Origin of the sequence: Thiobacillus thioparus DSM 505, from assembly GCF_000373385.1 — a bacterium.
GTDB classification, from domain to species: domain Bacteria; phylum Pseudomonadota; class Gammaproteobacteria; order Burkholderiales; family Thiobacillaceae; genus Thiobacillus; species Thiobacillus thioparus.
In genome coordinates, this window is the sequence record NZ_KB891330.1 from 55,884 (window position 1) to 113,355 (window position 57,472).

Here is a 57,472-nt window from a genome sequence, read left to right on the forward strand (position 1 = left end):
GCCGGAACGTTTCTGGATCAAGGATGCGAGCACCCCCATCTGGACCGCCAATGTCGCGTACGACATGCGCCTGTTCCGCGACGACCCCGCTTTGCGCTTCGACATCCGTTACAACCGCGAAGGCAAGGATGTCGGCGGCGGCGAGGATGCCATGATGTTGCGTGCCCTGCTCGAGCGTAAAGTTCGGATCCGCTACTGCCCTGAAATGGCCGTGCTGCATGCCGTCGAATCCTGGCGGCTCAGGCGCAGCTATTTTTTGAAACTGCACTACCGGGCCGGCTTGCGCCATGGCCGGTTTTCCCTGCCACGCTACCCCAGCACGCTGTTCGGCGTCCCTCTTTTCATGATCACCCAGTTTCTGAATCACTGCGGCCGGACATTGAAGCTGGCCATCAGCGGGCAGCCGGGGCTGATCCGTCAGGCGATGAATGCGGCGCATGCGCTGGGCAGCCTGCAAGGCTACCGAAACCGATCCGGGGCTTGACCATGATCGACGTCGCCATCCGCTTCGATGATCCATCCGCGGTCAGCGATCATGCACTCGAGCGCGGAATATTGCATGCCATGGCCATGCACGATGTTTGCGCCACCTTTGCGGTCATTCCGCACGCCGGACAGCACGCCTTGTCTGCCGATGAGGTGCCCCACCTCATCGAGGCGCGACAATCCGGCAGGATGGAAATCGCCCAGCACGGGTTCAGCCATGAACCCTGTCAAGCCAAGGCCAGCCCTCCGTCCGAATTCGCCGGTCTTGATCCGGCGGAGCAAACGAAGAAAATCGTGGCCGGCCGAACGACGCTTGGACAGGTATTTGGTTGTGCAATCCCGGGGTTCGTTCCGCCGTTCAATACCTTCGACCACATCACCGCTGCCGTGCTTTCCGAGCAGGGTTTCCTCTACCTCTCGGCGGGTAGTGAACACGGATCGGTCGAATCCGACCGTCTCATCGAGCTTCCGCGCACATGTCAGCTCACCGAACTCCGTCCAGCGCTCGCCGAAGCGCGACGCCACCCGCACGGCGAGTTGGCCATCGTAGCCGTCATGCACCATTACGACTTCCAGGAGTCCGGGCGCACCGATGCACCGTTGACGCTCGAGCAACTCTCGGGTCTGTTTCGATGGCTCCGCCAGCAACCCGATGTACGATTGCACACATTGAGCCAGCTGGCCTCCAGGCATGACGCAAACACCTGGCGCAAAGCGGTGCAGCGAAACCGCTGGGTACAGCGGCAGCACTGGCGCATCCGCTCCGTTTTCCCGCGATACAGCCTCATGCCCCATACCCTATTCAGATACGTTCGTTTGACTGGACCCTCCACGTGACCTCGTCTTTCCCGTCCCCATCACGTCAGCAAGGCCCGATCTTCATCGTCGGGGCGCCGCGTTCCGGCACCACCATGCTGCAGTACCGGCTGCGCAATCACCCGCACATTTCGCTCCCCACCGGGGAATCGCATTTCTTCATTCCGCTGTACCACAACCTGGAAAGCTTTGGCGATCTCCGCCAGGCGGACAATACCCGTCGCGTGCTGCAAGCCATGTATGAACAAAGCCGGGACTTTCTGGAGACCGATCTGCACGGCGTGAAATTCGATGTTGACCGGTTGACCCGAGAACTTCATGCCGAAGGCCGGCACACGATGCCGGCGATCATATCGGGGTTGTTCGAGAAAAATGCGCGGGGCGAAGGAAAGTCCCGATGGGGCGACAAGACCCCCTATTACGTGATGCATCTGCCCAAACTACTCGAGTGGTTTCCCGATGCCCAGATCGTGCACCTGATCCGCGACGGACGCGATGTCGCCCTGTCACTGTTCGGCAGACAGCACGATTTCTCCGTGTACAACACGTATTTCGCGGCGGAATACTGGGAAAGCTACGTCGAAAAAGGCCGCGCGCTGGGCAGCCAGTTGCCGCCCCAGCAATACATGGAGTTGCGCTACGAAGATTTGCTTGCACACCCCGAAGACAGCATGCAACGGATTTGCGCGTTCCTGGGCGAACCCTACTCGGCCGAGCTGTTTGCCGTCACGTCGGTGGACGACCCAGGCAAGACCCCGCTGGTGCATGAACCCCTGAAAGCCGACAACGCGGGAAAATGGCGCAGCAAGATGACGCCAGCCCAGATCAGGGCCTTCGAAAGCGTGGCCGGCAGGACGTTGCGCGAGTTCGGCTACGACCTGATCACGCCAGGCACACCCCCCGCACTCGCCGTGAAAGCAGCTTACCGCCTGCATAACAAGGTACTGACCCGTTTCTGGAAACGTACCCGACGGGCACTCGCATGACCACGCTCACTATCCTCATCTGCACCCACAACCGGGCGGATCTGCTGCAAAAGACCCTGGCGTCGCTCAACCGTGCGCGCCGCCCCGCCATGCCCGTGCGCATCCTGGTGGCGGCCAATGCCTGCAGCGACGACACCGTGGCGCAGATGCAGGCGTACCAGGCTCGCCAGGCGACCGAAAACGGTTTGCCGCTGCAGGTGCTCGTCGTGCCCACGCCGGGAAAATCCCATGCGCTGAATGCCGCCATCCCGACCATCGAAACCGAACTCATTGCCCTGGTGGACGACGACCACCGGGTGGATGAGAACTATTTGACGGCCATCGAACAGGCCGCTGCGGCCTGGCCGGAGGCCGGCCTGTACTGCGGAAAGATTTTGCCGGATTGGGATGGCAGCGAGCCTGCCTGGGTACACGACGACGGTCCCTATCGTATCTACCCGCTGCCGGTTCCGCGCTACGACCAGGGCGATACGCCACGGGCCGTCACGGCCGAGACCGGCCCCATACCGGGCGGCGGCAATCTAGTCGTGCGCCGACGCGTGTTTGAATTGGCCGGCCAGTTTTCCACCGAGCTGGGGCCGCACGGCCACGATCTCGGTGGTGGCGAGGACAGCGAATACGTATTGCGCGCCCTGGTGCGTGGCGAGCACTGTCAATACGCGCCGGCCATCGTGCAGTACCACTATGTCGATACGGAAAGGCTCCGGCTCGGCTATCTCCTGAAAAAAAGCTATCAGCGAACCCGTTCGACCGCCCGCCTCCGTGGCAGCGGCTCGGTTCCCTTGTACATGTGGCGCAAGCTGGCCGAGTATGGTGTCCAAAGCGCATTCAGCCTGTCGTGGGCCAAGCGGCGTTTTTACTGGGTGCGCACCGCGGCAGCCCTGGGCGAGATCCAGGGCTGCCGCGAGTCGGGGCATCGCGGCAAGCACCTGGAACTCCCACCCGACCGTGGCATCGTGTTCACCGAATCGCTGGCCTTGTTCACCACTGTCTGCGGCCTGATCGCCTGGTTCGCCAGTGGCCAGGCGCGCTGGGCCGGCCTGCTTCCCGCCCTGGGCGTAGCCGGGATCGGCACGGCCGCCCTGCTCGCCAAATCGCTGCTCGATTTTTCGCATACCGGCCCCCGCATTCGCGACGAGGTGCTCAAGCATTACCGCCGCTATACGCTGTTTTCGCTGGCACGCCTGACGGCCTGGGCCTTTGCACTCATGCTTTTCACCGGGGGGGCCGGCGTGCTGCTCTATTTCATGCTTGCCACGGCGACAGGCGCAGGCTGGTCGGCATGGCTGGCCGCCGTTGCCGCACTGCTCGGCATCCTCGGCGGTTTCGGACTGCAATTCATTCGCAAGCTGCGTTTCAATCCCGGACTGCTGGCGGCGTCGATGCATTACCGCATGAGCCGGCTATATCGACTCTGGCATGCCATGACGCCGGCACGCATCGCCCGACTGCAGGCTCTGTGGATCGGCCTGATCGGGCTATTGTTCGTGGCGGCCTCCTGGCAGCTGGCGAAGGAAAATCGCGTGGCCACCCTGATGGCCCTGTGGGCGGCCACGCTGTTCTTTGCCGGGACGATCGTGTGGGCAGGCTGGCAGCCCGAGGCACGCGCGCCGCGCAAGCGCTCTGCGCGCGCGCCAGATTCGCAGCCCAACATCCTCATGATCGGGTCCGATACGCTGCGCGCCGACCGCTTGGGTGCGCTGGGGTATCGCCGCATGCTGACGCCCCATATCGACCGACTGGGCGAGCACGGCGCACTCTTCGCCAACTGCTATGTGCCGTGCGCGCGCACGGCACCGAGCCTGATCTCCATGCTGACCGGAACCTGGCCCCACACCCACGGCATCCGCGACAATTATGCGGATCACGAGGCCACACGGCTGAGCGTGGATGCCTTGCCCGTGTGGCTGAAACAGGTCGGCTATCGTACCGCGGCAATCTCGGACTGGTGCGGTGCCGATATGGGAAAATTCTCTTTTGGCTTCGACTACACCGATCTGCCGGAAGACCAGTGGAACCTGAAGTACCTCATCCGCCAAGGCCCCAAGGACCTGCGGCTGTTCGTTTCCCTGTTCGTCCATAACCGGCTGGGGCGGCTGCTTCTGCCTGAGGTGTACTACCTGGGCGGGGTACCGCTCACGCAGCCGCTCGGCAAGCGTGCCCGGCGTCTGGTATCGCGCCTGGCGGAAAGCGCACAGCCGTTCTTCCTCAATGTGTTCTACTCCACCACGCACCCCCCCTTTGCCTCGGAATGGCCGTGGTATACGCGCTTCGCCGACCCTGGCTATGGCGGCGAATCAAAATTCGCAATGGCCCGGCTCACGGACCCGTTCGAAATCATCCGGCGTCAGGGCGCACCCAGGGAGGAGTTCGATCTCGATCAGATCGTCGACTTGTACGACGGCTGCGTGGCGGAATTCGACGACGAAGTCGGCAAGATGCTGGCGCACCTGGAGGTCTGCGGCCTGGCCGACAATACGATCATCGTCGTCTACTCAGACCATGGCATGGAGTTTTTCGAACACGACACCTGGGGACAGGGCAATTCCGCCGTTGGCGATTTCAGTCCGCGCATTCCGCTCGTCATCCGCGCCCCCGGCCGCCCGGCACGCGGCACGGTGGATCAGGTGGTGCGCTCGATCGATCTTGCGCCCACGCTACTTGAACTCGTCGGCGCACCGCCCGTCGCCAGCGTGGACGGGATATCGCTCGCAGGCTGCATGAAGCTGGACGGCGACTGTCCCGAACTCGACGCCTTCAATGAAACCGGCATCTGGATCGCGCATATTCCCGGCCTGCCGGATGCGCACCTGCGCTATCCCAACCTGCTGGAACTGATGGAGGTGCCGGATCGCGCCAGCGGCGCCCTGGCGATCAAGTCCGAATACTGCAACGCCATCCTCGACGCGAAGGATCGCATGATCCGAAGCGGCCGCTGGAAACTGGTTTACCAGCCGCTCGAGACAGGCCATGTGCTCAGTCTGTTCGACCTGGAAACCGACCCCGCCTGCCAGCACGACGTGTCGGCGCACCATCCGCAGGTGAAGGCGGATTTATGGGCCCGGTTGCAGGCCTTCGTCCAGGCGTCGCGACAGCACGCCCGTCCTTGATCAATCCGGGCAGAAACGGCAGTAGGGATTGGTCGGCGAGCCGATTTTAGGCGGCGCTGCAGGCGCCTCGGCGGGAGACGGCGGCGCGCTGTCGGCCGACTCGACGGGCGGCGTGGAACCCGCATCGGGTGTCGGTGCGGCGTCTGGGCCCACTTGAACGGCAACCGGCGCGGGCTCGACAGGGGCCGGGTAGGGCAGCTTGCCGCCCAGTTCGGTATAGCGCCGTTGCAGGCTCTTGGCGTCGGGATTGTGACGCAGGCCCTCGGTGACGGTCTCCAGTGCCTTGGCACGATTCTTCTGCTGGCTGTACATGTCTGCCAGCGTCATGTAGGCACGGGGCTGTTTCGGATCCGCTTCGATCGCTTTCATCAGATCCCCGACCGCTTCGCCCGACCGCTTCATCATTGACAGGGCAATGCCGCGATTCATGAGGATTTCGGGGCGCAGCGAAAAATCCGGGTGGGTATGGGCAAGCATGTAATCGAAATTTCGCAGCGCCGCTTCCAGCGTGCCCTGCCGGTCCTTGTTGGACGACCCCATGCCGCGCGCCCGGTTCACAAAATTGAGTCCGGCACAGTAATGATGGACGTGCATGAAATCGGATCCCATGGAATCCCGCCAACTCTTGAACGCCTCCGATTTTTCATCGAAACGCGCCGCACAATAAGGTGGGAGCGTGGTCATCTCCGCCGGGCTTGGCTTCCATTCCGCCGCAGCGGGCAGGGCCATGACAAGTCCTGTCAGTCCCAGCATCAACTTGGTGAGCGTCTTCATCGCACGTCCTTTCTCTGTCATCTCGATTCCGTCATGCCGACCGTATTTCCCGAATGGCCAGCCAGTCAAACAGGGTATTCAATCCGCGCCAATCCAGCTTGAGCACATCCGGGTAACGGGGGTACAGGTCGCGCACATGAAATGGCAGTGCAGTGAACCCGGCAGGCTGGATGGCCCGCCCCAGCATCTTGTTCTGATACCCCCGCACGCTGTAGCGCACGCGCCGCCGGAAGTATTTTTTCCATTCGCGCGGAAGCCAGGGCGACACCGAATCGAATGCGAACCCGGCCGCGCGGGCCACGACCACCCGATTGTTGTCCCAGCGGGTGTCGCCCTGCAAATCCCATTTCAGCATCGCGCCCATCAGCGCATCTTCGCCTATGGTGCCGACAGGCATTTTGATGGCCTGGGCACGGATGCGTTCCACGAAGCTTCCCCGCAAGCCGTATAAATTGCCTGCTACGCCATTGTCCCGGAGCATGTCGCGTTGGAACGCTGCGACGCCGCGACCGCTTTGCGGCAATGCCGACACGCCGTTTGCCTGGGGATGCTGCGCCAGTGCCTGCACCATGGCGTCCAGCGAGCCGGCAACCGCACGCACGTCGCCATCGATGAAAAAACAGGGCGTCTCCGTACACACGGCAATCTCATGCACGAATACGTTCCAGGCGTTGGCCTTGTCACCCAATGCGATCGACACGAGGTGGACATGGGGGTGATCCGCCGCATATTCGCGTACCAGCGCTTCGGTCCGGTCGGTGCAGGCATTGGCCAGCACATGGCAGGTGAGCGGATGCGTCGCGGCAACCTGCAGGCTGTCGAGGCAGGCGATGATGTTGCGCGCTTCGTTATGGGCAAAAACGGCGACGGGCCAAGGGTATATGGTAGCTGTCATGGATACGGCTCAGGACCGGGTTGTTGTCATGTTCAGTTGGCGGGTTTTCTCTGCCACCCGCTCCCAGGAGAATTCGCGTTCCACCCGCTGCAATGCGCGCTGACCCCAATCACGGGTCAAGTCCGGCTGCGTCAGCAGGCTGCGCAAACCGTCTGCCACGGCATCGACCGACGTGCCATCCACCCGCAGCCCCGTCTCCCCATGCAGGACCGCCGAGCCCGTGCCGCCGGCCAGACCGGCCAGGCTCGGCTTGCCGCAGGCGGCCGCCTCGATGAAGACCATGCCGAAACCCTCATTGTCGCCGTTGATCTCGCGGTTGGGCATGGCAAATATATCGCAGGCATTCTGCCAGCGCGGCAGATCCGCTTCCCTGACCGAGCCGATGCGATGAACCACGCCCGTCAAGCCAAGGTCATGGATCAATCCGTCCAGATAATCGGCATCCTCGCCTATCCCGCCAATGACATAACGCAGCGGCATCCCTTCGGCATGCAGTCGCCCCACGGCCCGGATCATCTGGTCGAAGCCCTTGCGACGCGACAGCCTGCCGACCGAGAACAGCAGTTTCTCGTCCGCGCCGATCCCCAGGCTCTCGCGCAAACCGGTGGCATCCAGGCCCGGCCGGAATACCGAGACGTCGACACCGGGATAGATCAGCGTGATGCGAGCCGGGTCGACGCCCATGTCCCGCAAGGTGTCGCGCGTATGGTCGCTGTTGGCGACGACCCGGTCGGCATGGCGCAGGGCGAACCGCATCGCCCTGAATTTCCGGCCACTCCCCCAGCTGGTGAGTTCTTCGCCATGGGCATAGATGGCCACCGGCCTGAACGTCAGGCGCGCCACACCCCATGCCACCAGCCCTTCCGGCAGCGCACGGAAGGCATGCACGGCATCGAAGCGGTGCGTGAACGCCAACCGCAGTGAGCGGAAGAAGAAACGGGCGTACATCGCGAGCGATTCGGGACGCAGCCATGCCACACGTCTGAGGCTCAGGCGGTGGATCGTATTGGGATGCGCCGCATCCACTGCCATGGCGCCAGGGACGTCGGCGGTGACGATGTGGATTTCCTTGCCGCCGAGACGCCTGTACACCTCCGCGGCCCACACGGCCGTACCCCCCTTGGTCGGGAGAAAGAGTTCGGTGAGGACAAGCAGACGATTCATGATGGGTAAGCGGGGCAGGCCGTATGGCGTCATCGGTGCCGGCAGCGGTTATTTGTCGGTTCTGAGATTTCTGCGGGATCGGGCATGTCAATGCAGCATGCCTGAATGATAACGGCCCTGCCCCGAATCAGGCGATTTATGCCGCGACTTGGCCCTTTCGTACCTTCCACACTGCCGAGAACAATCTTCACAACCGGCATCAATGCTGTCGCGTTATTGCCTGACGAATGCGATTCTTCAGCACCTTCCCTGCCAGGCTGAAGTGGTGCCAGTACAGCCCGTTGATCGTTGAGTCGAAAAGATTGCGCCAGGGAAAAGCCTGGTGATTCTGGTACGCGTAATAGGCCTTGTTGAAATGGGCACTTGCCAGGGAAGCCGTCGTCAATCGCTTGAGCAGCGGTGTGGCAACAACCTCGTCCAGGCTCAAAAGTCCTTTGCGAATCTGGATGATGGTGTCGATGAGGCGTTGTTTTTCCTCCGGCCGGCTGAAATAACTCTGCCCCTCGCATCGCACGCGATAGCCGGGTGTCACGAGCAGGCCACACGTACAGCGAAGTGCCACCCGGTAATACCATTCCAGATCCTCGAACCCTTGCCCGCTGTACAGCCCGACTTTCTGCAATTGGGCTCGCTTGATCGCCACCCGCTGAAACGCCATCGGGATACGCTCGAGCAATGCGGCGAACAACAGGTCAGAATGCAGGCGCAACACACCTTCGGCACCCTCCAGGCGCTCGCCCATCGCAGCGAGAACACGCGTCACTGCCTGAATCTGATTGTGTCGGGTCCCCTCGGCATCACTGCCGAAAGGTTCCACATTCACGAACAGGCAATTCAGATTCGCATCGCCCTGGAAAGCGGCATCGATCTGTGCCAACGCATCGGCACCGAGCAGATCGTCGTCGTCGAGAAAGAAGATCGTCTCGCCGGTCGCCGCTCGCATTCCCATATTGCGGGCTTCCGAGGGTCCTTGCGCCGCCTCGTTCCGCAACAACCTGATGCGTCCCCCCTGCATAGGATTGAGCGTCACGGCAGGACAGGACCCATCGTCCACCACGATGACGTCCCATTCATCGAAATGCTGCGCCTCGACACTGGCAATGGCCTCGCGAAGCAATTCGGGACGATCGTGAGTCGTGATTACAACAGTGATCTGCATACCCTACCCATGTCATCCAGGGGCCTCGTTCAGACCAGACAAATCTTCCATCCGGATATTCTCAATGCCAGCGATGTACCTAGCGGAGCCCGGCAAAGCCGGCATGCTCAGCCGGTCAGCATCGACAGCACAGCACGCAGGCTCTGCCAGCCGGGACGCGCGATCAGCATCGGCAGCACGGCCCGGACGGCCGCGACACGCTGGCCGCCCTTGCTCAGTGCGCAGCCGATGTTGTAGCGCGCGCCGTACATCCGGCTCGACACCCCCTGCCTGACCGGTGTCGGAAAACGTTCGGCCAGCCGCACCAGATCGGACAGCGTGCGCACATTCTCACGCTGCGCCGCCACCGGATTGCGGCGCGTGGCGCTGCCGCCGTGTATCACGTACACGCCGAGGCTTTCGCAGATTACGCCGATACGATGACTATTGGCCACCAGCCGGGTCAGGAAATGGACATCCTCGCAGACCTTGAACCCGGTCGGATAGCCCCCCAGTTCGATAAAGCGGCCGCGCGGAACCGACAACGTGTGCGTGTCGCCGAAATGATCGGCCACGAAGGCCGCGATTTCTGCGGGTGCATCCATCACCACCCGTACGGTTCCAGCCGCCTTGGCCAGCATCAGGCGTCCCGATTCGTGCTGCGCCATCGACGTGCCGAGCAGCTTTCCGTCCGTATCGCGATACTCGTAGTCGCCCGTCAGGCAATCCAGCGAGGCGTCCTCGGCAATCCATGCCGCATGGAGTCCGATGCGATCGGGCGCATACCAGTCGTCGGCGTCGAGAAACGCCAGCCAGTCGCCCGTAGCGGCGACCGCACCCGCGTTGCGCGCCACCGACACACCGCTGTTGGGCTGCCCGATCAACCGCACCGCCTCGCCGAATTGACGCGCGATATCGGCCGTGGCATCGGTCGAGCCGTCATCCACCACGATGATTTCATGTACCGGCCAGCTTTGCGCACGCACCGACTCGATGGCGCGCGCTAGGGTAGCGGCTGCGTTGAATGCGGGAATGATGACCGAGAAACGCGGGCTCATACCGAACGTCCCAGCCAGGCCAGTGGCAGCGCCAGACCGCTGAGGCGGGCCATCCGGCGAAAGCGCGGCACCTCGTCCAGCCGGGTGCGCCAGACAGCAAGGCGACGGCGCAACCGGCCTTCGATCCAGGCCGGATCCTGTTTTTCGATCGCGTGCGCCAGTTCGAGCGGCGTGAGAAAGCGCACGTGCGGGCAAGCGGTCAAAGCTGCATTCAATCCCGCTTCGAGTGCCGCAAGGCTGGCATCCGCTGCCTGCAGGAAATTGAAGCGATGGGTTTCCACCAGACAGGCCCGTCCCTGTCGGGTGCGCGTCTTGAGCCCATCTGCCAGCCGCTGCGGCCCATGGCCCAGGGTCGGCTCGAAATACACATCGCGCACCAGATAGGTTTGCCCGACACGCGAACGCGCGCCGGACAACATCGACGCATCCACGCATCCCGGCCGGCCCGCGGCATCCCGACACGTGGCGCGCTGGCCAGGTGTAACGACGACGTCGATCCCCGACTGCGCCCACGCCGCCTCGACGGCTTCGTTCCAGATGAACGTCGTGGCAACCGCCACTTGCGGCAACCGGCCAAACACGGTCCGATACGCTGCCGTCTCCGCGGCAACGGCTTGCTCGATCGCCGCGTTCGGCAGTGCGCGCGACGGCAGATCCGAGGCATCGACCCAGCGGCTCTGCAAGGGGGACGGCAGCGCCTCGGTCGCGGCAGGCTCCGGCGTGGCCAGCCAATCCCGCACCGCTATATCTTTCTGTGCCGCAGCCAGCAAGGCGGCCGGCCAGTAATGACATTGGCCATGCAATTGGGGCGCAAACACCCCGGCGGCGATGCCTGCCTGCATCGCCGCACACACCGTTTCGAAACGCTCGTCAGCGAGCGTCAAGGCGTGATATTCCGTAAAGCGGCTCGCTGCGATGCGGGCCCCATCCGGCACTTCCAGCACGACACCCAGCGTCATGACGGCCGGACGGCCGTGGCGGTCGCGTATGCGCTGCAACAGGGCCGCCAGGCGGGCCAATGCATCCGCCTGGGGCAATGGCCCCGCGCCCCAGTCATCGCTTTCGACGATGAGCACGGGATGACGCAGCACCGGTTCGCGCCAGCGTGCGACAAGCGGACCGGCGAATGCCAGCAGCACCCCTGCCCATAGCAGTATCACCATCGCCAGGAGCAGTGCCAGTACGGTCATCGATACCCCATCTCCGCCGCCACGCCTTCCACCTGTGGCAGCACCCGCTCGATCTTCTCCCGGTTGCGGCCGTCCTTCCATTTATCCAGGCGGATTTCGGAAAAGGCGTTATAGGGAATGTCGAGCACTTCCGCACAATGCGCCTGCAGGTGCGCATCGAATGCCAGACCGCAGCCTTCGAACACCCGGCGAAAGGCAGCAACCGGGTCACGCAGGAAATCCTCGTAGAACACCTCGACCCACTGCCCGGCAGGAATGCCGGCCCTGGCATCGAGAATGGCCCGGTTGACCGCGGCATATTGAAAGGCGGCGACCTCCTCGACCGGCGCGTTCACGTAATTGCGCCAGCCGTCGGCAAGGAAAAAACACCATTGTTTCAGCTGCCCGTTTTCCACCGCCACCTTCGCCGGCAAATCGTTCGACCAGGTGGCGAATTCGTCGGGCTTGCGCCAGCCCTCGATCAGCGAATTGAGGTTGTCGCCCGGGCTGCGCTTGACGAAGACGAACACGGCATCGGGAAACAATTCCCGCAGATAGGCGACGCACAATCCGTTCTGGTTGTTCTTGTCGACCCAGCGATGATGGCCGGTCCAGCTGTAGAAGTAGCGGCTGACGTCGTCGCGTTCGGCTGCGCTGGCATCCGTTGCATCCAGCGCGTGCGTGTCCCAGTTCTTGTCGGCCAGGGGGTGCAGGCCCGTCCAGTAATCGTGGGTCTCGCGTTGCAGACTGCCGATCTCGCGCGCTTCGGACAGGGTTTTGTAGACCAGCGTGGTGCCGGCCCGCGAGCAGCCGATCACGATGATGGGGCGCTCCGCCGGCCGCGGCGAAAGCTGCCAGCGCATGCTGCGCAAGGCGCGACGCGCTTGCCGTGCATGGAATGCCAGCGTCTTGACCACCTTTTCGGCAAATTCACTCAAACTCATAGACTTTCTGTCGTTATCAAACGGAGTCCGATCACCCCGCAACCGGGCAAACAGGATTCGTGCCAATCGGCCAGCTCGTTTATATTGGCGGACATTATCCCGTATCACGCTGACACAACACACCATGGATGGCATTTTTGGCTGGCTGGGCGACCACGGCGCGCATCAGGACCTGATCCGGCATATGAGAGGAGCGGCCAACCCGGCACAGGAGGGGCTGCTGCACGAACACAGCAGCCAGATGCTGGGAGTGGCCGCGTCTTCGCGCTTCGGCAAGGCCGATATCCACGTCGAAAACGGTCTCGCTGCCACGCTGACGGGGCGTCCGGTCTTTCTCGACGAGGAACTGGCCTTCATCGCCCGCGACCGCAGTCCGGCCACCGCCGTGGCGCACGGCTGGATACGCCACGGCGAGACGCTGCCCACGCTGATGCACGGCAATTTCGCCTTTGCCGTGCTGGAGCCGCTCAAGAAGAAAGCCTGCCTGGTTCTCGATCGCGTGGGCGCAGAGCGCCTCTGTTATGCGTATCGGGGCGGCCACCTGGTGTTCGGCACCAGCGCCCAGAACGCCACCGCCCATCCCGCGGTCGGGCGGATCATCGACCCCCAGGCGATCTACGACTACCTGTATTTTCATACCATTCCGGCACCTCGCAGCCTCTATCAAGGCGTGCACAAACTGTTGCCGGGACAGATGGTCACCTTGAAAAACGGCCAGCTCAGCACCGCGTTTTACTGGCAGGCCGATTACACCCCGGTCGATGCCGGGTTCGACGTCCATCGCAGCGATTTTCGCACCGTACTGGACGAGGCCGTGCGCGATGCCGATGCCCCTTCCACCGCGGCGTTTCTGTCCGGCGGCACCGACAGCTCGACGGTTGTCGGTGCGCTTACAGCCGTACGCGGCGCACCGGTCGACACCTTTTCCATCGGCTTCGATGCCGACGGATTCGACGAAATGGAATACGCGCGCTGCGCTGCCGAGCGTTACGGCAGCCGCAGCCATGAGTATTACTTGAAGCCCGCCGATATCGTGACGGCGATCCCCATCATCGCGCGCGAATACGACGAACCGTTCGGCAACGATTCGGCAGTACCGACCTATTTCTGCGCCCGGGCCGCGCGCGAGGCAGGGTTCGAACACATGCTGGCAGGCGACGGCGGCGACGAGATCTTCGGCGGCAATGCGCGCTATGCCAAGCAGAAGCTGTTCGAGAATTATTTTCGACTGCCCGCGGCGATTCGGCGCGGCGTGGTGGAGCCGATCGCGCACCTGCCGGGGTTGTCCGACCGTTTTCCCCTGGCCAAACTGAAAAGCTACGTGCGCCAGGCCAACATGGGCCTGCCGCTGCGCCTGGAGAGCTACAACTTCCTGCACCGTACCCCGCTCGACCAGATCCTCGCGCCGGATTTCATCCATGCCGTCGACCCTTCGACAGCGGATGCCGCACTCACCGAGGTCTACGAGCGTACCGCGTCCGACCATTACATCAACCGCATGATGCATCTGGATCTGAAGTTCACCCTGGCCGACAACGACCTGCGCAAGGTGGGCACGATGACCGAAGCGGCCGGCATCGAAGTGCACTATCCGCTGCTCGACGACCGCATGGTCGCCTTCGCCAACCATCTGCCGGTCGACTACAAGGTGCGCGGCCAGATGCTGCGCTGGTTCTTCAAGGAGGCCCTGCGCGACCTGCTGCCCGAAAAGATCATCAACAAGAGCAAGCACGGCTTCGGCCTGCCCTTCGGCGTGTGGAGCACCCAATACGCCCCGCTCGGCGACCTCGTCGGCGACAGCCTCGCGGACTTCAAGCAGCGCGGCTGGATCCAGCCGGCCTATCTGGACCATATGCTGGCCATGCAGCGCGGACCGTACGCCAGCTACTATGGCGTGATGATCTGGGTGACCATGATGCTGGAACAATGGCTGCAGGCGAACGAACACTGAAGCGAACGCCGGCCAGCGGACTCAGAAGTCGAAGTAGATGAATTTCTGGCTGCTGCCGCCAAAGACAATGAGCGTCAGCGCCAGGCCTGCGTAGGCCGTGCCGCGCAGCGTAAAATGCAGTTGCCCCCAGCGCCGCAGGCCTTGCCTCAACAACCGTTCGATGGACGGTTCCAGCAAGGTCAGCAGCAGACTGCCCCATACCAGCAGCTGCACATAGCTGCGCACCGACGCGACCTCGGTTGTCTCTCCCAGCCCCAGCATCGCCGCGGTGATGGTCCACGCATCGTGAAACGAGTGCGCCCGGAAGAACACCCAGCTGATCCACACCAGTGCAAGCGTCACCGGCCATCCCAGCCAGGACAGCAGCCGCGCACTGAAGGAATTCGACAGCACGCCCAACCGCGAATAGAGGTCGAGCAGCAGGCGATGCAGCACCAGATAACTGCCATGCAGGAATCCCCAGAACACGAAGGTCCAGGCGGCGCCGTGCCAGAGCCCGCCCAGCAGCATCGTGATCATCAGATTGGCCAGGTTGCGGGACTTGCCGCGCCGGTTGCCGCCGAGCGAGAAGTACAGGTAATCGCGCAGCCAGCGCGACAGGGTGATGTGCCAGCGCTGCCAGAATTCGCGCACGCTGCGGCTGGTATAGGGGTGGAGGAAGTTGCGCGGCAGGGTCACGCCGAACATCAGCGCCAGGCCGATGGCCATTTCGCTGTAGCCGGAAAAGTCGAAATAGATTTGCAGCGCAAATGAAGTCGTGGCGAGCCAGGCCAGGTAGAAGTCCAGCATGTCGGGGCGGCTGAACAAGTCGTCGGTCAGGAGCGATAGATTGTCGGCAAACAATACTTTCTTGACCAGGCCCACCATGAACACCAGTGCGCCCAGTTTGACGAACTCCGCCTTCAGCGGCTGCAGGGATTCCAGCTGTTCGACCAGTTCGGAGGCACGCAGGATGGGGCCGGCGATCATATGCGGGAAGAAGGTCACATAGAGCCACCAGGCGCGAAAGGAAATGCGGTGCGTCCATTCGCCACGGTAGACGTCGATCATCACCGACAGCATGTGGAAGGTATAGAAGCTGATGCCCAACGGCAGCGCCCAGTCCGCCCAGCCGGGCGGCGCAGCGCCCACAGGCAGGTCGAACCATGTGCCCAGCGTCCACAGGCTTTCCAATGCCATCCCGAGATACTTGACGACCCCCAGAAATCCCAGGTTCAGTACCAGGCCGGCCACCAGCAGCCGCTTGCTGCGGGTGGCCGACAGGCCCGAGTAGATCAGATAATTGAGGCTGACCGACGCTGCCAGCAGGATGAGATAGACCGGTTTCCAGGACGCATAGAAAATCAGGCTGCCAACCAGGATGACGGCAGCACGTTCGCGATAATTGCGTGCGCCCGCGTAGAACATCAGCAGCACGGCAAAGAACAGCAGGAAAGTCGGGGAGCTGAACAACATGCCTATCGATCCTTCCAAGCGGCCAGTTGGCGCCCCAGTTCGGCGCTGTAACGCTGCGCACCCCGGTCGTTCAAATGCCCTGCGTTGACGAAGTCGTCAGGGCCGAAACCAGTCGGCGTGGACAACACGATCACGCCGCGTTGCCGCAGGCGCGCCAGCAATGTCCGATAGGGGGCGGCCTCGGGGCGGGGATCGACAAACGCAGAAAGACGGTCGCGCAAGGGCGGCAGGGTGACGAACACCTGTACTTCGCGCGACTGCAGGAGATCGATCGCCTGCCATAGAAAGCGTTCGACGGCCGGTGCCGGAGGATGCAAGGCCGCACGTTCCTGCTGCGCCACCTGACTCGCATTCTGGGCCGTGCCGAAACCTTCTCGATAGCCCGAATAGGCCACCGCCGCCCCTCCTACCGGATCGAGCGAACGCACACTGGCCTCGACAAATCGCAGCGCCTTGTCCGGTTCGCGCAACTGGCGAAGATTATCGCTGTACGACCATAGCCGCAGATGGCTTCCCAGCCAGTCGCGATAGCGGCCCGCATCCCACAGGGCGCGCCGGTCGGCAAGAAAGCTGACGTAGCCGAGCGAATTGTCTTCCTGCAGGGCGCTTTCATCCAGCCCAAGCACTACGGTATGAATCGCCGCTTTTCCCAGCAGGCCGCGATCGTCCAGACGCCGGATTTCGCCGTGATACACGATGGCATTGGCGCCCGGCAAACCCAGGTTGAAGCTACGCAGGACGGGACCCGGCCAGGCCCGTTCCACTGCACGCGGATCGATACCGTTGTCCGTCCGACTGTTGCCGATGAAGAGGATCTGCGGCGGGTGGCGTTCGACCTCGAACAGCTTGTCGTATGCCCGCCCCTGGGCAAATACTGCGCGGTAGCGGAACATCACGGCTTCGCTGTGCAGGGCCAGTTCGACCAGCCCCGTCAGCAGCAACGCCAGCCAGAAGGCCCGACCCAGCCCGGGCGGCAGGCGCAAACGAATCCCTGGCACGGTCAGCCTCCGGGCCCGGCGCTTTCCGGGCTGAACCGGCTCGACGGATGAGGCTGCTCGCTGCCCCGGACGCGGCCCTCGACAGGAACCACCTTTGCCAGCACGCCGGAAAACTTGGCGGCCAGCACCAGGATGATCATCAAATGGTAAGGCAGGTCGAAATGACTCATACCCAGGAATGCACCGGCCACCGCATAACCGATGAGGCTCACCTGGATCATGGCCGCCAGATCGGCGGCCCATTTCCGCTCGGGGTCATGCTTGCATCGCTTGATGATCTGCTGGGCACGGATCCAGGCCAGCAACCCCAACAGCATGAACAAGGCAAATCCGATGAATCCCTGTTCGCCCATCATCTCGAAATAGATGCTATGCACATCGTGAACATTCCAGGGGTCCGGGGCATATTGACGGAATGTGGGCGGCCTGAACATGTCGAACCCGCCACCGGTGATGCGGTCTTTCGCCACGTTGAACGCGGTGTGCCAGGCATTGATCCGGCCCTGCGCCGACTGGTCCTGCTGATAGGACTTGATCGTGTTCATGCGGTCATACCAGGCCTGCGGCATGATCGAGGCCATGATGGCGACGGCGATCAGCATGTAAAAGCCGGTGACGATCTTGTTGCGGCTTTTCATCCACAGGAACAGGCCCATCGCCACCATCGCCAGCATGCCGCCGCGCGACTGGCTGCCAATGGCCGCGACGCCGGTCAGCACCATGGCGCTGGCCAGTCCGATCTTGACCCACTTGCGGGTTTCCTGAAGATGAAGGTAGCGGATGAGCGGAATCGTCATCACCAGGGCGAGTGCCATTTCATTGTTGCCGCCGATGAAGGTGCCGGTCGGCCCTTGAACGCGGTATACCCCGCCGTTGATGATGGTGAAGATCCCGCCCTTGACGCCATAGAACCCGAATGACAATGCAATCACCCAGACCAGCCAGTGCAGTTTGTAGCGCTCGTTGATGATCAGCACCGTGAGCAGGACCATCAGCATGATCTTCCAGACCTTGTTCCACTGGAACCATGCCAGATCGGGGTAGAACGCAAAGAAGGTGGTAAACAGCATCCAGCCGGTAAGGATCAGCAGGACGGTGACTTCGCGCGTCCACAGCATCTCCTTCTTTTCCTTCGACGCCAGGAAGGCGAGGATGGTGACCCCGCCGACGATCATCGAGAACGGCATGTTGTAGGCAAAGCCCCACGCCAGCCGGTGCGGATTCATGTAGCCGAGCCACGACCACAGCAGGATGCCCAGCCAGGGACGTTTGAAGACGAAAGGCAGCAGGCCGAAAATCAGGCCGGTGATGAACAGGTCTCTCATGCGGGTTGGGCTTTCTGCGCGACGGGCGGAATGATGGTGCCTGACCGATCCGTCATCAAGTCATCTGGAAAATACTGCGTACTCGAGGTGTCGCGACAGAATACTGCAGGGCCGGGCCAGGCTTGCGGCTTCAAGGTCAGGGCACTCATCGGACGATCTGTGCCAGCGCCCCATGCACAGGGACGTGACTCACCACATAGCGATGCTTGCCGGACGCTTCCGGCGCGATCGCGTCCAGCAAGCGGATATCGACGGCCAGCGTAGTGCCCAGACGCGCCCGCAACCCCCGGATCACGGCTTCGCGTGCTTCGTCGTTCCAGCGCACGTCCGGTACGACCTGTACCTCGAGCCGGTCTATCGCATGCTGGATCAGCTTGAACTGCCCCACGCCCGGCACCGCGCGCAGCACATAGATCACCGCCAGGGCATGCATGATGCGGCCGTCGGCGGCAAGGATGAAATCGGTCTGCCGCCCCACCACGGTATCCAGCACCGTGAGGCCACGCCCGCCCGGGTCGCGCCGGCCCGAATGACGCACGACGTCTCCGGTACGGTAGCGGATGAACGGCTGGGCGGCCGACACCAGGCTGGTGATCACGGCCTCGCCTTCCTCCGCCGGATTGCCCGCAGCATCGAGCACCTCGATCAGATGCGTCTCGCTCATCTGCAGCAACACCCCGTCCGGCGACTGCAAGGCCATCAGGCCGGCATCGCGCGCGCCGTATTCGACCGAGACCGGCACCCCGAACACCCGTTCGATCAGTTCGCGCTGATGGGGAAACAAGGGCTCGCCGGTGGTGCTGACCACGCGTAGCGCAGGCAACCTGGGTCGCGTGCCGCGCGTCTCGGCATGCGCCGCGAGCAACGCCAGGCTGCTGGCATAGCCATAGATCGCTTTCGGATTCCAGGCCTGTATGGCCTCCAGATAATCGTCCATGCGCGCAGACGACATGTCGAACGCATTCAGCAGCAGCTGGTTGACCAGCCGGTCGCGCAAGGTCTTGATGCGATCGGTCTTGCTCAACTCCACCGGTGCGCCCCACAGGTATACCTCGCGCTCGCCGGGCGCCACGCCCCACCAGCGCCGCGCGCGCAGCCGTCCGGCCGCGTCCGCAGCCTGACGTGCGCGGCCGAAATGGAAAATCAGTGGCTCGCCGCTGGAGCCGCCCGTCGTATAGGGAAACACGCCACCCGGCACGCCACGCCACACCAGTTGTTCGACGTTCTCGCGCGCATCGCGCTTGTCCATTGTCGGCAGGCGCGACAAATCACTCGGCAACACCGCCCCCGCCCGAACGGTCTCGACCAGTCCGGCGGCATGCAGCCGGGCGGCATGCCAGGGGCTGTGCGCCAGCGCAGTTTGCAACAGCACATTGAGATGCCCGGTCTGGTAGTCCAGCATGTCGTCGCGCGATAGCCACTGGGTACGCTCGAGTTCCTCCAGCATGGGGAACGTGGGCCGATGCATCGCCGCTTCTTGAAGCCGAAACACGTTGCGGGCGAACCAGGCCGGGACGCTCATGACCGACTCCGCAAGGGCAGTGCCTTGAAGCGTGTCAGCAGTTCGTCGCACAAGGCCGTGACGGCCGGCGAAATGTCCGGCGGACTGCGATGCCTGACCGAGCGCGCATGGATGCGCCCTGCGATGGCGGCGTTGAATCCGGGCAATTCGAGGAAATCGTATACCGCCGCGACCTCGCGCATCGGGTTCTGCACCAGCGCTTCGTAGAACACCACGCGCACACGGGGATCCGTCGCCAACTGATGCTCGAAGAACAGCGCATTGCGATAGAACCACATGATCGCAGCGCCCTCCGCTTCGCTGGCGTCGGGGCGATACAAGGCCATCAGCAGCTCACGGGTTGCTGGTGACATGCCGCGTCCGCGCCAGTCGCTCGTATCGCCGTGCGCCAGCCGCTGCCACTGCGGAACGAAGTTTCCGAAGGAACGAATCGCCGAATTGACGCTGTCGCGCCAGTCGCGCACCACCCACAGGGTCTTGGCGGGACGGAACGTCGCCATCAAATGCGGAAGCTGATCGAGTTCGCACAGCGCCTTGATCACGAAAACCGGTGCCGGACTCGCCAATGCCAGTTGCCGGATCACCGCCGGTTCGCGCATCTCGTAACGCTCGAACGCTCGCGGATCGGTCTCGTGAAACACCTGGGTGGCCACGCTGGCATCCAGCACGTCCATCAGGAGATTGGTGCCGGAGCGCTGCATGCCCGCCACGAAGACATGCTGGGTAACCGGGCGCGGATGCAGGCGTTGGCGCCATGCCTTGGCATGGCGCCACAGCGCATGCCGAATTCGCGTCGACACGCTGCGGGCGTCATGGCCAGTCGCAGGTTTGGCGGGACTCATTGTCCGGCGGCCGCCGGCGCAGACCGGACGGAGGAAGCGGGCACAGCCAGCAAGGCATCGAACGCGCGCAACAGCTGTGACACACGCTTGTCCCACTGGTTGGCCTGTGCATAGTCGATGATCGCGGCCCGATCCCAGTTCCTGTCGAGCGCGGCGTCCAATGCCTGCTGCAGAGCCGCGGCGTCACCGAACGGCACGATGCTGCCAAGCGCGTCACGGCAGACCACTTCCGCATTGCCGCCCACATCCGTGGTCACGACGGGCAGGCCACAGGCCATGGCCTCGAGAAACACGTTCGCCCAGCCTTCGTTGCGGGTGGCCAGCACGAACACATCGGCAGCCGACAACGGCCATTTGAGCGCGTCGGGTGGCAGCGTACCGAGGAAATGCACGCGACCGGTCAATCCCAGCCGGGCGACCTGTGCCTCGAGCTCGGCGCGCAGATCACCTTCGCCGCCACCGCCGCCGACGATGAGGTAATGCAGATCCGGATGGCGCGCCATGAGCGGCGGCAGGCAATCGATGACGCGGTGCATGCCCTTGCGCTCGACCAGGCCGCCGACCGAAATCAGGACCTGTGCCCGATCTGGCAAGCCGAAGCGGGCGCGGGCGGCGACACGCTCGACGGGATGGAAAACTTGGGTGTCCACGCCGTTGCCGACGACTTCGGTTTTGCTTGCGTCGACGCCAAGATCCAGCGCCAGTTGGCGCAACGAACCGGATACCGAGAACACCCGCGCCGCCGCCCCGAGTGCGCGCACCAGCTGCCGACGCAAGACCGGATTGCGGCTATGCGGCACTTCGGTGCCGCGCAAGGTCAGGGTCACGGGCAAGCCGAGCCAGCGCCCCAGCCGCGTCGCAGCATCGCCGTCCGGGTAGCCGAAATGCGCATCGATGAGCCGTGCGCCTTCGCGCCGCAGACGCCGCATCAGGAAAAAGCTGCATAGCGCCATCGATGTACCATCGAGCCGGCGCAACAGGCCGGGCAACGACAGGAAGCGCGGGTGATAGACACGGATACCCTGCTGGATTTCCAGCGCCGGTGCCTGCGGGCGATAGCCAGGACGCAGCCGGCGGATCAGCGACTGCCCGGGGAACCACGCCTGCGGCGAGACAACGGCAAGCGGCCGATGCTGCGCCACACGAAACATGCGCTCGCGGATGAACAGCCCGGCAGCGGGGCGGGCCGCACTGGGGAACAGCGAACTGAACACGACCAGATCGAGGCGGCCGGTATCGGCGGTACATCCGTCAGCCAAGCGCCGCCTCCATCCCCGGTTTGACAAGGTTGCCGTATACGCTGCGATAGCGCGCCACGCTGGCGGGCCAGTTGCGTTCGGATTCCACGAATTGGCGGCCATTTCGTTTCATGCTGTCCCAGCCCTGCTCGTACTTCAGCAACGCCACCACCTTGCTGGCAAGGTCGCCGGCATGGCCGGCCCGGAACAGCACGCCGGTCTTGCCATCCTGGATCAGTTCCTTGTGGCCGCCCACATCGGAGGCCACCATCAGCCGCCCCTGCGCCATCGCTTCCAGCGGCTTCAGCGGCGTGACCAGTTCGGTCAGGCGCATCGGGTGACGCGCATACACCAGCACGTCGATCAGATCGTAATAACGGTTCACTTCGCCATGTGGCACGCGGCCGGTGAAAATCACGCGATCTTTCAGATCGAGCGCCATCACCTGCTGCTTCAGCACCGCATCCTGCGGCCCGCCACCGACCAGCAGAACTTTGACGTCGGGCATCTGCTTGAGAATCGCCGGCAAGGCGGCGATCAGCAGATCCAGGCCTTCGTAGGCATAGAACGAACCGATGAAGCCGAGCACACGGCTAGCGCCGAGCCCCAGTTTCATTTTCAGTTCGGCATCCGGCTTGCCGCCGACGGCAAACTTGTCGATGTCGACCGCATTGGGAATCACCGTGATCTTGCCGGGCGGAATGCCGCGCGCGGCAAGATCGCTGCGCAGGCCTTCGCAGATGACCGTCACCGCGTCTGCATGTTTGACGGCCCAGGTTTCCAGCGCACGGGTGAGCCGGTAGCGCAGGCTGCCCTCTTTCGTACTGCCGTGATCGACCGCGGCATCTTCCCAGAAGGCACGGATTTCATAGACCACCGGAATACCCAGCTTGCGGCCGACACGGATCGCCGGCACCGCATCCAGCACTGGTGAATGCGCATGGATCACATCGGGTTGCAGCGCTTTTGCCAAGGCCAGCAAGCGCTTTTCGATGGCTCCCATCACGGCGAACGGGTCGCCCCCCGGCAGGTGCGCCAGCAGCCCCGTCGGCTTCGGCGTGCGATAGAAATGCAAGCCGTCGGCATTTTCTTCCATCACCGTGCAATCGATCTGTTTGGGGCCGGACAGGTGATAGGTCTCCCAGCCCATTTTTTGCTGGTTGCGCAGAATCGCCGCGCTGCGGAAGGTATAGCCAGAATGCAGCGGCAGGGTATGGTCGAACACGTGGAGGATTTTCATGCCGCTTGCCGCTCGCCCTCGAATACGCTCTGGCCGTCCATGCCCAGCACCTGCCCCAGGAAGGCATCGAACATCAGCACTGTCCACAGGATCACCGAATAGTCGCGCCGGCCGGACTGATGCGCCTCGACCACTTCGCGCAGATAATCCTGGTTGAACAGGCCGGTGGACGCCAGCCGTTCGCCGAGCACCACGCTGCGAATGGTGGCGGCCAGTGGGCCGCGGAACCAGGCGGCCAGCGGCACCGAAAAGCCCATCTTCTTGCGGTACAGCACGTCGTGCGGCAGATAGGGCTCCATCGATTTCTTCAGCAGGTATTTGCCTTCCGTACCGCGCAATTTGAGATCGACCGGCAGGCCCGACACCCAGCCCATCAGTTCGTGATCGAGCAGCGGCTCGCGCACTTCGAGCGCGTGTGCCATGCTGGCGCGGTCGACCTTGGTGAGGATGTCGCCGACCAGATAGGTCTTCATGTCGAGATACTGCACCAGCGACAGCGGATCGCCGGTGGGCGCGACCGCCGCATGGCGGCGCAGCACGTCCACCGCCTGGTAGCCTTGCAGCTCGCGCGTGAAGGACGGCGAGAACAGCTGTTTTCGTTGCGCATCCGACAGTAGCGAGACGCCGTGGAAATAGCCTTCGACGGTGTCGCGCGCCAGCGCCTCGAAGGTGGTCTTGGCGCGGAAGACCTTGGGTGCCCAGTCGGCCTTCGGATACAGCTTGCCGAGCGCGCCGAACAGCGGGCGGCGCAGCATCAGCGGCATCGCCGCGCGCATGCGTTCTTCGTAGCGGAACCAGCGATAGCGCCGGTAGCCGGCGAAGTGCTCGTCGCCGCCGTCGCCCGACAGGGCAACCTTCACGTGCTTGCGCGCGAGTTCGCAGACCCGGTAGGTCGGCAGCGCGGACGAGTCGGCATACGGTTCGTCATATACCTGGGCAAGCTTGTCGACCAGGCTGAAATCGTTGGAGGCGACGGTTTCGACGTGGTGGTGCGTGTGGTAACGATCGGCAACCTGCTGGGCGAATTCGATTTCGTTGAACGCCGGATCGTCGAAGCCGATCGAGCAAGTGTTCACCGGCGTGGTGGACTGGGTCGCCATCATCGCCACCACCGCGCTGGAATCGACGCCGCCCGACAGGAAAGCACCCAGCGGCACATCTGCAATCATGCGCAGACGAACCGATTCCTTCATGCGCGCCACCAGTTCGTCCATCGCGTCCGCTTCGTCTTTCACCGCCACCGGAGTGAAGGGCATATCCCAGTACTGCTTCGGCAATGCACGCGACTGGCCGCGTTTGAGCGTGAGCGTGAAACCGGGCGGCAGCTTGTACGCCCGCTTGAAAATAGTGCGCGGCTCCGGCACGTAGCCGTAGGCGAAGTATTCCTCGACCGCCAGCGGATCGATGTCCCGCGCCAGGCTGGGATGCACCATCAGCGACTTCAATTCCGAGCCGAAAATGAATTCGCCGGTTTCGAGGAAGGCGTAATATAGCGGCTTGACGCCGAAGCGATCGCGCACGACGAACAGCGTTTCCTGCTTGCGGTCCCACAGCGCAAACGCGAACATGCCGCGAAAGCGTGCGACGCAGGCTTCGCCCCAGGCCTCCCAGGCGTGGACGATGACTTCGGTGTCGGAATGGGTGCGGAAGGTGTGGCCGAGCGCCTCCAGTTCGGGCACCAGTTCCTGGAAATTGTAGATTTCGCCGTTGAACACGACGACGACCGAGCCGTCCTCGTTGAACAGCGGCTGCTGGCCGGTGGACAGGTCGATGATGGACAGGCGCCGATGCCCCAGCCCCACGCCAGGCTCAAGGTGCAGGCCGCCTTCGTCAGGGCCGCGATGGAACTGGGTTTCGTTCATGCGATGCAGCAGTTCGCGGGAAATCTCGTTCACGCCGCTGGTATCGAAAATGCCGGTAATGCCGCACATGCTAGTTGTCTGTCCCTGTCGATTTATCGGGTTATTCGACGGCCGCTCAGCGCCGGAGCCCCAGCGTCCGGTCGTATACCGTGGCATACGCCTCTGCCATCGCCGGAATGCTGTAGCGCTGCTCGGCCTGCCGCCGGGCGTTGCCGCCCTGCCGCGCGATGCGCGCCGGCGCTTCCGGATCGCCGAGATAACCCAGCAAGGCCTGTGCCATATTCTCCGCGTCGCCGGCCGGCACCAGCCGTCCGGTGACCCCATCTTCCACCAACTCGACGTTGCCGCCCACTGCGGTGGCGATCACCGGCAGTCCGCTCGCCAGCGCCTCGAGTATGGTATTGGAGATGCCCTCGTTTTTCGACGGCAGCACGAACACGTCGAATGCCTGCATCAGTTCCGCAATGTCATGGCGCTCGCCCGGCAGCCAAGCCAGATGCGCCATCCCTGCCCGCTCCAACAGTTCCATGCAGGCCGCACGTGCAGGCCCGTCGCCGACGATGACCAGCCGCGCCTGCGCGGCCCGTTCGGGAAACTGCTGGAGCATCTGGATGAAGGCGCGCGTGAGCGTGGGATAGTCCTTGACCTCGACCATCCGACCGACCGCCCCGAAGACCGTGCTGTCGGCGTCGGCGAATCCGGGTGGTAGCACTGCCGGCCGCGCACCGGCGCGCGGATGGAATTTCACGCTGTCGACGCCATTGTAGATCTGGTGCAGCTTGCGCGGCGGCACCCTGACAGTCTGGCGTAGCCAGCTTTCAAGGTCGCGGCTGACCGCAATGTAATTCGACACGAACGATCTGGCTGCGCGGCGCAGCAGATTGTATTTCCAGTTGCGGCCATGCAGGTCGAACACGTCGCGCCCATGTTCGCCATGGACAGTGGCATGCACGCCGGCAGCGGCTGCGACGAACTGCGCTTCCAGTGCGGCCAGATTGCGGGTATGCACAAGATCCGGCTTGAGCTGGCGCAGCAGTTTCCATAGCCGCACGGTCCAGCCGAGGCCATGCCCCGGCGCACGGTGCAAGGCATGGAACTCGACCGGCTGTGCCGTGATGCGCTGGCGAAAATCGCTGTAGTCGGTGAGCGTAACCACGGTATGCCGGTAGCGTTGCGGCGGCAGGGTATTGAACAGGTTGACCATGCCGTTCTCCATGCCGCCGGTATCGAAACGGTGGACGATATGCACGATGTGTACGGTCACTGCCCGTCGACCTGGTCGAGCCCGCGGGCGATGGCAGGTTCCATGTCCGCTGCAAAACGTGCCAGGGTGGCGGTTGCCGTCTTGAAATCGGCATTCTGATACGGCGTGGCGACCAGCACCGACAGGCCGTCGTCGCGTGCCAGCCTGACCCGGTCGAACGCAAGGATCAGCTTGGCGAGATAGTCGTTGACGACGGAGTGCTGATCGATCAGGTTCCACTGCCACACCAGCAGACGCTGGCCATTGCTTCCGCGCATCTTGGCCTGTCTCACCTGCCGCGCAACCCCGTCGATCTGTACGGTGACGATCGTCTCGCCGACGTTCGACCAGGCCGGGTCCTTCTGCTTGATCATGTAATTCTGCGAGTTGATGAGCTCGGCGCCCTGCCGCTGAGTTACGTAATAATTCAGTTCCAGCATCACGCCATGTCCCGCCTGCGTATAGGACCGGCGCAGTTGGCGGTCGGCACCGATCCAGTGCGGCACCCAGGTCGTGAAGACCTCGCCGGGTTGCCAGCCGCCGGCCGCCTCGACCTGCAATGCCGGCATGTCGGGCAGCGGACGCGATTCGAGCCAGTGCGCATACATCGGCCACAGGCCGGCCACGCCCAGCGCGAGGAGGGCTGTCGGCAGGATCGACCGCGACGCGACGCCCGCTCCTGCCGACCCCGCTGGCACGACAGGCAGCGGCGAAACAGGCTCCGCCTGGTCGTCCTCGCGCCAGAAACTGCCGATCCAGAACAGCAGCATCATGACAATGCCGAAGAACACCCAACCGTAGATGTAGTGGTCGACGCCGAGTGCCAGCTTCATGTCGGACAGATGGGCGATCATCACGATCATGAAGGCCCGCCCGCTGTTGGCGAAGACCGGGACGATCATCGCGGCGATGGAAAACAGCAGCCGGCGCTTCCACGAGCGGTAGGTGAGATAGGCATACAGCACGCCAAGCGTCACCGAGGCGATGAGGTAACGCAGGCCGGAGCAGCCTTCCACCACCGACCAGTCGCCGCTGGGGATGCTGAAGAACGTGCCCTCACGGTACACCGGGATGCCGGTGGCCTGCAGCATTGAGACGGTGAAATCAGCGGTCACGCCCATCAAAGGCTGGATCAGGAACTCGCCCATCGGAACTGCGAAAAACAGGAACATCAGAGGGAAAAACGCCGCGCGCACGAAAGCCGCGCCGAGCAGGGTCCAGACTGCGGCGATCAGCATGGCGATGAATGCGAGCTGGGCGACGACATTGACGCTGCCGGCGTCGGCCAACAGCCAGCTGACGCCGGCCGCCGCCAGCAGGAACAGGCCACGCAGGTCGGCGCGTGGCCTGATTCGCGCCAGTTCGTCGTGTTTGCGCCAGATGAGCCAGATACTGATGGGAACGATCAGGTAGCCGTGGGCAAAGGTTTCCGATCGCGCCCACACTTCCTCCATCGAGAGGAAAGTCGGCCAGAAGATGGCGGTCAGGATCAGCAGGATGCCTATCGTCACACCGGCGGACAGCCACCAGCCGGTTCGCGGCGTGGTCGCGGGAAGGGTTTCGGGCAGGGCACTCATGCAGGACACGTCTCCAGAGCAGAGGATGCGACAGGCGCCGCATCGAACAAGGCATCGATCATCGACAGATTGCGCGCCCAGTCGTAATGGGCCAGGATGCAGGCGCGCGCCGGGGCGCTGGTGGTTCGCGTCTGCAATTGGGCAGTGACGGCACCCGCCAGACCTGCTTCGTCCTGCGCCAGCAGGAAGTCGCGCCCGGCCTCGGCGCGGATGCCTTCTGCCGCCTGCGCAGTGACAACCACCGGACGTGCCATCGCCATCGCCTCCAGCACCTTGTTCTGGATACCGCGCGCAATCCGCAAGGGCGCTACGGCACACGCTGCGTGCGCCAGATAGGGCCGCACATCGGGTACGCTGCCGGTGACAACGACGCCGGGCTGGCGCGCCAGCGCCAGGACGGCTTCCGTAGGCCGGCTGCCGACGATGGTGAACTGAGCGGCCGGTACAGCTTCGCGGATGGCGGGAAACACCCGTTCGGCAAACCAGCTGACGGCGTCGACGTTCGGCCAGTAATCCATCGCACCGGTAAAGACCACGCCCAACACGTCGGACGGGTAGGGATTCGGATAGTCACGCGCCGGCGAAAAATAATCGGCATCGACACCATTCTCGAACGCGCCGATCTTGTGACGCGCTTGCGGAACCCGACGCTGGAGCAGCGCCGCCTCGTCGCACGACACCAGCAGCGTGGCATCGAAATCCTGCGCCATCTGCGCCTCCCATGCCGCCAGCCTGCGGCCTTCGCGCGCATAGAGCCAGGACATGGGCCAGCGCTGCGTTGGGGCGTACTGGCTCCACTTGTCGGAATCGACGTCGACCATGTCAAGCACGCGGCGGGACAGCTTCGCCGGCATGAACTGCGCCATCGCCGAGGAAAACGCCAGTCCACGCGTCACTTTTCCGGAGTCGGCCAGATCGGTTGCCCAACGCTTGAGTTCGCTGCTGCGATAGTAAGGCAACGTCAGCGCCTGGCCGGTAAACAGTCCGGTCAGGCTCGCCAACTTGGCGCGGCGTGGTTTCAGCGGCAACAGCTTGATCGAGACACAATAGGGCTTCAATGCATCGGCATACTGCCAGTCGTCGGGATCGTCGACGAAGGCGCCGAGGTGGACAGCGTAACGCGTGCTCAGATGCCGCAGCAGATGGAACGAGCGGATCTTGTCGCCTTTGTTGGGCGGGAACGGGATGCGATGTGCAAGAAACAGCAGCCCCTCTTTCACGCTCACCCCAGATTCTTGACGATGTGCGGCCCGATGACATTGGCGAGCGCCAGCGGCATTTTCTTCCAGGCCTGGATGAAGAGGCGGTATTTGGGATTGAGCGGGTTGATCTCGGGAACGTCGGAGTCGGTTACCAGGAAATACTCGTAATACAGCGGCGTCGGCTCGAAGCCCCAGTTCTTCTTGAAGTCGAACGAACCGGTGCCGCGCTTGCTGCGGCCGAAGTCGAACACCTTGAGGCCGCGCTCGCAGGCACGGCGCATCAATTCCCAGTACATGAAATCGTTGCCGGCCACTGCACGCGCGGCGTCCACGCCCCCGCCGTAATACGGCAGCACCTCGTCGCGGAAATAGAACGACATCACGCTGGCGATGACCTGCCCCTCCAGCGTAATGGTGAGCACCTCGCAATCGTCGCCGAACTCCTCCTTCAGTAAACGGAAAAATTTACGCGAAAACACCGGCGTGCCCAGGCGGTGCACACTCGCCGAATACGCCTGGAAGAATCGCGTGGTGTCGCTGTCGATTTCGCCCAACAGACCGGCCTTGATGCCTTTGCGCACCATCGCGCGCTGCTTGCGCGGGATGGCATTCATATTGGCCTCAAGGTCGGGTTCGATGGCTTTCTTGAAGGTGACGTACAGATCCTTGGTCGGCCAATGGGCATGCTGGGCCACCTGGTTGCGGTATTCGAGTGCGCCGACCTTGAGGCGCACGGCCAAGGCCTGTGCCGCCTCGTCGAGCGCGCGCCAGGCGGCATCATGATCGGCGAGGATGCCGCCATAGGCGCAGAACGGCAGCGAGCCTAGGCCATGCCCGAACAGGCGGCTGCGGATCTCGACCAGCGGCAGGACGCCCACGATCTCGCCGCCGCGTTCGGCGAGCATGAAATGCGTGCGGTGCCCGAAAGCGGCTTCGATCACGCGCTTCCACCCGGCGCGATGAAAGAACGTCGCATCCGGATGTGCATTCACGTAGGCATCCCAATGCGGGAGATCGCGTGCCTCCAGCGCGCGCACCGTGACATCGGTCGCCATCGTTTCAACCAGGAGGGGTTCGGATTGCATGTTCAATGTTCTGGCAGGAATACGCGGTCGACGCGGTCCCATTCGAAATCGGTAAGCAACTGACGCAGTCTACCCGGCATGCGTTGCAGATTGACGTAATGGCGGAAGCGCGTCCTGGCCGACAGGCCGGACTGGCGCGGCTGTCCGGCATCGAGTTCCCAGGGGTGGAAATAGAACATGCAGGGCGCGTGGTCCCGGTCATTGACTCGATTCAGCATCCAGCGCGACATCGAATACGGCAGCAAGCGGAACCAGCCGCCGCCCGCAGCAGGCCAGTTGCGTCCCATCAGCGGAACCGTGGTGGGCGGCAGTTCGAGAATGCCGGCCGCGCCATTGGGGCGATGCGGAAAACGCGGCGCATCGGGCATGCCGTAATGGTCGTGGCGCACCGGATAGATGCTCGAACTGTATACATACCCTGCATTCTCGAGCTCTTCGACGGCCCACCAGTTTTTCCGGTTGATGGAGAAACTCGGCGCACGATAGCCGCGGATGTCGACACCGCCAAGGTCTTCGAGAATATGCTTGGCGCGAGTGATGTCATCACGGAATTGCTCCGGCGTGAGGTCGCTCGCGCGTTGGTGGCCGTAGCCGTGACTGGCGAGCTCGTGGCCATCGTCGACGATGCGGCGCACCACCTGCGGGTAGCGCTCGGCGATCCAGCCGAGCGTGAAGAAAGTCGCTTTGGCGTTCGCCTCGTCAAGCAGACCGAGGATTACGTCGACATTGCGCTCGACCCGGCACGGCAGCGTATCCCAGTCTTCGCGCCGGATATGCGGGGCGAATGCCGACACCTGGAAATAGTCCTCGACATCGATCGACATGGCATTCCTGATGCGTTCGGCCATTACACGATCCTCGTGTCCGACAGGGCATGAACCCCTTTCGGCATGGGCAGCCAGTCCTTCAGCTTATACGCAATGCGCATCGCCGCTCGGCCGTCCCAGTATTCGGGAATGCGCCCGGCCTTGCCACCGCCCGCCAGGATCTCGGCGAACGCGCGACGGATGGCCTCGGGATGAGGGCCGACCAGCGTATTGGTTCCTTCGTCGAGCGTAATCGGCCGTTCGGTGTTCTCGCGCAGCGTGAGACACGGCACGCCCAGCGCCGTGGTTTCTTCCTGAATGCCACCGGAATCGGTCAGCACCAGCTTGGCATCACGCATCAGGCCGAGCATCTCCAGATAGCCCACGGGTGGCAGGATGTGCAGGCCGTCCAGCTTGGCGGTGAAGCCGAATCTCTCGATGTTGCCGCGCGTACGCGGATGCAGCGGCATCACCACCGGCAAAGTGCGATTGATTTCGCCGACCACATCCAGTAACGCAGCGAGCGTCGGCGCATCGTCCACATTGGACGGCCGATGCAACGTCAGCACTGCATACTGCGCCAGCGTGGCGCCCAGGGTCCGGACGCTCGGCACGGCATGTTCGAGATTGCGATACAGGGTGTCGATCATCACGTTGCCGACGAACTCGACGCGCGCGGGATCGATCCCCTCGCGCTGCAGGTTGGCCAGTGCGCTACGCTCGGTGGTGAACAACAGATCGGAAATCTGGTCGGTCAATACGCGGTTGATTTCTTCCGGCATGCTACGGTCGTAGCTGCGCAGACCGGCCTCGACATGGATCACTCGCACGCCACGTTTGGCGGCCACTAGCGCGCAGGCGATGGTGGAATTGACGTCGCCCACCACGAGCACGGCCTGCGGCTGTACGCTTTCGAGCACGGGTTCGAAGCGTTTCATCACTTCCGCCGTTTGTACCGCATGGCTGCCCGAGCCCACTTCCAGATGATGATCGGGCCGCGGGATGCCCAGGTCGGCAAAGAAACTGTCGCTCATCGCCGCGTCGTAGTGCTGGCCGGTATGCAGTAGCTGCGCGGCGATGCCCGCCTCGGCCAGGGCAGCCATCACCGGAGCGATTTTCATGAAATTGGGACGTGCGCCTGCGACGCATAAAACCTGGGTCATGGCTGAGTCGTCAGTGCGAGGTATCGAGGTTGTCCGACGGCGCGTCTTCCTCTGCCGCCGCGTGGCGTTCGCTCACGGTGTAGAGAATTTTGCGCACGATGGGCAGGATGCGGTTGACCGAACGTTCCAGCTGGTCGATGCGCTGCGTCAGCCGGGCGCCATCTTCGCCATTCAGGCCCCCACTGCCCTGGACATGATTGTTGACACCGGTTGTCCCGTGGAAATCCTGGTGTGCAACTTCGTTCTTCAGATCGGCGATCACCTCGGCTACCTCGGCTTCGCCGAAATGATTTTTCTCTTCGAGAAAGCCAAACAGCAACAGGCGATCGCAGGTGGTATTGAGGCGCCGCGGAATGCCGCCGGTAAAACGGTGCAATTCGGCGAAGGCTTCGTCATCGAATCCCGGCGTGCCATGCCAGCCGACCGTACGCAGGCGGTGTTCGATATAGCCGCGCGTCTCGTCGGCATCGAGCGGCCCCAGATGGTAGGAGGCCACCACGCGCTGGCGCAGCTGCTGCATGTCCGGGCTTTGCAGAATACCGCGGAATTCGGGCTGCCCCAGCAGAAAGGTCTGGATCAGCGAACGTTCGCTGGTCTGGAAATTGGACAGCATGCGCAGCTCTTCCACGGCGCGCGGCGTCAGGTTCTGCGCCTCGTCCACCACCAGCAGCGCGCGCTTGCCCTGGCGCGCGGCCACTGCCAGAAAATCTTCCAGGTTTTTCAGCAGCGATGATTTGGTCAGGCCTTCGTGCTCCAGGCCGAACGATGCGGCCACGCTGCGCAACGTATCCTCCGCATCCAGCTGGGTCGACACCAATTGCGCCGCCACCAGATTGTGGGACTCGAGCTGGCGGAACAGGTTACGTACCAGCGTGGTCTTGCCGGCACCGACTTCGCCGGTGATGACGATGAATCCCTCGCCCAGCGACAGGCCGTAATCCAGGTAGGCCATCGCCCGCTTGTGGCCCTTGGAGCCGAAGAAAAATCGCGGATCGGGATTGAGCTGGAACGGTTTGGCGCTAAAGCGGTAATAGTCTTCGTACATGGACAATCCGTTATCTGAGTGGAGGCACGGCGCGCACTGGATGAAGCAACGGCTGTGCCATGCCGGCGGATCGGTCAGAAGCGCATGTTGACCGACGCCGTGAGGCTGTTTTCGTCGTAGTCGGCGTTCGCCACGTTCGAACTCCGTTGGGTGTGGCGGAAAGTCAACGCGCCATTGAGCTTGTCGGCGAAGCGGCGGTTGAGGCCGAGACTGAAACTGAGGAGATCGTCTTGTCGGGCAAGACCGCTTGTTAGCATACTATCCAGGCTGGTACGGGTCAGTGACAGGCTACTATTGGCTGTCGTTGCGACAGACAAACGATAGCTCACGGAACCTGTTACACCTTGTATATGATCCTGGGCATTACCCAATAACTGGTACAGCCGCTTGGTATCTTGTGCGGAAAGACCGAACCCCAATTTACCGATATCCCATGACATTCCCGCAGTAAAGCTCTTGATAATGAAAACACCATTGGCAATTGAAGTAGGAAATCCTAGCTTCACCAGATCTTCAGCTGAATAGCCATAAAATCTTTGGAACACTTCCGCAATCTGCCCAGCGGGATATGGCCCTACACAATTCGGCGGAGGTGATTGCGCCAAGTCGGAGGCCAACGGGAAATGTGGCGCTGTCCCACACACAAAATACAACTGTCCACCCTGTTCCAGAAGCTGCTGTGAAATATCGCTCACATCTTCTGAGTAACGTACCCGCCATTGCGTGAGTCGTGTACGGTGGTTCGCAGCCAGGCTGAACGTGCGGCCGAAGTAGCGCTCGCCAACTGAAGCTTCAAGGTTCGTACGGCGCGTAGGCGTCCACCCGAAACCTGCGCTGTAGAAGGAACCACTCGTTCCGCTACTACTCAGGTAATCGTTCGAATCATGGCCGACCGTGCCGAACACTCTGAACTGGCGCGTCAAGGCATAGCCAGCGGTTGCACTGGCACTCTCGAAAGTGACGTCGGTATTGTTGGCGCTATTGATGGCATTGCGGTTCTGCAGCTTGCGGAGGGAATAATTGAGTCCCCAACTGAAATCGGTAAAGCGGGTGCCGCTTTTCAGACTGGCCGCAAACGAATTCGAATTGGCATTGGGCGCGACGTTATTCTGGAAAATCGCCCCGCTGGCCGTGTAGCGTGCCTGCGCGAAAGCGAAGGTCCCCAGCCGCTGCTGGATGTAGGGGCTGATCGAGTAGGTGCCAACGGTGGTCCGGTTGCTGTTGTTGGTGGTGGCGTCGGCGGGTGACCCCAGCAGCGAGATCAACTGCTGCGAGATATTGGCGCTGCCGTCGATGAACAGGAAGTCCTGGACCAGCTCGGCTTTTCCGACCGCGTTGAGGTTGTGATAGAAGTTGTCGCTCTGGTCGCCGCCGAAACGCTTCACGCCCGTCAGGCCGTATTGCAGACTGGCCTGCACCCGACGCGACCCTTCCGAGCGCAGCGTGAAGCCTGGCGTCGCGGTGAGGATCAAGGCATCCTGCGTATTGCTCGAGCTCTGCTTGACGTTGTCGGTGTAGGTGGACGATGCATTCACATAAGGTTCGAAGCGCCAGTCGATGGCGTGTGCGGTCGGCGCGAAGGCCAGCGCCAAGAGAGCGGAGCACACACCGGCACGGCGAATCGCCTTGTCCCGCGCTGCCCGAGCGCCGTAGCGGCGCTTACTTGCCGTAACTGCCATAGTAGCCATAGTAGTAGTCTGCGCCCGGGGTCGGCGTGGTCTTGTTCAGCAGCATGCCGACGACCTCGCACGATTGGATATGGCTCAAGGCTTCGCGTACCGCCTCCTGCGAGGTTTTCTCGGCTTCCACCACCATGACGATCTGGCCCATGTGTGTGGCGAGTACGCTCGACTCGCTGGTCGCCAGCAGCGGTGGCGAATCGAACAGGATGATACGGTCGGGATAGCGGTTGCCGATGTCCTCGATGAGACGCGTCATGGCGGCACTCGCCAGCAGCTCGGTCGCGCGCTTGTAGGTGCGGCCGGCCGGCAGCACGGTCAGCTTGGCGATGTCGGTCTTGATCAGCACGTCGGACAATTTGAGGTCCTTGTCCTGCAGCACGTCGAGCAGGCCCTTGTCGGCATGGATACCGAGGTATTCGGGCACGCGCGGCTTGGCGACGTCGGCGTCGATCAGCAGTACGGTGCGATCCATTTCCATAGCCATCGAGATCGCCAGGTTGATGGCGCAGAAGCTCTTACCCTCGCCCGGCAGCGAACTGGTGACCATGATGAGGTTGCCGTTCTTGACGCGCGCGGTGCCCTGGCCAAACGCGTTGGCGATGAGCGGCCGCTTGATGATACGAAACTCTTCGGCGATCTGGCTCTTTTCCGCGTCGGGCGCGACCACGCCCATGCGATGCAGGCGCGCCAGGTTGATCGACTGTACCTGGCTTCCGCCTTCCATCGCGAGGGTATCCGGCGCATTGAATATCGGCTCGACCGGCGTTGCAACGAAGGGCGCTGCATGGCTGCTGCGTTGCTTGTTGAGCGCATTCTCGATCAGGCTGGCGTCGTGGCCGGGATCGCTCGGGGGAGCGGGATGCGGCGCACCCGTGCCAATCTTGCCTGCTGCTTTTTCAATAATGCTCATGGTTTCTCCTAGCCGGCGCGCGACACGAGCAGTTGCAGGACCATCACTGCGCCATAAGCGGCAATCAGGCTGCCCAATGCTGCCAGATAAGTCAGCAGGCCTTTGCGTTTGCGGCGACGGGTTTCATCGGTTTCTACCCGCGACACGGCACCCAGCAGCGGCAGACCGGTCAACTCGCGCAGGACACGGCGATCGGTCACGGTGCGGCGCAACTGGCTCAACAGGAAGGCCACAGCAACGCCGGCACCGAGTCCGCCCAGTGTCACCAGCGAAAGCAGCAGCAGGCGGTTCGGCCAGGCTGGCTGGCTCGGCACGAAGGGCGGGTCGATCACGCGGAAATCGACGGTGTCGGTCTTGCTCTCGACCTCACCCGACATGGTGACCGACTCGCGGCGCTTGAGCAGGGCATCGTAGTTCTGCCGGTACACGTCGTAGTCGCGCGTCAGCTGGGTATATTCCTGCTCCACCTGGGGGATCATGTTGGATGCATTGCGCAACTCGGCATAACGGCGCTGATATTCGGCCACGCGCGCGCGCAGGGAAGACACGTTGGCATCCGCTTCGGCAATGGAAAGCGTGAGTTGCTGATAGACCGGATTCTGTATCTTGGAGCCCGCGGGATCGGCCTTGTGCTTTGCCAGGTCGGCTTTCTTCTCCGCCTCCAGCTTTTCGATCAGGCGCTTGGTCGCCTGAACATCAGGATGCAGTTCGGTGTATTGCAGGCGCATTTGATCCATCTGCTTTTGCAGCGCCTGGATGCGGTCATCGATCTCGCTGTTGGTCGCGCCCGCTGCTGCGGCTGCAGTCAGCTCAGGTTCTTCGTCCGCCAACTGGCGTTTCAGCTGGTCACGGCGATTGACCGCCTCCTGCTGGTCCAGCTGGGCCTGCCGCAACTGGGTGCTCACCTCGGCCAGTTTCGCGTAATAGTCGCCTCCCTGCCCCGGCATCATTCCGATATGCTTCTGCTTGAACTCTTTGAGCGCGTTTTCGGCATCGGTCAGTTTTTGCTGATACTGCTGCAACTGCTCTTCGATGAAGCGCTGCGAACTGGAAATATCCTGGCGCGTCTTGCCGAGACTGGATTCCACGAAAATGGTCAGCAGCGACTGCACGACCTTCTTGGCCAGTTCGCCGTTGGCATCCTGATAGCTGATGGTGTAGAGATTCTCGCGTCCTGCATCGGCGATGGAAATCTTGCTCGCCAAGTCATTCAACATCCGCTCGGTCTGTTCGGGCGTCTTCGACTTGACGTCCAGGTCGGTCATGCGCGCAACTTTCTCCAGCGTCGGCCGACTCACCAGCTGACGCGTCATCAGCTTGATCTGCTGCTCGACGTTAGGCTCGGCCGCCAGTCCCGACAGCAGAGGTTTCAACAGGGTTTGCGTATCCACATAGACGCGCGCCGACGCCTGATAGCGGTCCGGGATCATCATCACCCAGGTCCAGCCGACGACGCATACCAGCCAGGCCGTCGCCACCCCCCACCAGCGACGGTGCCAGGCGGCTTTGGCATAGCCAAAAAGTTGCTGCAACAATTGATCCATGTGGGCGTTCCGCCATCAAGAAGCGCCGCCCAATGGCGGCGCAGACACGTTTTAGAACAGGCTTTCCGGCACGACCAGCACGTCACCCGGCCGCATGTCGACATTGGCCGACGTATCGCCACCGCGCAGCAGGTCGTCGAGACGCACGCCAAGACGTTCCTGCTTGCCATCCACAGTACGCAGGATGTAGGCCTTGTTGCCCGCCGCAAAATCGGTCAGTCCGCCCACCGAGATCATCAGGTCGATCAGGCTCATGTGCTCGCGGTAGTTCAGCGCCTGCGGCTTGGCCGCTTCGCCCACGACACGAATCTGCTGATCGAACGGGCCGATGCCGCCCGAGACGATGACGGTGACAATGGGTTCCTGGATGTATTTGCCGAGCGCTTTCTCGATATCGCGCGCCAGCTGAGTGGGGGTCTTGCCGGATGCCTGGATATCCTCGACCAGATTCATGGTCATCTTGCCGTCCGGACGGACCGGGAAGGTTCCGGAGACCTCGGGATTGCGCCAGACGAAGACCTGGACCGAATCACCCGGGCCGATCAGGTAATTCCAGTTGTAACTTCCCGTCTGCGCAGGGGCGGGCGGATAGGTCGGCGTGCTGGAGCAGCCCGCCATGGCAGCGACGGCCAGCATGACGCCAGCACGTGCGAAATGCTTCTTGATCGTAAACATGTCCATCCTCCCTTATATGCCGTTAATCCGCTGGCATTATGCCAGAGCGGACTAGAAAACTGGTGTCAACGCAAAGACTGCTAGCAAGCCGCAGGCCAAACCGGAGTGCCCCCCTAAACCCCGGCCACGCCACGGTTTGCACGCCGCCAGCCATGGCCGGAACGTCGGTTGCTCGACAACGATGTCGTAAGTCTGTCGCCCGCCGCGCTATTATGCCAACCATGAGCACGCATGAAATCGACAGCCTAGACACCCTGCGCCAGCATATTCGCAATTTCGCGCTGGCACGTGCATGGGAGCGTTACCATACGCCTAAGAATCTGGCCATGGCGCTTTCCGTGGAGGCGGCGGAACTGCTCGAGCCTTTCCAGTGGCTAACGGCAGAACAGAGCGGGCAGTTGAGCCCGGAACAACACGAAGCGGTACGCCAGGAAATCGCCGACGTACTGATCTACCTGACCCGGCTGGCCGACCTGCTGGACATCGACCTGCTCGACGCCGCAGCCGACAAGCTGGCGATCAACGCAGCCAAATACCCCATCGACAAGGCGCACGGCAACGCGCGCAAATATTCGGACTTCTCGGATGACTGACCTGTATTACAAGCATCACGTTTTTTTCTGCACCAACCAGCGCGACGACGGCGCCAAGTGCTGCGGCGCATCCGGCGGGCAGCAGATGCGCGACTACCTGAAGAAAAAGGTCAAGCACGCTCATCTCAATGGCGAAGGCAAGTGCCGTATCAACAGCGCCGGCTGTCTCGACCGCTGCGACGAGGGCCCGCTGCTGGTCGTGTACCCGGAAGGCGTCTGGTATACCTATGTGGACGAGGCCGACATCGACGAAATCTTCGAGGTCCACCTCAAGCAGGGGCGTATTGTCGAGCGCTTGCAATTGAAGTGATGCGGCCGGACGGAACGGCCAAATGAAGCGTTACAAGCTGCGTATCCCGGTGTCCGTAGGCAAGCTGGAAACCGTGATCGACGACCCCGAGACCGAACGCCGCGGCCTGCTGCTGGTCGCCCATCCGCACCCGCTGCACGGCGGCAGTCTCGACAACAAGGTGGTGACGACCCTGGCCAAGGCGGCCAACGAGGCCGGCTGGATCAGCGTGCGGCCGAATTTTCGCGGCGTTGGCATGAGCGATGGCGAATTCGACGCCGGTATCGGCGAAACTGAGGACCTGCTCGCGGTCGCCCGCTTCGTCGAAGCCAGCTACCCAGGCCTGCCGTGGGCACTGGCCGGTTTCTCGTTCGGCGCCTTCGTGCAGCACCGGCTACGCCAGGAACTCCATGCAAAACGCCTGATCCTGGTCGCCCCGGCGGTCACCATGTACGAATTCGATCCGGTTCCACCCGACACGATTGTGATCTTTGGCGATGCCGACGAACTCATCCCGCCCACCGCGATCCGGCTGTGGGCCGAGCAGCAGCAGCTTGCGGTGAAAGCCATTCCCAACGCCGGGCATTTCTTCCATGGCAAGCTGAAGGAACTGAAGCAGGCCTTCCTGGAGGCCTGTCCATGCTGAAGGTACGCGGCCTGACGAAGAAATACGGCGACACCGATGTGGTGCGTGGCCTCGACCTGACTGTGCGGCGTGGCGAATGTTTCGGCCTGCTTGGCCCCAACGGCGCCGGCAAGACCACCACGCTGCGCCTGCTGCTGGGCCTGATCGAGCCGGATGGCGGCAGCATCGAACTCGCCGGCATCGCGGTCCCGCATCACGCGCGCGAGGCCCGCATGAAAGTCGGCGTGGTACCGCAGATGGACAACCTCGACCCGGATTTTTCGGTACGCGAGAACCTGCTCGCCTACGGCCGATATTTCGGCATGAGCAAGGCGGCCGTCACTGCCCGCGTGCCGGAACTGCTCGATTTTGCCGGCCTCGCCAGCAAGGCTGACGCGCAGATCGCCCAGTTGTCGGGCGGCATGAAACGGCGCCTCACGCTGGCGCGCGCGCTGGTGCACGATCCCGACATCCTGTTCCTCGACGAGCCGACCACCGGCCTCGACCCGCAGGCGCGTCACCTCATCTGGCAGGGCCTCAGGCGGCTGATCAACGCCGGCAAGACCATCGTGCTGACCACGCATTTCATGGACGAGGCCGAACGCCTCACCGACCGTCTTGCCATCCTCGACCACGGCCGCGTCGTCGTCGAAGGCGCGCCGCGCGCGCTGATCGAAACGCATATCGAACCGGCAGTGGTCGAAGTGTTCGGCGAAGGCCTGGCCGATTGGACCGGCCAGCACGCGGCCGATCTGTGCCAGCGCTTCGAGACCGTCGGCGAAACGCTGTTCTGCTACACCAGCACGCCCGACATCGTGATCGACGCGCTCAAGCACGCTCCGGCCTTGCGTTACCTGCACCGCCCGTCGAATCTGGAAGATGTGTTTCTCAAGCTCACCGGACGCGACTTGAGGGATTGAGCGCATGAATCCTTTATTCCGCCTTCCCCGTCTGTCGGCACGCTTCATCCCGGTGTGGCAGCGCAACTATCTGGTGTGGAAGAAGCTCGCCATCCCATCCATCCTCGGCAACCTGGCCGACCCGATGCTGTACATGCTCGGATTGGGCTACGGCCTCGGCAGCCTGCTGCCGGACGTGGGCGGCATGCCCTACCTGACTTTCCTCGCCGCCGGCACCGTGGCTTACAGCACGATGAACGCCGCCACCTTCGAGGTGCTGTATTCGAGCTTCTCGCGCATGCACGTGCAGCGCACCTGGGACGCAATCCTCAACGCGCCGATGACGCTCGACGACGTGATGCTGGGCGAACTGACCTGGGCTGCGTCCAAAAGCCTGCTCTCCGGCGTGGCGATCCTGGCGGTGATCTGGGGACTGGGGCTGTACGGAAACTTCTGGATGTCGCTGTGGATCATCCCCGTCGTCGCCCTGGTTGGCTTCTGCTTCGGCGGCATGGGGCTGGTGATGAACGCGGTGTCGCCCAGCTACGACTTCTTTCTGTATTACTTCACGCTGGTGATCACACCGATGGTGCTCTTGTGCGGGGTGTTCTTCCCCGTGTCGCAGTTGCCTGCGGCCGTGCAAGGCGTGTCCGCCTGGCTGCCGCTCACCCACGCCATCGACCTCGCACGACCGCTGGTCGTTGGCAACATACCAGACAACATCGCGCTGCATGTGATCGCGCTGCTGGTTTACGGCAGCCTCGGCTACATCGTCGCGCTGGCGCTCACTCGCAGACGGCTCCTGAAATAAGCGGGTGTCGAAGCGCCGACGATCGCGTCGGCCCATGGACGCAACAGGCAGCGGGAAAACGGCATACCGCCCGGCACGACGCGGGTTACGGTCCATTTGGCCACTGGTACGGGAATTGCGAAGTCATTCGCATCCCTCCCCCAGATCTTCGCCATGTCCCGCAAACCCTCAGTTTCACGCACCCACACCCGTCGTATCGGTCTGCTTGGTCTGCTGCTCGCCACGGCACTCACTCCGGCCGGCATTCTGATAGGCACGGTCACAGCCGCCGCCCTGGTCGGGGGACTGGCGCTCCATCTGGATCGCGCCAGACCCGCGTCGTCGGCTGCCATCGTACCTCCCCTTGTCGCAAAGCAACGGCTGCAACCGCTCGCCATCGAACACAAAGGGGAAACCTTCTCGCTTGTCATGGCCGAGGGCGATTTTGCAGACAGCGGCAACCTGGATCCATTCATTCTCACCGGCCCGTCGCCCAGCAATCCCGCCGGTAACGGAGCAGCGCCTGACGGTATGGAAAACGGCATGCCAGGCCCGGGCCGCGTGCCAGGCGGCAAACCTGACAGAGCACGTCCTTTGACGCCGTCGAATCCACCGTCACTGGGCGGGCCCGCCGGCATCCTGCCTGGCGACGGATCCTTCTTTCCTGCAGGAAAGCCGCAAGGCAGTCCCACCATTCCGCCCCAGGCAAACGGCCCCTCCAACTCGCCTCCAGGCGGCCCGCAGCCACCCGGGCATAACGGCCCTACCGGGGGACCCGGTGCGCCCGGGACCCCGGCATCGCCCGACGATGCACCGGGCGGGAATATGCCACCGAACACGTTTCCAGTTGCCGGCCCCGGTTCGTGGACGCCGCCCCAAACGGAGACGCCCCTCGGCCCGCCGTCAAGCCAGCAAGCGGCCACCCAGCCTCATGCCGTGCCGGAACCGTCGATGATGGGATTGATGGCCCTCGGTATCGCCGCACTGGCCTGGATGAGGCGCCGTCGGACAATCCCGTAGGGGAACACCAGGTTCTAGATGCCGGCCGCCTGCTGGTCGGCGTGGTAGCTGGAGCGCACCATCGGCCCGCAGGCGGCGTGCTTGAAGCCCATTGCCAGTGCTTCCTGCTCGAACTGGGCGAAGCGTTCGGGGGTGACGAAGCGCAGCACCGGCAGATGGTGCTGCGAAGGCTGCAGATACTGGCCAAGCGTCAGCATGTCCACATCGTGCGCACGCAGGTCGCGCATCACCTGCAGGATCTCGTCGTCCTCTTCGCCCAGCCCCAGCATCAGGCCGGATTTGGTCGGAATCTCGGGATGGCGTGCCTTGAAGTCCTGGAGCAGCCTCAGCGAGTGTGCATAATCCGCACCGGGACGCGCCGCCTTGTACAGGCGCGGCACGGTTTCCAGATTGTGGTTCATCACGTCGGGCGGGGCGGTGTCGAGCATGTCGAGCGCCTTGTCGAGCCGTCCGCGGAAATCCGGAGTCAGGATCTCGATCCGCGTCGCCGGCGAGGCCTCACGCACGGCAGCGATGCACTGCGCAAAATGCTCGGCGCCGCCATCGCGCAGATCGTCGCGGTCGACACTGGTGACCACCACGTATTTCAGCGCCATCAGCGCGATCGTATCGGCCAGATGGCGCGGTTCGTCGACGTCCGGCGGCAGCGGCGTGCCATGGCCGACGTCACAGAAGGGGCAGCGCCGCGTGCACAGGTCGCCGAGAATCATGAAGGTGGCGGTGCCATGGCCGAAGCATTCGCCCAGATTGGGACACGATGCCTCTTCGCACACCGTGTGTAGCTTCGCCTCGCGCAGGATGCCCTTCAACCGGGCCACGTTCGGCACGTTGGGTGACTTGGCACGGATCCAGGACGGCAGCCGCATCCTGGGTTGCGGCACGATCTTGATCGGGATGCGCGCGGTCTTGGCGGCGCCTTTGTGCTGGAGAGGGTCTGCCATGGTCTGAACATACCGGGAAATGCAATTCCCGGATTCTAGCCTATACGCCCAACAACCCTGACCCTGTCGGCTGTATGGTATGCATCACACCCGACTCGGCGCAGCCTAGACTTTCACCCAGACTTGGCCGGCTTCTATTTTCACCGGATAGGTGCGGATCGGCTCGTCTGCGGGGTCGCAGGTGGGCTGGCCGGTGGTGAGGTCGAAATAGCTGCCGTGCAGCGAGCACTTGATCTTGCCGTCCTTGATGCAGCCCAGGTACAGCGAGTAGTCCTCGTGGCTGCACATCTCGTCGACGACGTAATGGGTGCCGCCGGCATTGCACAGTAGCAGCCGCTTGCCATCGACGAGGATGCGCTTCATCTCGGCAGGCTTGAGCTCGTCGGCAGCGGCGATGGCAACGTATTCACCCATCACTTGACCCGTGCGACGGCCGTGCCGGAATCCAGCACGGCGCGAATCTGCGCCGCCGCGTCGGCCACGCTGGCGGCCTTGCCGACGTGATGCAGGACAATCGAACCGGCCAGCACCAGCGAATCATAGGTCGCGCCCTTGTCGCCCTTGAGCGCCAGGATGCCCGCCTCCGCGGCCGCGTGCGCGGTGGCCTTGATGTCGATCGCGGCGACGATCTCGTCCTCGCCTGCTTCGGTGGCGACCGCACCGGGCAGCGGCACGGCGCGTACCGGCTGGTCGATGCCAAGCGCCACCGGGTCGACCGTCGCTTCGATTTCGGTGCCGCGGTCGTGGTAGTGGAAATACTTGCCGGCCTGGCGCAGCGACGGGATCACTCCACCTTCGACGCCGCGCACGATGCAGGCGGTGTCGAAGCCGGCTTCGCGTGCCAGGTCGGCATACACCGGCGGATAGGGCTTGTGTACGTAGCCCGTGACGAAATGGGTCAGTTTGCGGCCCTGTATGGGCTTGGATAGCACTTCCACCGTAGTCAGCACCTGGCGCTTGATCATCTGTGCGCGCAGCGTGGTGAGGTTGTGCAGGCCCGGGTTGGATTGCGCCTGGTCGATGTAGGCCCAGCCGAGAGCGGGATCAGCCAGCCGCGCGGCGGCCTCTGCTGGCGTCAGGTTCACCGGCACACCGGCGGCCTCCAGCACGTGACGCGCCGTCACGCCATATTTGGGCCCGACCTTGTCGAGGCCGTGGCTGACCACGTGTACACCGAACTCGGCCAACAACGGGCCGAGGAAGGGCGCGGCGGGCAGGCAGCGATTGTAGCCGTCATAGGGATCGCCGATGTCGACCACTTCGTCAACCTCCGCCGTGACGCGGCGGGTGGTTTCGAGCACGGCATCCAGCACGCCGCGGTTTTCGTCCATCGTCTCGCGTTTCATGCGCAGGGCAATGAAATAGATGCCGACTTGAATCGGATCGATCACGTTGTCGATGATGGCCTTGGTGCCGAGGTGTGCTTCGGTGCGGCTGATGTTCTTGGACAGGTCCGGTCCGGTGGCAATGCGCTGGATGATCGAGCGCATCAGGAGTTTGGGGTCGGACGGCAGCGTGTCGGTGCTCATGAATAGCTCCATTAGAAGTTATAAGAATACTTATAACCAAGTAAATCAGTCAAGAATAGATCGTGTCCTGCAGGCAGCGGACAAGCGCCTGCCCTGCTTCGGTTGGAGACAATTTCACGCCGAGATCGCGGCATTGCGTCACCCGCATCCCCGCGTAGCCACAAGGGTTGATGGCGGCGAACGGACGCATATCCATGTCGACGTTGAACGCCAGGCCATGATACGTGCAGCCGTGTCTGACGCGCAGGCCGAGGGCGGCTATTTTCGCACCATCGACATACACGCCTGGCGCGCCTCCCAGGCGTGCGGATGCCACGCCCTGCTCCGCCAGGAGATTGATCACGGCCTGTTCCAGGCGTGTCACCAACTCGCGGATGCCATAGCCGCGTCGCCGCAGGTCGATCAGCACGTAGACCACGACTTGTCCCGGCCCGTGATAGGTGATCTGCCCGCCGCGGTCGATCGGCACAACGGGAATGTCAGTCGCGGCGATCAGGTGCTCCGGCTTGCCGGCCTGGCCCTGCGTGTAGACGGGCGGATGTTCAAGCAGCCAGATTTCGTCCGCGGCATCAGGTGCACGCCGTGCGGTGAAAATCTGCATTGCCCGCCAGGTCGCAATGTAGTCGACCTGCCCCAACTGCCGAACGATCGTCTCACCGCTCCCCATCAAAGTGCCATCTTCACCCACGGATGGGCGGTGATCTCGCGATACAGGGCATCGAGCTGGGCTTTCGAGGTAGCGCGCACCACGCAGGTCACCGACAGGTAGTTGCCGCTACTGGATACGCGCATCTCGACGGTCTCGGCCTTGAAATCGGGCGCATGCCGCAAGACCAGTTCGACCATGGCCTGCGCAAAATCGTCGCGGCGCTCGCCCATGATCTTGATGGGAAAGTCGGTGGGAAATTGCAGCAAGGTTTCCTGTTCGTTCATGACCGCATCACCTGTTGTTTGAAGGTCTGGTACAGCGCATCCATCCGCATGGCCAGCGGCCCCGGCACGCCTGCGCCGACCGGCACGCCGTCCAGCGCCACGATCGACATGATCTCCTTGGTGGACGACGTCATCCAAAGTTCGTCCGCGTCACGCACCTCGGCTTCGGTAATCGCCCGCACCTCGTGCGGTATGTCGTGGGCAGCGGCGAGTTCCAGCACCACGTCGTAGGTAATGCCGGTCAGCATCAGGCTGGACGGCGGCGGCGCCCGCAACACGCCATCCTTGACCACAAAGATATTGCTTGCCGCCCCCTCGGTCAGCAAACCGTCGCGCAGCATCACGGTTTCGGCGCAGCCCACGTCCACCGCCTGCTGGCGCAGCAGGAGATTGGCCAGCAGCGAAATGGCCTTGATGTTGCAGCGCAGCCAGCGGTTGTCGACCGCGCTGACGGCACAGACGCCGGCAGTCTTCTGTGCCGGCGTGGCGGTCACCAGTGGCTGCGCAAACATGAATACGGTCGGCGACACATCGTGCGGGAACGCATGATCGCGCAAGGGCTGTCCTTCGACAGGTGTGCCGCGCGTCACCTGGATGTAGACCGACTGGTCGGAAAAATCCTGCCGCGCGATCAACTGCAGGATGCGCTCACGCCACTCGGCCACGCTGTGCGGGTTGGCCAGACGGATGCCGTCGAGGCTGAACTGCAGGCGACGCAGGTGCGCGTCGAGCCGGAAGGGTTTCCCCGAATACACCGGAATCAGTTCGTAAATACCGTCGCCGAAGACGAATCCACGGTCGAGCACCGACACCTTCGCTTCGGCGAGCGGCAGGAACTGGCCGTTCAGGTAGACGCTCACTTTGCGAACAGCAGCCGGATCGAATCCCAGCCGCGGCCAAACAGGCCGGCCACGCCGACATCCTGCAGGGCGACCAGCGGATAGTCGCCGAGCGGCTTGCCGTCAAGCGTCAGCCGCAGGGTACCCAGGCGCTGTCCTCTGTTTATCGGCGCCACGACGGGCTGCTGGGTCATGATTTCCGCCTTGACGCGTGCGGCGCTGCCGCGCGGGACCAGCAGATGGAAATCCTGCTCGAATCCCATGCTCACCGACGGGTACTCGCCCCGGTAGATATTGATGACCTTGACGACTTGGCGAGCCCGGTAAAGCGGCACACTGTCGAAATTCTCGAAACCGTAATTCAACAGCTTCAACGCGTCCTGCGTACGCTGCGTATCCGAGTGCGCATCCAGCACCACCGCGATGCGGCGTTGGTCGCCGCGCTGCGCCGAAGCCGCCATGCAATAACCGGCCTGCGGCGTCCGTCCGACCTTCAGGCCGGTCACAGTGCTGTCGCGCCATAACAGGCGGTTGCCGTTGTAATACGTAATGCCCTTGTAAGGCAGCTCCTTCTGGATGAAGAAAGTCAGCCGCTCCGGGAAATCGCGCGCCAGTGCGCGAGCGAGCAGAGCGAGGTCGCGTGCGCTCGATTCATGGCCCGCCTCATTCAGACCGGTCGCATTCATGAAGCGGGTCTTGCTCATGCCCAGCCGCTTGGCCTCGCGGTTCATGCGCGCGACGAACGCGGCCTCGCTGCCATCCGCTGCCGTCACCAGCGCAATCGTGGCGTCGCTGGCCGATTCCACCAGCATCGCCTGCAACAGCGTGTCGACGCTCACCTGGTCGCCCGCCTTGAGGAAGATACGCGAACCATCCATCTGCGTGGCCGCCGCCGGCACGGTCACCATCTCGCCCAGGCTCAGCTTGTTCTTGCGGATATCGCCCAGCAGAACATAGGCCGTCATCAGCTGGGTCAGCGAGGCCGGGGCCAACGGTAGATCGGCCTGACTGGCTGCCAGCTCGCGCCCGCTTGCCTGGTCGATCACGACCCAGGCACGCGACGAGACATTGGGTGGAGCGGCCCACGTCGTTGCAGTAAAAAAGAGCGCCAGCCCCAGCCAGAAGAATTTCATGTTCAGCCTTTTCATCAGTCGCGTCTGACCAGGACTGCATTCAGGTCGAGGCGTTCCCGCACGCGCGCACGATCCGATTGCGCCGCATCGTCGCTGACATACGGACCAAGCTGCACCCGATGCAACCCGCCATCCAGCACAACGCGCGTCTGGTTGGCATCGATGTCGAGCTGGCGTTTCAGGCGGTCGAGCAACTGTTGCGCATTATCGGCGCGCGAGAAGGCGCCCACCTGGAGGTAGATGCCGTCCTGTAGCGCCTTGCCCTGCGTGTCGTAGGTGTCGGGGTCGATGCTTTCCACTCGCACCCGGGCGCTGCCGCGTCCCAGGTACCCCAGCTTGTAGGCAGCGGTATACGACAGGTCGATGATGCGCTTGCTGTGGAACGGCCCGCGATCGTTGATGCGCACCACCACCGATTTGCCGGTGTCGAGCGACGTGACCCGTGCGTAGCTCGGAATCGGTAGGGTCGGATGCGCTGCCGTCATGGCGTACATGTCGTAGGACTCGCCCGAGGAGGTCTTTTTGCCCTGGAAACGGCGGCCATACCACGAGGCCAGTCCCTCTGCACTGTAGGACTGACGCGTGGTCTGCGGCGTATACGTCGTCCCCAGCGCGACATAGGTGCGGTTGGCGAAGGGATGCAAGGGTTCCTTGCGCGGCACGGCATCGGGGACGGCATCCAGATTTTTCGGCGGATTGGCTTCCGGACCGTCGTCGAGGTAATAGCCGCCGCCTTTGGATGCAGTGGAGACCTGTTTTGCGGGCGGCGTGCTGGCACACCCACCGAGTGTCAGGGCGAGGACAAGAATCCCCAGGAGCGATTTAGTTTTCATGGCACTTATTTTATCGCGTCATGATTTATTGAGTTGGCGGTGTGTCGCCACGCTCATCAGGATACCCATCCCCAGCAGCAGCGTGACGAGCGCCGTCCCGCCGTAACTCATCAGTGGCAAGGGCACGCCGACCACCGGCAGGATGCCCGACACCATGCCCATGTTGACGAACACATAGGTGAACAGATTGAGGCTCAGGGTGGCCGCCATCAATCGGCCGAACAGCGTCGGCGCCCGTGCGGCGATGACCAGGCCTCGCGCAACGATGGCCAGATAGAGACACACCAGCAGAATCGCGCCGGCGTAGCCGAATTCCTCGCCAAACACAGCATAGATGAAATCGGTGGTGCGCTCGGGAATGAAGTCGAGCTGGTTTTGCGTGCCCTGCATCCAGCCTTTGCCGAACAGTCCGCCGGATCCGATGGCGATGGTCGACTGAATGATGTGGTAGCCGGCGCCCAACGGATCGGACGCAGGATCGAGCAGCATCAGCACACGGCGCTGTTGATAGTCGTGCATCAGGCCCCACACCACGGGCAGGCTGGCGGCCCCCAAGGTGGCGCCCCCGAGAATCACCTTCCACGGCAGGCCGGCAAAGAACAGTAGGTAGAACCCTGATGCTCCAAGCATCAGTGCGGTTCCCAAGTCAGGCTGCCGCAGGATCAACAAGAAGGGCACCAGCAGCAGGATGCCGCCGACCATGAAGTGCTTGGCCCGCAGCACTGCTTCGTTGCGCTGGAAATACCAGGCGAGCATCAGCGGCAATGCCAGCTTCAGCAGCTCGGATGGCTGAAACGCGATGAACCCCAGATCCAGCCAGCGGCGCGCACCGTTGCGAATCTCGCCGAACAGCGCCACCCCGACCAGCAGGATCACACCCGTCGCATACAGCGGCGGCCCCACTTTGGACAACAGATGCGGCGGCACGTTGGCAATCAGCACCATCAGCACCAGCGCCAGTCCCATGTTCACCAGGTGACCGCTGATGCGCACAGGGCTTTGTCCCGAGGCGCTCGTCACCACCGCCAGACTGATGCCCAGCACCAACACCACCAGTGTCAGCAGGATACCGTCCACGTGGCGCAGGCCACGCAGGAGCCAGTGGCTAGTCCGAGGCATCGCTTCCCTCAAATTTCATGTTGCCGGGACGTTTCCCGGTCAGGTAGTAATCGAAGACGGCACGCGCGATCGGTGCCGCTGTGGAACCGCCATGGCCGCCGTTCTCAACCATGACCGCCACTACGATAGTGGGGTTCTCGGCCGGCGCATAGGCGATGAATAGCGCATGGTCGCGATTTTTCCGAGACAAGCTGCCAGCGTCGTAGCGGGCGCCCTGCTTGATGCCGACCACCTGCGCGGTGCCGGTCTTGCCGGCAATGGTGTAGGTTGCACCAGCAGCCGCGGCCGCGGCCGTGCCGCCTGGCCGCATCGCGTCCATCATGCCTTGTCGCACCACGGCCAGATCCTCCGGCTTGATCGCCAGTTGTTCGTGCACCACCACCGGCTGCGGCTGCCAGACGTGGGTAAGCGGGTCGCGCACCGCCTGCACGAGGCGCGGTTCGATCCGTTTCCCACCATTGGCGAGCATGGCGGTCGCGGTCGCCAACTGCAGCGGCGTGGTGAGATGATAGCCTTGGCCGATGCCCGCGATCACCGTCTCGCCGGGATACCAGATTTTTTTCCAGCGGCGCTGCTTCCAGTCGCGCGAAGGCAGCAGACCGGCAGACTCGCCGTCCAGATCGATGCCGGTTTTCTCGCCGAAACTGAATTTCTGCAGGTAATCGTGCATGCGGTCGATTCCCATGTCGACCGCCAGTTTGTAGAAGTAGGTGTCGCATGATTGCGTGATGGCCCGGCGCAGATCGACAATTCCATGGCCGCCGCGCTTCCAGTCGCGAAACTGGTGGCTGCTGTTGGGCAGGCTGAAATAGCCGGGATCGACGATGGTGTCCTCAGGTTTGCGTACGCCCAGTTCCAGTCCGGCCAGCCCCATGAACGGCTTGATCGTCGAACCCGGCGGGTAGATGCCGCGCAGCACGCGGTTCACCATCGGCCGCTCGGGCGATTCGTTGAGTGCCTTCCAGGTTTCGGGGTCGATGCCGTCGATAAAGAGGTTCGGGTCGAATCCCGGCTTGCTCACCAACGCCAGCACGCCCCCGGTATTGGGGTCGAGCGCCACTAGCCCGCCCATGTAGTCGCCGAACGCATGTTCGGCCACCGCCTGCAACCCCTCGTCCAGGTACAGGCGCAAATCCTTGCCCGGCACTGGCGGAATCCGCGACAGGGCGCGTACGGCACGGCCGCTGGCGTCGGTTTCCATCTGGTCGAATCCGGTACGGCCATGCAGCAGAGTTTCATAACTCTGCTCCAGCCCGGTCTTGCCGATATGGACCGTGCCCCGGTAGTTCTGCTCGCGCCCCGATTCGCGCAGGCTTTTGAGATCTCGGTCGTTGATCCGGCCGATGAACCCGACCACGTGCGCCATGCCGGGCCCGGCCTGATAGTTGCGGAACAGTCGCGCCTTCACCTCCACGCCCGGCAGGCGGTAGCGGTTGGCCGCCAGGATCGCGACCTCCTCGTCGGATAGTTTGCTTTTCAGGGGCACCGTTTCGAACTCGTGCGATTCGGCAAGCAGACGCCGGAAACGCCGCAACTCGCCCGGCGTGATCTCGATCAGCTTGCCCACTTCGGTCAGCGTCGCCTCCAGATCGTGGGGCTGCGCCCGCGCCAGTTCGAGCGTATACGCCGAGTAGTTCTCCGCCAGGATGCGGCCTTTCCGATCCAGAATCAATCCGCGATTGGGCGCCACGGGTACCAGCGAAATACGGTTGTTTTCCGCGCGCTGGATATAGTAGTCGTGCTGCGCGATCTGCAGATAGAAGGCGCGCCCCAGCAGCGCAGCCGCGAGCAGCACGACGAAGATTCCGCCCGCTTTCAGCCGCCCGTGAAAACGGGCCAGTTCACGATCCAGGTTTTTGAGCGGAGTGGCTAGCGGCATGTCCGGCTCATGCCCGGTCCTGGGCACCCTTGCCATGCCACAGGCGCACGAACAGCGCGACCAGATACCACAGCACGGTACTGCTCAGCACCGGGATGAGGATGCTCAGTCCGGCCGGCGGATTGACCGCAAGCCAGCCGACCAGCAACACCATCAACTGCACGCCCAGCAGGATCGGAAACATTTGTGCGGCCTGCCGGGAAGGGTCGAACTGCAGCAGGCGCAAGCGCAGATACAACACCACGTACACCCCGATCGCATAGGCGATGGCATGCTGGCCGAACACCGCGCCATCCTGGAAATCGGCCAGCAGGCCGAAAAAGAACGCCGCACCGAAACCGATGCGTTCAGGCCGGTGCAAAACCCAGAAGAGCACGGCGACCAGCACGAAATCCGGCCGCACGATCAGCGCCCAGCCGGACCACGGTAGCTGCTCCAGCAAGATTGCCAGGACCAGGCTGCCGAGAATGCGGCGCCAGCTGCCGCTGGTCCGGGCCGACACGTTCATCGCGCGGTCACCTGTGGTGCGGCGATCAACACCAGCACCCCGCGAGAGCGGTCCAGGCCGGCCAACGGCAAACAGTCCACCCGCAGGTAGGGGCTGGATTGCGAGCGGGAGACCCGATTGATGGTCGCCACGGGAATGCCGGCCGGATACACCCGGTCAATGCCCGAAGTCAGCAAGCGATCGCCCGGCCGGAGGTCGGTCTGCGATGGCATGTATCGCAATTCCATCTGACCATGCCCGCTCCCGGCAGCCAGGCCGCGCTGGCCGGTGCGCTCGACGAACACCGGCGTCAACTGCTCGGTGTTGCTGACCAGCGTGACTTCGCTCGACCCGGGATACACCCGCGTCACCTGCCCCACCAGACCGTCTGCATCGACCACCGGCAGGCCGGTGCGCAGGCCGGCCCCGCTTCCCTGGTCCAGCGTGAGGCGCTGGGCAAACCAGTCATGCCCCTGGTACAAGAGCGCCGCATGCACCACTTTCTGGCCCGGACGGGCCTGTAATTGCAACAGAGCGCGCAATTCGGCGTTTTCCCGGACCAGTTCGGCTGCGCGGTTCACGCCAAGCTGCAGCTGCGCCCGCTCAACCAGCAGGGCGTCCCGTTCTTTTTGCAGAAGACGATGGCGGGTGAAGAATCCTGTCAGTTCGGCGGCGACGCTGGTGGGAACCCGCATGACTTCGCGCACCGGTTGCAGCAGCAGCGAAAATCCGCTGCGCAGGCCGTCGAGCGCGTGATAACGGACATCGACCACCACACAGGACAAGCCGATCAGGAGCCAGATCGTCAGGCGTGCCGTCGGCCCCAGCCGGCGGGCGAACATGAGCTGGCCCGGCATGGCCATCAGCGGTTCCGGTCAGCTGCGACTGCGTTCACTCGTTGGTGAACACCGACGCCAGTTTGTCCATCTCTTCGAGCGCGCGGCCCGACCCGCGCACCACGCAGGTCAGCGGATCGTCGGCGACGATCACCGGCAGGCCGGTCTCTTCCATCAGCAAGCGGTCGAGATCGCGCAACAGCGCGCCGCCGCCAGTCAGCACCATGCCCTTTTCGGCGATGTCGGCGCCCAGTTCCGGCGGGGTCTGTTCCAGCGCCTGTTTGACCGCGCTGACGATGGCATTGAGCGGCTCGGTCAAGGCTTCGAGGATTTCATTGGACGACACGTTGAAGCTGCGCGGTACGCCTTCGGCGAGGCTGCGGCCTTTGACTTCCATTTCCAGCACTTCGGCGCCGGGGAAGGCCGAGCCCATTTTCTTCTTGATCTGCTCGGCGGTGGCTTCGCCGATCAGCATGCCGTAGTTGCGGCGGATGTAGTTGATGATGGCCTCGTCCATGCGATCGCCGCCGACACGCACCGAATTGGCGTAGACCACGCCGCCCAAGGAAATGACGCCGACCTCGGTGGTGCCGCCGCCGATGTCGACCACCATCGAGCCGGTCGCTTCGGCCACCGGCAGGCCGGCGCCGATCGCCGCCGCCATCGGTTCCTCGATCAGATAGACCTGGCGGGCGCCGGCGCCGATCGCCGACTCGCGGATCGCACGGCGTTCCACCTGGGTCGAGCCGCACGGCACACAGATGATGATGCGCGGGCTGGGCCGCAGCATGCGGGTATCGTGCACCTTCTTGATGAAATACTTGAGCATCTGCTCGGTGACGGTGAAGTCGGCAATCACGCCGTCCTTCATCGGCCGGATGGCCTGCAGGTTGCCCGGCGTGCGGCCCAGCATCAGCTTGGCTTCCGCGCCCACCGCCTGCACCGTGCGCTTGCCGCCCGCCGCCGCATCAGTACGGATCGACACCACCGATGGCTCGTCCAGTACGATGCCGCGGTCGCGCACGTAAATCAGCGTGTTGGCGGTACCGAGGTCGATCGCGAGGTCGGTCGAGAAATAGCTGGTCAGAAACTTGAACATGGTGGCGGCAGCGCCCGCGCCAGGCGGGCGAAAGGGCAGAAAAAACAAGGGGGCTATGATACCCTAACGCGCTTCGTTCCCGTAAGTCATTCAGGTGCTTCCATGTCCCTCAGTCCGGACGACGTCAAGCGCATCGCTCGCCTTGCGCGCATAGAAACCAGCGATGCCGAGGCGCAGGCCACGCAGGCCCAGCTCAACACCATTTTCGATCTCATCGCCGCCATGCAGGCGGTGGACACCCGCGGGATTGCCCCGATGGCCCATGCACAGGAGGTCTTTCAGCGCCTGCGCGACGACGCCGTGACCGAGACCGATCGTCATGCGGCCTTCCAGGCCGTGGCCCCGGCGGTCGAAAACGGCCTGTACCTCGTCCCCAAAGTCATCGAATAAGCCATGTCAGACGCACGCCTTTCCGCGCTTGCCGCGCAACTCGCCGCCAGGCAGGTGTCCAGCCGCGAGCTGGCCCAGCAGTACCTCGACCGCATCGCCACGCTGAACCCGACGATCAACGCCTTCATCACGGTGGATGCCGACAAGACGCTGGCCGAGGCCGCTGCCGCTGACGCCCTCATTGCCGCGGGCAACGCCGGCCCGCTGACCGGCGTGCCGATCGCCCACAAGGACATCTTCTGCACCGACGGCTGGCTCACCACCTGCGGCTCGAAAATGTTGCACAATTTCATCGCGCCCTACGATGCACACGTGATCCAGCGCTTCAAGGCCGCTGGCATGCCGAGCCTGGGCAAGACCAACATGGACGAGTTCGCCATGGGCTCGTCCAACGAAACTTCCCACTTCGGTCCCGTGAAGAACCCCTGGAACCCGGCCTACGTGCCCGGCGGCTCCTCGGGCGGCGCCGCAGCCTGCGTGGCGGCGCGCATGGCGCCCGCCGCCACCGGCACCGACACCGGCGGCTCGATCCGCCAGCCGGCGGCGCTGTGCGGCATCACCGGCCTCAAGCCCACTTACGGCCTGGTGTCGCGCTACGGCATGATCGCCTTCGCCTCCAGCCTCGACCAGGCCGGGCCGATGGCGCCGTCGGCCGAGGACTGCGCGCTGCTGCTGAACGTGATGACCGGCTTCGACCCCAAGGACTCGACCAGCCTCGATCGCGAGAAGGAAGACTACACGCGCAGCCTCGACCAACCCCTGACCGGGCTGCGCGTCGGCCTGCCCAAGGAGTTCTTCGCCGAAGGACTGAATAATGAGGTCGCCGCAGCGGTTGAAACGGCCGTGGCCGAACTGAAGAAGCTCGGCGCCACGACGGTCGAGATTTCGCTGGCCAATTCGAAGCTGGCGATCCCGGTGTATTACGTGCTCGCGCCTGCCGAGGCGTCGAGCAACCTGTCGCGCTTCGACGGCGTGCGCTACGGCTACCGCGCACCCGACTACGCGAGCCTCGACGACATGTATTGCAAGACCCGCGCACAGGGTTTCGGCGCCGAGGTCAAGCGGCGCATCCTGATCGGCGCCTATGTGCTCTCTCATGGCTATTACGATGCCTACTATCTCCAGGCTCAAAAAATCCGTCGCCTGATCGCCGACGACTTCAACGAGGCCTTCAAGACCTGCGACGTCATCCTCGGTCCGACCGCGCCCGGCACCGCGTTCAAGCTGGGCGAGAAATCCGATGACCCGGTCGAGATGTATCTGAACGACCTCTACACCATTCCCGCCAACCTCGCCGGCCTGCCCGGCATGAGCTTGCCCTGCGGCTTCGATGCCAAAGGCCTGCCGATCGGCCTGCAACTCGTCGGAGACTATTTCAGCGAGGCCAAGATGCTGAATGTCGCGCATCAATATCAACGTGTGACGGACTGGCACATCCGCGCTCCGGAGGGCCTGAAATGAAGTGGGAGACCGTCATCGGGCTGGAAGTCCACACCCAGCTCGCCACCCGTTCCAAGATTTTCTCAGGCAGCAGCACGGCTTTCGGCGCCGCGCCCAACACGCAGGCGAGCGCGGTCGATATCGCGCTGCCGGGCGTGCTGCCCGTATTGAACAAGGGCGCAGTGGAATGCGCGATCAAGTTCGGCCTGGCGATCGGCGCCACGCTCAACCGCGTCAACGTGTTTGACCGCAAGAACTACTTCTACCCCGACCTGCCCAAGGGCTACCAGATCAGCCAACTGGCCAAGCCCATCGTCGAGGGCGGCGCCCTGAAGATCGTGGTCCCTTCGACAGACTCGGGACAGTCGGAAGATAAAGTCGTCCACCTCACCCGTGCCCACCTGGAAGAGGACGCCGGCAAGTCGCTGCACGAGGACTTCCACGGCATGACCGGCATCGACCTCAACCGCGCCGGCACGCCCCTGCTGGAAATCGTCTCCGAGCCGGAGATGCGGTCTTCCGCCGAGGCCGTCGCTTACGCCCGCGCGCTGCACACGCTGGTCACCTGGATCGGCATCTGCGACGGCAACATGCAGGAGGGCAGCTTCCGCGTCGACGCCAACGTCTCGGTGCGTCCGGTCGGCCAAGCCGAATTCGGTACCCGCCGCGAGATCAAGAACCTCAACTCGTTTAAATTCCTGCAGCAGGCCATCGACTATGAAGTCCACTGGCAGATCGAGACGCTGGAGGACGGCGGCCGCATCGAGCAGGCCACCGTACTGTTCGATCCCGACACCGGCGAGACGCGCATGATGCGCAGCAAGGAAGACGCGCACGACTATCGCTACTTCCCCGACCCCGATCTGCTGCCGGTGAAACTCGACGAACCGTGGATCGAAGCCGTGCGTGCCGCGTTGCCTGAACTGCCTGCCGCGATGCAGGCGCGCTTCCAGAACGACTACGGCGTGTCGGTCTACGACGCAACCGTGCTGACCGGCTCGCGTGCGCTCGCCGATTATTTCGAGGGTGTCGCACGAGCCTGTGGTCAAGGCAAGCTCGCCGCCAACTGGGTAATGGGTGAACTCTCGGCCGCGCTCAACAAGGCCGAACTCGACATCGCGCAAAGCCCGGTCTCCGCCACCCAGCTCGGTACGCTGATCGCCCGCATCCAGGACGGCACGCTGTCCGGCAAGCTCGCCAAACAGGTGTTCGAAGGGCTATGGGAAGGCGCCGGCGAAGTCGACGCCATCATCGAGGCGCGCGGCCTCAAGCAGATGTCGGACACCGGCGAACTGGAGAAGATCGTCGACGAGGTGCTCGCCGCCAACCCGAAGTCGGTCGAGGAATTCCGTGCCGGCAAGGAGAAGGCGTTCAACGCGCTGGTCGGCCAGGTGATGAAGGCCAGCCGGGGCAAGGCCAATCCGGCGCAGGTCAATGAGCTGCTGAAGGCCAGACTGCAGTAAACAAAGGGGCGCCGTTTGGCGCCCCTTCTCACGACAACGCGCGGTTCGGCTACTTGCCGGTCAGTTCGCGGAAACGCAATTTGTCCGCCTCGTATTTCTCGCGCACCTGCACCATGGCGTTCTGATTTTTCTGGATGGTGCGTTTCAATTCCTCGCTTTCGCGAACGGCCTGATCCAGTTGTTCCTGCAGCCCGGGCCCGACCTTGCGGCCCGCCTTTTGTATGTTAGCGATACGGGTGCGCAGGTCGACCAGATTGGCATCGACCGCACTGGCCCGAATTTCGGCGCCTCGGATCATCAGCTTGTAGTTCTCCAGTGCACGATCGCGCGCCAGATCGATCTCCGCTTCGGTGGTATAGGTCTGGGTCAGCGCACGGTCGAGCTGCGCCTGCTTCTGCTGCTCGTCCTGAATGCGTTTCTGCTCGGCCTC

55 protein-coding genes (2 of these 55 only partly in view) are annotated in these 57,472 nt (G+C 63.2%); 14 read left to right on the forward strand and 41 right to left on the reverse strand.

From position 1 onward, the window contains the following. The 4 genes in view from B058_RS0112980 to B058_RS0112995 are tightly spaced (at most 2 nt apart) and all read left to right on the forward strand, a layout consistent with a single transcriptional unit that may run on beyond the window. Positions 1–484, forward strand: partial view of a glycosyltransferase family 2 protein gene (locus B058_RS0112980; protein WP_018508919.1) — the 3' portion only. Its footprint begins 443 nt before the window's first position; 484 of the gene's 927 nt are visible here — the last part of the coding sequence; its start codon lies beyond the left edge, outside the window; the stop codon is at positions 482–484. A gap of 2 nt (positions 485–486) precedes the next feature. Beyond that, positions 487–1,323 (forward strand): DUF2334 domain-containing protein, encoded by an 837-nt coding sequence (locus B058_RS16970; protein ID WP_040724496.1) that lies wholly within the window; start codon positions 487–489, stop codon positions 1,321–1,323. Then, a complete protein-coding gene (locus B058_RS0112990; RefSeq protein WP_051082124.1) occupies positions 1,320–2,288 on the forward strand; it encodes a sulfotransferase family protein in 969 nt (322 codons plus the stop codon). The genes B058_RS16970 and B058_RS0112990 overlap by 4 nt, the downstream gene beginning before the upstream one ends. Next, positions 2,285–5,398, forward strand: coding sequence for a sulfatase-like hydrolase/transferase (locus B058_RS0112995; RefSeq protein ID WP_018508922.1), 3,114 nt, complete (start codon positions 2,285–2,287; stop codon positions 5,396–5,398). The genes B058_RS0112990 and B058_RS0112995 overlap by 4 nt, the downstream gene beginning before the upstream one ends. Here the strand turns inward: B058_RS0112995 and B058_RS0113000 are convergent, their stop codons facing one another. The 7 genes from B058_RS0113000 to B058_RS0113030 form a co-directional block, all read right to left on the reverse strand. Next, complete coding sequence (locus tag B058_RS0113000) at positions 5,399–6,193, reverse strand: tetratricopeptide repeat protein (RefSeq protein ID WP_245539309.1); 795 nt, start codon at positions 6,191–6,193, stop codon at positions 5,399–5,401. A 10-nt stretch (positions 6,194–6,203) separates the two neighbouring features. After that, the gene (locus B058_RS0113005; protein ID WP_018508923.1) at positions 6,204–7,067 is read right to left on the reverse strand and encodes a glycosyltransferase family 2 protein; all 864 of its coding nucleotides are present in this window, start codon (positions 7,065–7,067) and stop codon (positions 6,204–6,206) included. 9 nt (positions 7,068–7,076) lie between these two features. Further along, the gene (locus B058_RS0113010; protein WP_026240911.1) at positions 7,077–8,231 is read right to left on the reverse strand and encodes a glycosyltransferase family 4 protein; all 1,155 of its coding nucleotides are present in this window, start codon (positions 8,229–8,231) and stop codon (positions 7,077–7,079) included. Between the two features lie 199 nt (positions 8,232–8,430). Then, positions 8,431–9,390 (reverse strand): glycosyltransferase, encoded by a 960-nt coding sequence (locus B058_RS17325; RefSeq protein ID WP_018508925.1) that lies wholly within the window; start codon positions 9,388–9,390, stop codon positions 8,431–8,433. 107 nt (positions 9,391–9,497) lie between these two features. Beyond that, on the reverse strand, positions 9,498–10,427 hold the full coding sequence (locus B058_RS0113020) for a glycosyltransferase family 2 protein (protein ID WP_018508926.1): 930 nt from the start codon (positions 10,425–10,427) through the stop codon (positions 9,498–9,500). After that, on the reverse strand, positions 10,424–11,617 hold the full coding sequence (locus B058_RS0113025) for a hypothetical protein (protein WP_018508927.1): 1,194 nt from the start codon (positions 11,615–11,617) through the stop codon (positions 10,424–10,426). Before B058_RS0113025 ends, B058_RS0113020 begins: the two co-directional genes overlap by 4 nt. Next, positions 11,614–12,540 carry a sulfotransferase family protein gene (locus tag B058_RS0113030; protein ID WP_018508928.1) on the reverse strand — a complete coding sequence of 309 codons (927 nt, stop codon included), beginning with the start codon at positions 12,538–12,540 and terminating at the stop codon, positions 11,614–11,616. The genes B058_RS0113025 and B058_RS0113030 overlap by 4 nt, the downstream gene beginning before the upstream one ends. A 124-nt stretch (positions 12,541–12,664) precedes the next feature. Between B058_RS0113030 and B058_RS0113035 the strand changes: the two genes are divergently transcribed. Then, positions 12,665–14,491, forward strand: coding sequence for an asparagine synthetase B family protein (locus B058_RS0113035; RefSeq protein ID WP_018508929.1), 1,827 nt, complete (start codon positions 12,665–12,667; stop codon positions 14,489–14,491). A 21-nt stretch (positions 14,492–14,512) separates the two neighbouring features. Here the strand turns inward: B058_RS0113035 and B058_RS0113040 are convergent, their stop codons facing one another. From B058_RS0113040 to B058_RS0113130, 19 genes are all read right to left on the reverse strand, one after another. After that, positions 14,513–15,946, reverse strand: a complete 1,434-nt coding sequence (locus B058_RS0113040; protein WP_018508930.1) for an MBOAT family O-acyltransferase — start codon at positions 15,944–15,946, stop codon at positions 14,513–14,515. Between the two features lie 2 nt (positions 15,947–15,948). Next, positions 15,949–16,944, reverse strand: coding sequence for a hypothetical protein (locus B058_RS0113045; protein WP_051082126.1), 996 nt, complete (start codon positions 16,942–16,944; stop codon positions 15,949–15,951). A 2-nt stretch (positions 16,945–16,946) separates the two neighbouring features. Beyond that, a complete protein-coding gene (locus B058_RS0113050; RefSeq protein WP_018508932.1) occupies positions 16,947–18,269 on the reverse strand; it encodes a putative O-glycosylation ligase, exosortase A system-associated in 1,323 nt (440 codons plus the stop codon). Positions 18,270–18,414: 145 nt separating this feature from the next. Continuing rightward, positions 18,415–19,791 carry a phenylacetate--CoA ligase family protein gene (locus B058_RS0113055; RefSeq protein WP_018508933.1) on the reverse strand — a complete coding sequence of 459 codons (1,377 nt, stop codon included), beginning with the start codon at positions 19,789–19,791 and terminating at the stop codon, positions 18,415–18,417. Further along, positions 19,788–20,633 carry a sulfotransferase family protein gene (locus tag B058_RS0113060; protein WP_018508934.1) on the reverse strand — a complete coding sequence of 282 codons (846 nt, stop codon included), beginning with the start codon at positions 20,631–20,633 and terminating at the stop codon, positions 19,788–19,790. Before B058_RS0113060 ends, B058_RS0113055 begins: the two co-directional genes overlap by 4 nt. Beyond that, positions 20,630–21,892 (reverse strand): glycosyltransferase, encoded by a 1,263-nt coding sequence (locus tag B058_RS0113065; protein ID WP_018508935.1) that lies wholly within the window; start codon positions 21,890–21,892, stop codon positions 20,630–20,632. The genes B058_RS0113060 and B058_RS0113065 overlap by 4 nt, the downstream gene beginning before the upstream one ends. Next, positions 21,885–23,111, reverse strand: coding sequence for a TIGR04063 family PEP-CTERM/XrtA system glycosyltransferase (locus B058_RS0113070; RefSeq protein ID WP_018508936.1), 1,227 nt, complete (start codon positions 23,109–23,111; stop codon positions 21,885–21,887). Before B058_RS0113070 ends, B058_RS0113065 begins: the two co-directional genes overlap by 8 nt. Next, positions 23,108–25,042, reverse strand: coding sequence for an XrtA/PEP-CTERM system amidotransferase (locus B058_RS0113075; RefSeq protein WP_018508937.1), 1,935 nt, complete (start codon positions 25,040–25,042; stop codon positions 23,108–23,110). Before B058_RS0113075 ends, B058_RS0113070 begins: the two co-directional genes overlap by 4 nt. Before the next feature lie 46 nt (positions 25,043–25,088). Beyond that, a complete protein-coding gene (locus B058_RS0113080) occupies positions 25,089–26,237 on the reverse strand; it encodes a TIGR03088 family PEP-CTERM/XrtA system glycosyltransferase (RefSeq protein ID WP_018508938.1) in 1,149 nt (382 codons plus the stop codon). Continuing rightward, positions 26,234–27,793: an exosortase A gene (gene xrtA / locus B058_RS0113085; protein WP_018508939.1), complete on the reverse strand. Its 1,560-nt coding sequence runs from the start codon at positions 27,791–27,793 to the stop codon at positions 26,234–26,236. The genes B058_RS0113080 and xrtA overlap by 4 nt, the downstream gene beginning before the upstream one ends. Continuing rightward, on the reverse strand, positions 27,790–29,019 hold the full coding sequence (locus B058_RS0113090) for a TIGR03087 family PEP-CTERM/XrtA system glycosyltransferase (RefSeq protein WP_018508940.1): 1,230 nt from the start codon (positions 29,017–29,019) through the stop codon (positions 27,790–27,792). The genes xrtA and B058_RS0113090 overlap by 4 nt, the downstream gene beginning before the upstream one ends. Then, positions 29,016–30,080, reverse strand: a complete 1,065-nt coding sequence (locus tag B058_RS0113095) for a FemAB family XrtA/PEP-CTERM system-associated protein (RefSeq protein WP_018508941.1) — start codon at positions 30,078–30,080, stop codon at positions 29,016–29,018. The genes B058_RS0113090 and B058_RS0113095 overlap by 4 nt, the downstream gene beginning before the upstream one ends. A gap of 2 nt (positions 30,081–30,082) precedes the next feature. After that, complete coding sequence (locus B058_RS0113100) at positions 30,083–30,928, reverse strand: XrtA system polysaccharide deacetylase (RefSeq protein WP_018508942.1); 846 nt, start codon at positions 30,926–30,928, stop codon at positions 30,083–30,085. Beyond that, positions 30,928–32,049, reverse strand: coding sequence for a non-hydrolyzing UDP-N-acetylglucosamine 2-epimerase (gene wecB, locus B058_RS16980; protein ID WP_040724498.1), 1,122 nt, complete (start codon positions 32,047–32,049; stop codon positions 30,928–30,930). The genes B058_RS0113100 and wecB overlap by 1 nt, the downstream gene beginning before the upstream one ends. A gap of 10 nt (positions 32,050–32,059) precedes the next feature. Further along, the gene (locus B058_RS0113110; protein ID WP_018508944.1) at positions 32,060–33,094 is read right to left on the reverse strand and encodes an XrtA/PEP-CTERM system-associated ATPase; all 1,035 of its coding nucleotides are present in this window, start codon (positions 33,092–33,094) and stop codon (positions 32,060–32,062) included. 74 nt (positions 33,095–33,168) lie between these two features. Further along, positions 33,169–34,773, reverse strand: coding sequence for a TIGR03016 family PEP-CTERM system-associated outer membrane protein (locus tag B058_RS0113115; protein ID WP_245539310.1), 1,605 nt, complete (start codon positions 34,771–34,773; stop codon positions 33,169–33,171). After that, positions 34,754–35,686, reverse strand: coding sequence for an XrtA-associated tyrosine autokinase (locus B058_RS0113120; RefSeq protein WP_018508946.1), 933 nt, complete (start codon positions 35,684–35,686; stop codon positions 34,754–34,756). Before B058_RS0113120 ends, B058_RS0113115 begins: the two co-directional genes overlap by 20 nt. Positions 35,687–35,694: 8 nt before the next feature. Then, positions 35,695–37,230 (reverse strand): XrtA system polysaccharide chain length determinant, encoded by a 1,536-nt coding sequence (locus B058_RS0113125; protein ID WP_018508947.1) that lies wholly within the window; start codon positions 37,228–37,230, stop codon positions 35,695–35,697. A gap of 51 nt (positions 37,231–37,281) precedes the next feature. Beyond that, on the reverse strand, positions 37,282–37,905 hold the full coding sequence (locus tag B058_RS0113130; protein WP_026240912.1) for an XrtA/PEP-CTERM system exopolysaccharide export protein: 624 nt from the start codon (positions 37,903–37,905) through the stop codon (positions 37,282–37,284). A gap of 212 nt (positions 37,906–38,117) precedes the next feature. Between B058_RS0113130 and B058_RS0113135 the strand changes: the two genes are divergently transcribed. From B058_RS0113135 to B058_RS0113155, 5 genes are read left to right on the forward strand one after another with little or no spacing between them, the layout of a single operon-like run. Next, on the forward strand, positions 38,118–38,498 hold the full coding sequence (locus B058_RS0113135) for a nucleotide pyrophosphohydrolase (RefSeq protein ID WP_018508949.1): 381 nt from the start codon (positions 38,118–38,120) through the stop codon (positions 38,496–38,498). Next, positions 38,491–38,808: a (2Fe-2S) ferredoxin domain-containing protein gene (locus B058_RS0113140; RefSeq protein WP_018508950.1), complete on the forward strand. Its 318-nt coding sequence runs from the start codon at positions 38,491–38,493 to the stop codon at positions 38,806–38,808. Before B058_RS0113135 ends, B058_RS0113140 begins: the two co-directional genes overlap by 8 nt. A 22-nt stretch (positions 38,809–38,830) precedes the next feature. Next, the gene (locus tag B058_RS0113145) at positions 38,831–39,433 is read left to right on the forward strand and encodes an alpha/beta hydrolase (protein WP_018508951.1); all 603 of its coding nucleotides are present in this window, start codon (positions 38,831–38,833) and stop codon (positions 39,431–39,433) included. Continuing rightward, positions 39,427–40,332: an ATP-binding cassette domain-containing protein gene (locus tag B058_RS0113150; RefSeq protein ID WP_018508952.1), complete on the forward strand. Its 906-nt coding sequence runs from the start codon at positions 39,427–39,429 to the stop codon at positions 40,330–40,332. The genes B058_RS0113145 and B058_RS0113150 overlap by 7 nt, the downstream gene beginning before the upstream one ends. 4 nt (positions 40,333–40,336) lie before the next feature. Beyond that, a complete protein-coding gene (locus tag B058_RS0113155) occupies positions 40,337–41,122 on the forward strand; it encodes an ABC transporter permease (RefSeq protein WP_018508953.1) in 786 nt (261 codons plus the stop codon). A 174-nt stretch (positions 41,123–41,296) separates the two neighbouring features. Here the strand turns inward: B058_RS0113155 and B058_RS18430 are convergent, their stop codons facing one another. Continuing rightward, positions 41,297–41,419: a hypothetical protein gene (locus B058_RS18430; protein WP_281166681.1), complete on the reverse strand. Its 123-nt coding sequence runs from the start codon at positions 41,417–41,419 to the stop codon at positions 41,297–41,299. 507 nt (positions 41,420–41,926) lie between these two features. Here B058_RS18430 and B058_RS18525 point away from each other — a divergent pair. Further along, complete coding sequence (locus B058_RS18525) at positions 41,927–42,121, forward strand: PEP-CTERM sorting domain-containing protein (RefSeq protein ID WP_081616800.1); 195 nt, start codon at positions 41,927–41,929, stop codon at positions 42,119–42,121. Positions 42,122–42,135: 14 nt separating this feature from the next. Here the strand turns inward: B058_RS18525 and lipA are convergent, their stop codons facing one another. The 13 genes from lipA to B058_RS0113225 all read right to left on the reverse strand — a co-directional run bounded on the left by lipA (position 42,136) and on the right by B058_RS0113225 (position 53,749). Beyond that, a complete protein-coding gene (gene lipA, locus B058_RS0113165) occupies positions 42,136–43,062 on the reverse strand; it encodes a lipoyl synthase (protein WP_018508955.1) in 927 nt (308 codons plus the stop codon). Positions 43,063–43,167: 105 nt separating this feature from the next. Beyond that, the gene (locus B058_RS0113170) at positions 43,168–43,476 is read right to left on the reverse strand and encodes a non-heme iron oxygenase ferredoxin subunit (protein WP_018508956.1); all 309 of its coding nucleotides are present in this window, start codon (positions 43,474–43,476) and stop codon (positions 43,168–43,170) included. Next, positions 43,476–44,591, reverse strand: a complete 1,116-nt coding sequence (locus B058_RS0113175) for an anthranilate phosphoribosyltransferase (protein WP_018508957.1) — start codon at positions 44,589–44,591, stop codon at positions 43,476–43,478. Before B058_RS0113175 ends, B058_RS0113170 begins: the two co-directional genes overlap by 1 nt. 49 nt (positions 44,592–44,640) lie before the next feature. Further along, the gene (gene lipB, locus B058_RS0113180; protein WP_018508958.1) at positions 44,641–45,258 is read right to left on the reverse strand and encodes a lipoyl(octanoyl) transferase LipB; all 618 of its coding nucleotides are present in this window, start codon (positions 45,256–45,258) and stop codon (positions 44,641–44,643) included. Beyond that, positions 45,258–45,524: a YbeD family protein gene (locus tag B058_RS0113185; protein WP_018508959.1), complete on the reverse strand. Its 267-nt coding sequence runs from the start codon at positions 45,522–45,524 to the stop codon at positions 45,258–45,260. Before B058_RS0113185 ends, lipB begins: the two co-directional genes overlap by 1 nt. Continuing rightward, entirely contained in the window at positions 45,521–46,384 is an 864-nt protein-coding gene (locus B058_RS0113190) for a D-amino acid aminotransferase (RefSeq protein WP_018508960.1), read from the reverse strand. Before B058_RS0113190 ends, B058_RS0113185 begins: the two co-directional genes overlap by 4 nt. Continuing rightward, positions 46,381–47,511, reverse strand: a complete 1,131-nt coding sequence (locus B058_RS0113195; RefSeq protein WP_018508961.1) for a D-alanyl-D-alanine carboxypeptidase family protein — start codon at positions 47,509–47,511, stop codon at positions 46,381–46,383. The genes B058_RS0113190 and B058_RS0113195 overlap by 4 nt, the downstream gene beginning before the upstream one ends. Beyond that, positions 47,511–48,329, reverse strand: coding sequence for a septal ring lytic transglycosylase RlpA family protein (locus tag B058_RS0113200; RefSeq protein ID WP_018508962.1), 819 nt, complete (start codon positions 48,327–48,329; stop codon positions 47,511–47,513). Before B058_RS0113200 ends, B058_RS0113195 begins: the two co-directional genes overlap by 1 nt. Before the next feature lie 18 nt (positions 48,330–48,347). Further along, the gene (gene rodA, locus B058_RS0113205) at positions 48,348–49,448 is read right to left on the reverse strand and encodes a rod shape-determining protein RodA (protein WP_018508963.1); all 1,101 of its coding nucleotides are present in this window, start codon (positions 49,446–49,448) and stop codon (positions 48,348–48,350) included. Continuing rightward, positions 49,435–51,327 (reverse strand): penicillin-binding protein 2, encoded by a 1,893-nt coding sequence (mrdA, locus tag B058_RS0113210; protein WP_018508964.1) that lies wholly within the window; start codon positions 51,325–51,327, stop codon positions 49,435–49,437. Before mrdA ends, rodA begins: the two co-directional genes overlap by 14 nt. 7 nt (positions 51,328–51,334) lie before the next feature. After that, a complete protein-coding gene (gene mreD, locus B058_RS16985; protein ID WP_018508965.1) occupies positions 51,335–51,835 on the reverse strand; it encodes a rod shape-determining protein MreD in 501 nt (166 codons plus the stop codon). After that, entirely contained in the window at positions 51,832–52,677 is an 846-nt protein-coding gene (gene mreC, locus B058_RS0113220; protein ID WP_018508966.1) for a rod shape-determining protein MreC, read from the reverse strand. The genes mreD and mreC overlap by 4 nt, the downstream gene beginning before the upstream one ends. Before the next feature lie 28 nt (positions 52,678–52,705). Beyond that, on the reverse strand, positions 52,706–53,749 hold the full coding sequence (locus B058_RS0113225; protein WP_026240916.1) for a rod shape-determining protein: 1,044 nt from the start codon (positions 53,747–53,749) through the stop codon (positions 52,706–52,708). A gap of 102 nt (positions 53,750–53,851) precedes the next feature. Here B058_RS0113225 and gatC point away from each other — a divergent pair, with 102 nt between their 5' ends. Genes gatC through gatB form a run of 3 tightly spaced genes read left to right on the forward strand, consistent with a single transcriptional unit; the run spans position 53,852 to position 57,042 of the window. Beyond that, a complete protein-coding gene (gatC, locus tag B058_RS0113230; protein WP_018508968.1) occupies positions 53,852–54,139 on the forward strand; it encodes an Asp-tRNA(Asn)/Glu-tRNA(Gln) amidotransferase subunit GatC in 288 nt (95 codons plus the stop codon). A 3-nt stretch (positions 54,140–54,142) separates the two neighbouring features. After that, complete coding sequence (gene gatA / locus B058_RS0113235; protein WP_018508969.1) at positions 54,143–55,600, forward strand: Asp-tRNA(Asn)/Glu-tRNA(Gln) amidotransferase subunit GatA; 1,458 nt, start codon at positions 54,143–54,145, stop codon at positions 55,598–55,600. Further along, on the forward strand, positions 55,597–57,042 hold the full coding sequence (gatB, locus tag B058_RS0113240; protein WP_018508970.1) for an Asp-tRNA(Asn)/Glu-tRNA(Gln) amidotransferase subunit GatB: 1,446 nt from the start codon (positions 55,597–55,599) through the stop codon (positions 57,040–57,042). The genes gatA and gatB overlap by 4 nt, the downstream gene beginning before the upstream one ends. Positions 57,043–57,091: 49 nt before the next feature. Here gatB and B058_RS0113245 read toward each other — a convergent pair whose 3' ends face one another. Continuing rightward, positions 57,092–57,472, reverse strand: the 3' portion of a protein-coding gene (locus B058_RS0113245) for a DUF4124 domain-containing protein (protein WP_018508971.1). The gene runs 222 nt beyond the window's last position; only the last 381 of its 603 coding nucleotides appear in the window; the start codon falls outside the window, past its right edge — the gene reads right to left on this strand; it ends in the stop codon at positions 57,092–57,094.

Coding starts and splice junctions, on each gene's coding strand:
- B058_RS16970 (WP_040724496.1), top strand. CDS start 487: ATGATCGACGTCGCCATCCGCTTCGATGATCCATCCGCGGTCAGCGAT.
- B058_RS0112995 (WP_018508922.1), top strand. CDS start 2,285: ATGACCACGCTCACTATCCTCATCTGCACCCACAACCGGGCGGATCTG.
- B058_RS0113000 (WP_245539309.1), bottom strand. CDS start 6,193: ATGACAGAGAAAGGACGTGCGATGAAGACGCTCACCAAGTTGATGCTG.
- B058_RS0113005 (WP_018508923.1), bottom strand. CDS start 7,067: ATGACAGCTACCATATACCCTTGGCCCGTCGCCGTTTTTGCCCATAAC.
- B058_RS0113010 (WP_026240911.1), bottom strand. CDS start 8,231: ATGAATCGTCTGCTTGTCCTCACCGAACTCTTTCTCCCGACCAAGGGG.
- B058_RS17325 (WP_018508925.1), bottom strand. CDS start 9,390: ATGCAGATCACTGTTGTAATCACGACTCACGATCGTCCCGAATTGCTT.
- B058_RS0113020 (WP_018508926.1), bottom strand. CDS start 10,427: ATGAGCCCGCGTTTCTCGGTCATCATTCCCGCATTCAACGCAGCCGCT.
- B058_RS0113025 (WP_018508927.1), bottom strand. CDS start 11,617: ATGACCGTACTGGCACTGCTCCTGGCGATGGTGATACTGCTATGGGCA.
- B058_RS0113030 (WP_018508928.1), bottom strand. CDS start 12,540: ATGAGTTTGAGTGAATTTGCCGAAAAGGTGGTCAAGACGCTGGCATTC.
- B058_RS0113035 (WP_018508929.1), top strand. CDS start 12,665: ATGGATGGCATTTTTGGCTGGCTGGGCGACCACGGCGCGCATCAGGAC.
- B058_RS0113040 (WP_018508930.1), bottom strand. CDS start 15,946: ATGTTGTTCAGCTCCCCGACTTTCCTGCTGTTCTTTGCCGTGCTGCTG.
- B058_RS0113050 (WP_018508932.1), bottom strand. CDS start 18,269: ATGAGAGACCTGTTCATCACCGGCCTGATTTTCGGCCTGCTGCCTTTC.
- B058_RS0113055 (WP_018508933.1), bottom strand. CDS start 19,791: ATGAGCGTCCCGGCCTGGTTCGCCCGCAACGTGTTTCGGCTTCAAGAA.
- B058_RS0113060 (WP_018508934.1), bottom strand. CDS start 20,633: ATGAGTCCCGCCAAACCTGCGACTGGCCATGACGCCCGCAGCGTGTCG.
- B058_RS0113070 (WP_018508936.1), bottom strand. CDS start 23,111: ATGAAAATCCTCCACGTGTTCGACCATACCCTGCCGCTGCATTCTGGC.
- B058_RS0113075 (WP_018508937.1), bottom strand. CDS start 25,042: ATGTGCGGCATTACCGGCATTTTCGATACCAGCGGCGTGAACGAGATT.
- xrtA (WP_018508939.1), bottom strand. CDS start 27,793: ATGAGTGCCCTGCCCGAAACCCTTCCCGCGACCACGCCGCGAACCGGC.
- B058_RS0113095 (WP_018508941.1), bottom strand. CDS start 30,080: ATGCAATCCGAACCCCTCCTGGTTGAAACGATGGCGACCGATGTCACG.
- B058_RS0113100 (WP_018508942.1), bottom strand. CDS start 30,928: ATGGCCGAACGCATCAGGAATGCCATGTCGATCGATGTCGAGGACTAT.
- wecB (WP_040724498.1), bottom strand. CDS start 32,049: ATGACCCAGGTTTTATGCGTCGCAGGCGCACGTCCCAATTTCATGAAA.
- B058_RS0113110 (WP_018508944.1), bottom strand. CDS start 33,094: ATGTACGAAGACTATTACCGCTTTAGCGCCAAACCGTTCCAGCTCAAT.
- B058_RS0113115 (WP_245539310.1), bottom strand. CDS start 34,773: ATGGCAGTTACGGCAAGTAAGCGCCGCTACGGCGCTCGGGCAGCGCGG.
- B058_RS0113120 (WP_018508946.1), bottom strand. CDS start 35,686: ATGAGCATTATTGAAAAAGCAGCAGGCAAGATTGGCACGGGTGCGCCG.
- B058_RS0113125 (WP_018508947.1), bottom strand. CDS start 37,230: ATGGATCAATTGTTGCAGCAACTTTTTGGCTATGCCAAAGCCGCCTGG.
- B058_RS0113130 (WP_026240912.1), bottom strand. CDS start 37,905: ATGTTTACGATCAAGAAGCATTTCGCACGTGCTGGCGTCATGCTGGCC.
- B058_RS0113135 (WP_018508949.1), top strand. CDS start 38,118: ATGCCAACCATGAGCACGCATGAAATCGACAGCCTAGACACCCTGCGC.
- B058_RS0113140 (WP_018508950.1), top strand. CDS start 38,491: ATGACTGACCTGTATTACAAGCATCACGTTTTTTTCTGCACCAACCAG.
- B058_RS0113145 (WP_018508951.1), top strand. CDS start 38,831: ATGAAGCGTTACAAGCTGCGTATCCCGGTGTCCGTAGGCAAGCTGGAA.
- B058_RS0113150 (WP_018508952.1), top strand. CDS start 39,427: ATGCTGAAGGTACGCGGCCTGACGAAGAAATACGGCGACACCGATGTG.
- B058_RS0113155 (WP_018508953.1), top strand. CDS start 40,337: ATGAATCCTTTATTCCGCCTTCCCCGTCTGTCGGCACGCTTCATCCCG.
- B058_RS18430 (WP_281166681.1), bottom strand. CDS start 41,419: ATGGAGCGCCAGTCCCCCGACCAGGGCGGCGGCTGTGACCGTGCCTAT.
- B058_RS18525 (WP_081616800.1), top strand. CDS start 41,927: ATGCCACCGAACACGTTTCCAGTTGCCGGCCCCGGTTCGTGGACGCCG.
- lipA (WP_018508955.1), bottom strand. CDS start 43,062: ATGGCAGACCCTCTCCAGCACAAAGGCGCCGCCAAGACCGCGCGCATC.
- B058_RS0113170 (WP_018508956.1), bottom strand. CDS start 43,476: ATGGGTGAATACGTTGCCATCGCCGCTGCCGACGAGCTCAAGCCTGCC.
- B058_RS0113175 (WP_018508957.1), bottom strand. CDS start 44,591: ATGAGCACCGACACGCTGCCGTCCGACCCCAAACTCCTGATGCGCTCG.
- lipB (WP_018508958.1), bottom strand. CDS start 45,258: ATGGGGAGCGGTGAGACGATCGTTCGGCAGTTGGGGCAGGTCGACTAC.
- B058_RS0113185 (WP_018508959.1), bottom strand. CDS start 45,524: ATGAACGAACAGGAAACCTTGCTGCAATTTCCCACCGACTTTCCCATC.
- B058_RS0113195 (WP_018508961.1), bottom strand. CDS start 47,511: ATGAAAAGGCTGAACATGAAATTCTTCTGGCTGGGGCTGGCGCTCTTT.
- B058_RS0113200 (WP_018508962.1), bottom strand. CDS start 48,329: ATGAAAACTAAATCGCTCCTGGGGATTCTTGTCCTCGCCCTGACACTC.
- rodA (WP_018508963.1), bottom strand. CDS start 49,448: ATGCCTCGGACTAGCCACTGGCTCCTGCGTGGCCTGCGCCACGTGGAC.
- mrdA (WP_018508964.1), bottom strand. CDS start 51,327: ATGCCGCTAGCCACTCCGCTCAAAAACCTGGATCGTGAACTGGCCCGT.
- mreD (WP_018508965.1), bottom strand. CDS start 51,835: ATGAACGTGTCGGCCCGGACCAGCGGCAGCTGGCGCCGCATTCTCGGC.
- mreC (WP_018508966.1), bottom strand. CDS start 52,677: ATGGCCATGCCGGGCCAGCTCATGTTCGCCCGCCGGCTGGGGCCGACG.
- B058_RS0113225 (WP_026240916.1), bottom strand. CDS start 53,749: ATGTTCAAGTTTCTGACCAGCTATTTCTCGACCGACCTCGCGATCGAC.
- gatC (WP_018508968.1), top strand. CDS start 53,852: ATGTCCCTCAGTCCGGACGACGTCAAGCGCATCGCTCGCCTTGCGCGC.
- gatA (WP_018508969.1), top strand. CDS start 54,143: ATGTCAGACGCACGCCTTTCCGCGCTTGCCGCGCAACTCGCCGCCAGG.
- gatB (WP_018508970.1), top strand. CDS start 55,597: ATGAAGTGGGAGACCGTCATCGGGCTGGAAGTCCACACCCAGCTCGCC.